Source organism: Candidatus Saganbacteria bacterium (assembly GCA_016223245.1).
Taxonomy (GTDB): Bacteria; Margulisbacteria; WOR-1; order XYC2-FULL-46-14; family XYC2-FULL-37-10; genus JACRPL01.
On record JACRPL010000023.1, the window covers coordinates 1 to 56,695 of the forward strand.

Annotated in this window: 67 protein-coding genes (1 of these 67 cut by a window edge); 16 read left to right on the forward strand and 51 right to left on the reverse strand. The window is 43.0% G+C overall.

From position 1 onward, the window contains the following. The first annotated feature begins 164 nt into the window (after positions 1-164). Both HZC34_08145 and HZC34_08150 read left to right on the forward strand, forming a co-directional pair. A complete protein-coding gene (locus HZC34_08145) occupies positions 165-4,706 on the forward strand; it encodes a hypothetical protein (GenBank protein ID MBI5701791.1) in 4,542 nt (1,513 codons plus the stop codon). Further along, positions 4,696-10,659, forward strand: a complete 5,964-nt coding sequence (locus HZC34_08150) for a tetratricopeptide repeat protein (protein ID MBI5701792.1) — start codon at positions 4,696-4,698, stop codon at positions 10,657-10,659. The genes HZC34_08145 and HZC34_08150 overlap by 11 nt, the downstream gene beginning before the upstream one ends. Positions 10,660-10,731: 72 nt before the next feature. Here HZC34_08150 and HZC34_08155 read toward each other — a convergent pair whose 3' ends face one another. Continuing rightward, positions 10,732-11,439: a hypothetical protein gene (locus HZC34_08155; protein ID MBI5701793.1), complete on the reverse strand. Its 708-nt coding sequence runs from the start codon at positions 11,437-11,439 to the stop codon at positions 10,732-10,734. Positions 11,440-11,641: 202 nt separating this feature from the next. After that, positions 11,642-12,415, reverse strand: a complete 774-nt coding sequence (locus HZC34_08160) for a transposase (protein ID MBI5701794.1) — start codon at positions 12,413-12,415, stop codon at positions 11,642-11,644. Positions 12,416-12,802: 387 nt separating this feature from the next. Between HZC34_08160 and HZC34_08165 the strand changes: the two genes are divergently transcribed. After that, positions 12,803-13,264, forward strand: coding sequence for a hypothetical protein (locus HZC34_08165; protein ID MBI5701795.1), 462 nt, complete (start codon positions 12,803-12,805; stop codon positions 13,262-13,264). Positions 13,265-13,313: 49 nt separating this feature from the next. Beyond that, the gene (locus tag HZC34_08170) at positions 13,314-14,144 is read left to right on the forward strand and encodes a hypothetical protein (protein ID MBI5701796.1); all 831 of its coding nucleotides are present in this window, start codon (positions 13,314-13,316) and stop codon (positions 14,142-14,144) included. Between the two features lie 82 nt (positions 14,145-14,226). Here HZC34_08170 and HZC34_08175 read toward each other — a convergent pair whose 3' ends face one another. Together HZC34_08175 and HZC34_08180 are read right to left on the reverse strand one after the other, a co-directional pair. Beyond that, entirely contained in the window at positions 14,227-14,553 is a 327-nt protein-coding gene (locus HZC34_08175) for a DUF86 domain-containing protein (GenBank protein MBI5701797.1), read from the reverse strand. Then, positions 14,543-14,848, reverse strand: a complete 306-nt coding sequence (locus tag HZC34_08180; GenBank protein ID MBI5701798.1) for a nucleotidyltransferase domain-containing protein — start codon at positions 14,846-14,848, stop codon at positions 14,543-14,545. Before HZC34_08180 ends, HZC34_08175 begins: the two co-directional genes overlap by 11 nt. Before the next feature lie 295 nt (positions 14,849-15,143). Here HZC34_08180 and HZC34_08185 point away from each other — a divergent pair, with 295 nt between their 5' ends. From HZC34_08185 to HZC34_08195, 3 genes are all read left to right on the forward strand, one after another. Beyond that, a complete protein-coding gene (locus HZC34_08185) occupies positions 15,144-15,467 on the forward strand; it encodes a nucleotidyltransferase domain-containing protein (GenBank protein ID MBI5701799.1) in 324 nt (107 codons plus the stop codon). A gap of 118 nt (positions 15,468-15,585) precedes the next feature. Further along, the gene (locus HZC34_08190) at positions 15,586-15,828 is read left to right on the forward strand and encodes a DUF4160 domain-containing protein (GenBank protein MBI5701800.1); all 243 of its coding nucleotides are present in this window, start codon (positions 15,586-15,588) and stop codon (positions 15,826-15,828) included. After that, on the forward strand, positions 15,785-16,045 hold the full coding sequence (locus HZC34_08195; protein ID MBI5701801.1) for a DUF2442 domain-containing protein: 261 nt from the start codon (positions 15,785-15,787) through the stop codon (positions 16,043-16,045). The genes HZC34_08190 and HZC34_08195 overlap by 44 nt, the downstream gene beginning before the upstream one ends. Before the next feature lie 306 nt (positions 16,046-16,351). Here HZC34_08195 and HZC34_08200 read toward each other — a convergent pair whose 3' ends face one another. After that, entirely contained in the window at positions 16,352-16,558 is a 207-nt protein-coding gene (locus HZC34_08200) for a hypothetical protein (GenBank protein ID MBI5701802.1), read from the reverse strand. 102 nt (positions 16,559-16,660) lie between these two features. Here HZC34_08200 and tsaD point away from each other — a divergent pair, with 102 nt between their 5' ends. The 5 genes from tsaD (at position 16,661) to HZC34_08225 (ending at position 21,760) form a co-directional block, all read left to right on the forward strand. Further along, a complete protein-coding gene (tsaD, locus tag HZC34_08205; GenBank protein MBI5701803.1) occupies positions 16,661-17,725 on the forward strand; it encodes a tRNA (adenosine(37)-N6)-threonylcarbamoyltransferase complex transferase subunit TsaD in 1,065 nt (354 codons plus the stop codon). Positions 17,726-17,802: 77 nt separating this feature from the next. After that, complete coding sequence (gatC, locus tag HZC34_08210) at positions 17,803-18,081, forward strand: Asp-tRNA(Asn)/Glu-tRNA(Gln) amidotransferase subunit GatC (GenBank protein ID MBI5701804.1); 279 nt, start codon at positions 17,803-17,805, stop codon at positions 18,079-18,081. Positions 18,082-18,189: 108 nt separating this feature from the next. Continuing rightward, entirely contained in the window at positions 18,190-19,641 is a 1,452-nt protein-coding gene (gene gatA, locus HZC34_08215) for an Asp-tRNA(Asn)/Glu-tRNA(Gln) amidotransferase subunit GatA (protein ID MBI5701805.1), read from the forward strand. After that, positions 19,638-21,086, forward strand: a complete 1,449-nt coding sequence (gene gatB, locus HZC34_08220) for an Asp-tRNA(Asn)/Glu-tRNA(Gln) amidotransferase subunit GatB (protein ID MBI5701806.1) — start codon at positions 19,638-19,640, stop codon at positions 21,084-21,086. Before gatA ends, gatB begins: the two co-directional genes overlap by 4 nt. Next, on the forward strand, positions 21,086-21,760 hold the full coding sequence (locus HZC34_08225) for a radical SAM protein (GenBank protein MBI5701807.1): 675 nt from the start codon (positions 21,086-21,088) through the stop codon (positions 21,758-21,760). Before gatB ends, HZC34_08225 begins: the two co-directional genes overlap by 1 nt. Here HZC34_08225 and HZC34_08230 read toward each other — a convergent pair. Then, positions 21,757-22,560, reverse strand: a complete 804-nt coding sequence (locus HZC34_08230) for a diaminopimelate epimerase (protein ID MBI5701808.1) — start codon at positions 22,558-22,560, stop codon at positions 21,757-21,759. The genes HZC34_08225 and HZC34_08230 overlap by 4 nt on opposite strands. Positions 22,561-22,576: 16 nt before the next feature. Then, a complete protein-coding gene (queD, locus tag HZC34_08235; GenBank protein ID MBI5701809.1) occupies positions 22,577-22,993 on the reverse strand; it encodes a 6-carboxytetrahydropterin synthase QueD in 417 nt (138 codons plus the stop codon). 21 nt (positions 22,994-23,014) lie between these two features. Between queD and glgP the strand changes: the two genes are divergently transcribed. Beyond that, the gene (gene glgP / locus HZC34_08240) at positions 23,015-24,970 is read left to right on the forward strand and encodes an alpha-glucan family phosphorylase (protein ID MBI5701810.1); all 1,956 of its coding nucleotides are present in this window, start codon (positions 23,015-23,017) and stop codon (positions 24,968-24,970) included. Here the strand turns inward: glgP and HZC34_08245 are convergent. The 3 genes from HZC34_08245 to HZC34_08255 are packed head-to-tail and all read right to left on the reverse strand — an operon-like array spanning position 24,965 to position 28,330. Then, entirely contained in the window at positions 24,965-25,840 is an 876-nt protein-coding gene (locus HZC34_08245) for a glutamate racemase (GenBank protein ID MBI5701811.1), read from the reverse strand. The two genes, glgP and HZC34_08245, sit on opposite strands and share 6 nt — an antisense overlap. Then, complete coding sequence (locus HZC34_08250) at positions 25,837-26,991, reverse strand: N-acetylmuramoyl-L-alanine amidase (protein MBI5701812.1); 1,155 nt, start codon at positions 26,989-26,991, stop codon at positions 25,837-25,839. Before HZC34_08250 ends, HZC34_08245 begins: the two co-directional genes overlap by 4 nt. After that, on the reverse strand, positions 26,978-28,330 hold the full coding sequence (locus tag HZC34_08255; GenBank protein MBI5701813.1) for an HD domain-containing protein: 1,353 nt from the start codon (positions 28,328-28,330) through the stop codon (positions 26,978-26,980). The genes HZC34_08250 and HZC34_08255 overlap by 14 nt, the downstream gene beginning before the upstream one ends. Before the next feature lie 39 nt (positions 28,331-28,369). Between HZC34_08255 and HZC34_08260 the strand changes: the two genes are divergently transcribed. Further along, the gene (locus HZC34_08260; GenBank protein ID MBI5701814.1) at positions 28,370-29,455 is read left to right on the forward strand and encodes a hypothetical protein; all 1,086 of its coding nucleotides are present in this window, start codon (positions 28,370-28,372) and stop codon (positions 29,453-29,455) included. Here the strand turns inward: HZC34_08260 and HZC34_08265 are convergent. From HZC34_08265 to HZC34_08275, 3 genes are read right to left on the reverse strand one after another with little or no spacing between them, the layout of a single operon-like run. Beyond that, entirely contained in the window at positions 29,447-30,613 is a 1,167-nt protein-coding gene (locus tag HZC34_08265; protein MBI5701815.1) for a glycosyltransferase family 4 protein, read from the reverse strand. The two genes, HZC34_08260 and HZC34_08265, sit on opposite strands and share 9 nt — an antisense overlap. After that, entirely contained in the window at positions 30,610-31,515 is a 906-nt protein-coding gene (locus HZC34_08270; GenBank protein MBI5701816.1) for a radical SAM protein, read from the reverse strand. The genes HZC34_08265 and HZC34_08270 overlap by 4 nt, the downstream gene beginning before the upstream one ends. A gap of 31 nt (positions 31,516-31,546) precedes the next feature. Next, positions 31,547-32,059: a DUF2914 domain-containing protein gene (locus tag HZC34_08275; protein MBI5701817.1), complete on the reverse strand. Its 513-nt coding sequence runs from the start codon at positions 32,057-32,059 to the stop codon at positions 31,547-31,549. Between the two features lie 91 nt (positions 32,060-32,150). On the opposite strand from HZC34_08275, the gene HZC34_08280 reads away from it, so the two are divergent. Further along, positions 32,151-32,729: a transglycosylase SLT domain-containing protein gene (locus HZC34_08280; protein MBI5701818.1), complete on the forward strand. Its 579-nt coding sequence runs from the start codon at positions 32,151-32,153 to the stop codon at positions 32,727-32,729. On the opposite strand, the gene HZC34_08285 is transcribed toward HZC34_08280, so the two are convergent. The 3 genes from HZC34_08285 to HZC34_08295 are packed head-to-tail and all read right to left on the reverse strand — an operon-like array spanning position 32,726 to position 36,035. After that, positions 32,726-33,943, reverse strand: coding sequence for an MFS transporter (locus tag HZC34_08285; GenBank protein ID MBI5701819.1), 1,218 nt, complete (start codon positions 33,941-33,943; stop codon positions 32,726-32,728). The two genes, HZC34_08280 and HZC34_08285, sit on opposite strands and share 4 nt — an antisense overlap. Continuing rightward, positions 33,931-34,443: a DNA repair protein RecO gene (recO, locus tag HZC34_08290; GenBank protein ID MBI5701820.1), complete on the reverse strand. Its 513-nt coding sequence runs from the start codon at positions 34,441-34,443 to the stop codon at positions 33,931-33,933. Before recO ends, HZC34_08285 begins: the two co-directional genes overlap by 13 nt. Beyond that, complete coding sequence (locus HZC34_08295; protein MBI5701821.1) at positions 34,416-36,035, reverse strand: hypothetical protein; 1,620 nt, start codon at positions 36,033-36,035, stop codon at positions 34,416-34,418. Before HZC34_08295 ends, recO begins: the two co-directional genes overlap by 28 nt. A gap of 126 nt (positions 36,036-36,161) precedes the next feature. On the opposite strand from HZC34_08295, the gene HZC34_08300 reads away from it, so the two are divergent. Beyond that, the gene (locus tag HZC34_08300; GenBank protein MBI5701822.1) at positions 36,162-37,538 is read left to right on the forward strand and encodes a sigma-54-dependent Fis family transcriptional regulator; all 1,377 of its coding nucleotides are present in this window, start codon (positions 36,162-36,164) and stop codon (positions 37,536-37,538) included. Here HZC34_08300 and HZC34_08305 read toward each other — a convergent pair. From HZC34_08305 to rpsS, 35 genes are all read right to left on the reverse strand, one after another. Further along, a complete protein-coding gene (locus HZC34_08305) occupies positions 37,516-38,328 on the reverse strand; it encodes a patatin-like phospholipase family protein (GenBank protein MBI5701823.1) in 813 nt (270 codons plus the stop codon). The two genes, HZC34_08300 and HZC34_08305, sit on opposite strands and share 23 nt — an antisense overlap. Continuing rightward, positions 38,325-39,905 (reverse strand): phosphoglycerate dehydrogenase, encoded by a 1,581-nt coding sequence (locus HZC34_08310; GenBank protein ID MBI5701824.1) that lies wholly within the window; start codon positions 39,903-39,905, stop codon positions 38,325-38,327. Before HZC34_08310 ends, HZC34_08305 begins: the two co-directional genes overlap by 4 nt. A 21-nt stretch (positions 39,906-39,926) precedes the next feature. Further along, complete coding sequence (locus HZC34_08315) at positions 39,927-40,673, reverse strand: Fic family protein (GenBank protein ID MBI5701825.1); 747 nt, start codon at positions 40,671-40,673, stop codon at positions 39,927-39,929. Between the two features lie 16 nt (positions 40,674-40,689). Continuing rightward, the gene (gene truA / locus HZC34_08320; protein ID MBI5701826.1) at positions 40,690-41,463 is read right to left on the reverse strand and encodes a tRNA pseudouridine(38-40) synthase TruA; all 774 of its coding nucleotides are present in this window, start codon (positions 41,461-41,463) and stop codon (positions 40,690-40,692) included. Beyond that, positions 41,447-42,175 carry a nucleotidyl transferase AbiEii/AbiGii toxin family protein gene (locus tag HZC34_08325; protein ID MBI5701827.1) on the reverse strand — a complete coding sequence of 243 codons (729 nt, stop codon included), beginning with the start codon at positions 42,173-42,175 and terminating at the stop codon, positions 41,447-41,449. Before HZC34_08325 ends, truA begins: the two co-directional genes overlap by 17 nt. Beyond that, positions 42,141-42,758, reverse strand: coding sequence for a hypothetical protein (locus tag HZC34_08330; GenBank protein ID MBI5701828.1), 618 nt, complete (start codon positions 42,756-42,758; stop codon positions 42,141-42,143). The genes HZC34_08325 and HZC34_08330 overlap by 35 nt, the downstream gene beginning before the upstream one ends. Before the next feature lie 82 nt (positions 42,759-42,840). Then, a complete protein-coding gene (locus HZC34_08335; protein ID MBI5701829.1) occupies positions 42,841-43,989 on the reverse strand; it encodes an alanine--glyoxylate aminotransferase family protein in 1,149 nt (382 codons plus the stop codon). Beyond that, positions 43,986-44,321 (reverse strand): hypothetical protein, encoded by a 336-nt coding sequence (locus HZC34_08340; GenBank protein MBI5701830.1) that lies wholly within the window; start codon positions 44,319-44,321, stop codon positions 43,986-43,988. The genes HZC34_08335 and HZC34_08340 overlap by 4 nt, the downstream gene beginning before the upstream one ends. Before the next feature lie 9 nt (positions 44,322-44,330). Next, entirely contained in the window at positions 44,331-44,897 is a 567-nt protein-coding gene (gene rpsI, locus HZC34_08345; GenBank protein MBI5701831.1) for a 30S ribosomal protein S9, read from the reverse strand. A gap of 9 nt (positions 44,898-44,906) precedes the next feature. Then, positions 44,907-45,329 (reverse strand): 50S ribosomal protein L13, encoded by a 423-nt coding sequence (gene rplM, locus HZC34_08350; protein ID MBI5701832.1) that lies wholly within the window; start codon positions 45,327-45,329, stop codon positions 44,907-44,909. A gap of 14 nt (positions 45,330-45,343) precedes the next feature. Then, positions 45,344-45,694 (reverse strand): 50S ribosomal protein L17, encoded by a 351-nt coding sequence (rplQ, locus tag HZC34_08355; GenBank protein MBI5701833.1) that lies wholly within the window; start codon positions 45,692-45,694, stop codon positions 45,344-45,346. Then, positions 45,684-46,628, reverse strand: a complete 945-nt coding sequence (locus tag HZC34_08360; protein ID MBI5701834.1) for a DNA-directed RNA polymerase subunit alpha — start codon at positions 46,626-46,628, stop codon at positions 45,684-45,686. Before HZC34_08360 ends, rplQ begins: the two co-directional genes overlap by 11 nt. Before the next feature lie 21 nt (positions 46,629-46,649). Beyond that, positions 46,650-47,255, reverse strand: a complete 606-nt coding sequence (gene rpsD / locus HZC34_08365) for a 30S ribosomal protein S4 (protein MBI5701835.1) — start codon at positions 47,253-47,255, stop codon at positions 46,650-46,652. Then, positions 47,255-47,641 carry a 30S ribosomal protein S11 gene (gene rpsK, locus HZC34_08370; GenBank protein MBI5701836.1) on the reverse strand — a complete coding sequence of 129 codons (387 nt, stop codon included), beginning with the start codon at positions 47,639-47,641 and terminating at the stop codon, positions 47,255-47,257. Before rpsK ends, rpsD begins: the two co-directional genes overlap by 1 nt. Positions 47,642-47,644: 3 nt before the next feature. Continuing rightward, positions 47,645-48,028, reverse strand: coding sequence for a 30S ribosomal protein S13 (gene rpsM / locus HZC34_08375; GenBank protein MBI5701837.1), 384 nt, complete (start codon positions 48,026-48,028; stop codon positions 47,645-47,647). A 21-nt stretch (positions 48,029-48,049) separates the two neighbouring features. Further along, the gene (gene rpmJ / locus HZC34_08380; GenBank protein ID MBI5701838.1) at positions 48,050-48,163 is read right to left on the reverse strand and encodes a 50S ribosomal protein L36; all 114 of its coding nucleotides are present in this window, start codon (positions 48,161-48,163) and stop codon (positions 48,050-48,052) included. Positions 48,164-48,167: 4 nt separating this feature from the next. Beyond that, entirely contained in the window at positions 48,168-48,386 is a 219-nt protein-coding gene (gene infA, locus HZC34_08385) for a translation initiation factor IF-1 (protein ID MBI5701839.1), read from the reverse strand. Further along, positions 48,383-49,129 (reverse strand): type I methionyl aminopeptidase, encoded by a 747-nt coding sequence (map, locus tag HZC34_08390; protein ID MBI5701840.1) that lies wholly within the window; start codon positions 49,127-49,129, stop codon positions 48,383-48,385. The genes infA and map overlap by 4 nt, the downstream gene beginning before the upstream one ends. Next, positions 49,126-49,761, reverse strand: a complete 636-nt coding sequence (locus tag HZC34_08395; GenBank protein MBI5701841.1) for an adenylate kinase — start codon at positions 49,759-49,761, stop codon at positions 49,126-49,128. Before HZC34_08395 ends, map begins: the two co-directional genes overlap by 4 nt. Then, entirely contained in the window at positions 49,758-51,020 is a 1,263-nt protein-coding gene (secY, locus tag HZC34_08400) for a preprotein translocase subunit SecY (protein ID MBI5701842.1), read from the reverse strand. The genes HZC34_08395 and secY overlap by 4 nt, the downstream gene beginning before the upstream one ends. Then, positions 51,014-51,448 (reverse strand): 50S ribosomal protein L15, encoded by a 435-nt coding sequence (gene rplO / locus HZC34_08405; GenBank protein MBI5701843.1) that lies wholly within the window; start codon positions 51,446-51,448, stop codon positions 51,014-51,016. Before rplO ends, secY begins: the two co-directional genes overlap by 7 nt. After that, positions 51,441-51,938, reverse strand: a complete 498-nt coding sequence (gene rpsE / locus HZC34_08410) for a 30S ribosomal protein S5 (protein ID MBI5701844.1) — start codon at positions 51,936-51,938, stop codon at positions 51,441-51,443. The genes rplO and rpsE overlap by 8 nt, the downstream gene beginning before the upstream one ends. Next, on the reverse strand, positions 51,938-52,240 hold the full coding sequence (locus tag HZC34_08415; GenBank protein MBI5701845.1) for a 50S ribosomal protein L18: 303 nt from the start codon (positions 52,238-52,240) through the stop codon (positions 51,938-51,940). The genes rpsE and HZC34_08415 overlap by 1 nt, the downstream gene beginning before the upstream one ends. A gap of 1 nt (position 52,241) precedes the next feature. Then, positions 52,242-52,796, reverse strand: coding sequence for a 50S ribosomal protein L6 (gene rplF, locus HZC34_08420; GenBank protein ID MBI5701846.1), 555 nt, complete (start codon positions 52,794-52,796; stop codon positions 52,242-52,244). Positions 52,797-52,807: 11 nt separating this feature from the next. Continuing rightward, positions 52,808-53,215: a 30S ribosomal protein S8 gene (gene rpsH, locus HZC34_08425; GenBank protein MBI5701847.1), complete on the reverse strand. Its 408-nt coding sequence runs from the start codon at positions 53,213-53,215 to the stop codon at positions 52,808-52,810. Positions 53,216-53,230: 15 nt separating this feature from the next. Continuing rightward, the gene (locus tag HZC34_08430) at positions 53,231-53,416 is read right to left on the reverse strand and encodes a type Z 30S ribosomal protein S14 (GenBank protein ID MBI5701848.1); all 186 of its coding nucleotides are present in this window, start codon (positions 53,414-53,416) and stop codon (positions 53,231-53,233) included. Between the two features lies 1 nt (position 53,417). Further along, complete coding sequence (gene rplE, locus HZC34_08435; GenBank protein ID MBI5701849.1) at positions 53,418-53,960, reverse strand: 50S ribosomal protein L5; 543 nt, start codon at positions 53,958-53,960, stop codon at positions 53,418-53,420. Beyond that, complete coding sequence (locus tag HZC34_08440) at positions 53,957-54,265, reverse strand: 50S ribosomal protein L24 (GenBank protein MBI5701850.1); 309 nt, start codon at positions 54,263-54,265, stop codon at positions 53,957-53,959. The genes rplE and HZC34_08440 overlap by 4 nt, the downstream gene beginning before the upstream one ends. Beyond that, the gene (rplN, locus tag HZC34_08445) at positions 54,266-54,634 is read right to left on the reverse strand and encodes a 50S ribosomal protein L14 (GenBank protein ID MBI5701851.1); all 369 of its coding nucleotides are present in this window, start codon (positions 54,632-54,634) and stop codon (positions 54,266-54,268) included. Then, a complete protein-coding gene (rpsQ, locus tag HZC34_08450; protein ID MBI5701852.1) occupies positions 54,615-54,944 on the reverse strand; it encodes a 30S ribosomal protein S17 in 330 nt (109 codons plus the stop codon). Before rpsQ ends, rplN begins: the two co-directional genes overlap by 20 nt. Before the next feature lies 1 nt (position 54,945). Further along, positions 54,946-55,137, reverse strand: coding sequence for a 50S ribosomal protein L29 (locus tag HZC34_08455; GenBank protein ID MBI5701853.1), 192 nt, complete (start codon positions 55,135-55,137; stop codon positions 54,946-54,948). Beyond that, complete coding sequence (rplP, locus tag HZC34_08460; GenBank protein ID MBI5701854.1) at positions 55,134-55,538, reverse strand: 50S ribosomal protein L16; 405 nt, start codon at positions 55,536-55,538, stop codon at positions 55,134-55,136. The genes HZC34_08455 and rplP overlap by 4 nt, the downstream gene beginning before the upstream one ends. Then, on the reverse strand, positions 55,525-56,202 hold the full coding sequence (gene rpsC, locus HZC34_08465) for a 30S ribosomal protein S3 (GenBank protein ID MBI5701855.1): 678 nt from the start codon (positions 56,200-56,202) through the stop codon (positions 55,525-55,527). The genes rplP and rpsC overlap by 14 nt, the downstream gene beginning before the upstream one ends. After that, complete coding sequence (gene rplV, locus HZC34_08470; GenBank protein ID MBI5701856.1) at positions 56,202-56,543, reverse strand: 50S ribosomal protein L22; 342 nt, start codon at positions 56,541-56,543, stop codon at positions 56,202-56,204. The genes rpsC and rplV overlap by 1 nt, the downstream gene beginning before the upstream one ends. Before the next feature lie 4 nt (positions 56,544-56,547). After that, positions 56,548-56,695, reverse strand: partial view of a 30S ribosomal protein S19 gene (gene rpsS / locus HZC34_08475; protein MBI5701857.1) — the 3' portion only. The gene runs 137 nt beyond the window's last position; 148 of the gene's 285 nt are visible here — the last part of the coding sequence; its start codon lies beyond the right edge, outside the window; its stop codon occupies positions 56,548-56,550.

The window sequence follows — 56,695 nt, forward strand, 5'->3', positions numbered from 1 at the left end:
TATTTGCTGTATCTTTTTAGCATATTCTTCGCTGATATACCCTATTTTAATAAACTGAGGGGGGTCACCATGTCCGTAGAACTTCCTAAGGATTATTTTGTAAAAGTGAAATTTCGGTTTGGATCTGACGATATAGATATATATGTAAAGAGGGGGCTAGTATAATGGCCGTTCCTGAAGTCAAATTAACATTCTTTCAAAAGAGATTTTCGCCGCTCGTCAGCAGAGTCGGCGGAAGGATCTTTTTGGGAAATGGATTAAACAGAAAGCAATTGTTAGGCGAACTTAGAAACACGTCAGCAAGAGATAGCCTCGCAGAACCTCAAGTTGTTCGAATTCTTGAAGCGGAAGGGATAATTAAAAACGAATTCAGAGGCAAATTTCAATCCTTGGGTGATCTTCGTGAATTCCACTTGAGCGGTATATTAACTAAAACGAAGCTAAGTGATTTCTCCGCCGCCCTATCTTTTGGCTTTCAGTCAGATGCCCTAAAACCTTTCGAATCAGAAACAAAGAAAACGGGAATCATGATTCGTGCGGCAGACTCAATCTGGGAACGAAGAGAAACCGGCTATCTTGCAGAAAGTGAAACCATACGAATTCGTGAATTCGCTGAGCTGATATCATATTCAGCAGGAAAGATAGCAAGCCACTCTTCATTTCTTGAGGTCTTAGTCCCAACAGTAGCAGAAACAATCGGAGCCTTTTTTGGTCAAATAAAATATTCCGCTGCGGCAAAACAAGTGGAGTTACAGGCTTCATTGCTTACGCATCAGCAAAATGGTCTATTTACTAGGACAGATAGCATATCGGAACAATCAAAAGAATTCTACCAAAGGGTTGCAAGCATCCTGGCAAATCTCGGAGCCCCAAGCGCGCTTATTGCATTAACAGAGATTGTGGAAGAATTTCGGAATATGCCGGAAGTAAATACACATGAAAACTTAAACATAATTCGCGCATTGGCCTCATTAAAGAAAGTTTTAGAGACAATGGAAGAACTTAGAACGGCTAATGCCGCAACGCCAAGCGCCAGATGGATGTTGCAGGCAAACTTAAGAGCTCAAATAAAAACAGATTATAACGAAGCTCTTCAGCTTCTAAAAACCGAAAAGACCCATACTGGTTTACTGCAAGATTTTAGAAAATGGACTAGAGCATTAGCAATCTTAAGCGTTCCCTGGGCCCTTTCCGGCGGATTAATCTACGGGACATATAGATTTTTCAAACCAGCAGACCCTCCGCGCGCAGAGTACTCCCAAAAAACTACCCCCTTCTCCCCCGCACTTGAAAAAGCTTGGGCTTACTGGAATGCAAATTTCACAGAAACAACAATTGATGGCGCAAGATTTGTGGTCGATCCTTCAATAGACAGGCGAATCCTTTCGGAAAGCATGGCATACGGGTTATTAATGTCGGTCCAACAACATGACAAGAAAACATTTGACGAATTGCTTTCAGGCTTAACAAAACTTGAGGGCCGAGGGTTGCCTGCTTTCAAAGCCCACATAGATCCAAAAACTAGAGGACTTAAAATTGATTCCGATGCGGAAAGAACATCAGCATCGGATGCTGATCAAGATATCACTTTTGCGTTAATTCAGGCACACTCAATTTGGGGGACAGAAAGCAATAGCACATATAAAATAAGGGCCCAACAATATTTAAACAGGCTCTGGGACGGTACAGTGCAATACGACGGGCATACAGCAATATTGAAGCCATCGGAAGATTGGGGCGGAGCGACTGTATCTACGGGGGCTACTTTTAATGCGTCATACGTTTCCCCTTTCATGCATGAGGCGTTTAATAGGTTCGACAGCAATTCAAAACATGATTGGAGTCTCTTAATGAAAACCAGTATAAAATTAAGAAGGGCAGCAATAGAGGCCTCTGTCTTAAAAACAGGAACAGGCTCAGATGTGCCAAAAGTTGCTTTTGCCGAAGTACCCGACTGGGTTGTTGTTTCTTGGCCGGCTAATTCGACTGTGCCAGAACTTTTCACTCACCCAAATAGACAATATACAATGGGATTAGATGGAATTCGCACACTTTGGAGAATAGCTCTGGATGCAACACACCTTACCGATCCCGATGACTGTATAAAACTTGCCCGTGAAATGATGGATAAGATAAAAGATGTTCCAGCTCTTATAGATCCCGATAGAAAGGATGGCGATCCCAAGAGAGAGATCAAAAATTCTGAAACGGCCCTGGCTGCATATGCCACCTTAGCTTATGCCGCGGCACAGCCAATGTCGGCAGATAAATCTGCCGACGCCGCCAAAGCATATGACATGCGTTATCGAACTTTGATAAAACAATTCCTGGGTATTGCAAGAGCCGACGGAACCTTTGCAACAGGAAACGATCCGGATTCGGGAAAAAGATACTACAACCAAACAACCGCATGGATCGCAGCAAGAATAATTGAGCATGGATTCGGAAGGTTCGCAGTTTCGCTATTTGATGGATCAGACAGCAGCCCGGGAAAAGAAGGACAAGTCTTGCGATCCAATCATAGGAGAGGTTATTTGATCCACACGGAGTATTTGCCACTATGGGCCGGAGGACACGGATTTATAATTGATCCCGAAGAACGCGCGGAACTTGACTTGATTAAAAGATTGGTATGGCTATATGACGAAAAGAATGTATTAGGCGGAATAAGAGGGGGTGGGGATTCGAGAACTTTAAGAGTCAGATTGCTGGCTGCCGAAGAATTAAAAGGATCGACATTTTATTCTGAAGCTATAAACCAATTCCGAATAATTCTCGAAAATGCTTCTGCGGAAAAACACCCCAAAGAATCTGCAACAGCTGTTGCGGATATTTTTGGAGCAATTGAAGGCGCAAATATGCCGGCAGAAGCAGCCGTTAAACTATTTGGTGAGATAATAAATAAAAACCCTTCAAATCCATATTTGCATTTAGGTCTTGCGCAAGCACTGGCATCAACATTTAATAGGGCTTATTATGACAAAAATGATGGAAAAGCAATAGAAGAACTAAATATCGCCCTTAAAGCTGGAATTCCAAGTTTGTCATTTGGCGCGCATAGTTTACTTGCAGAATTACACAGAAGAAATGCAGACTATGCCGTAAGGACAAACGACAATCAGCGACACCCTGCAGAATATAAAGCGGCTATTGATGAGATAGATCTTGCGCTTAAAGCACATTCAAAAGCCGCACAATTAGATCCAAAAATGCAACCCGAGTTAAAAGCAGATCTGCTTATGCAAAAAGCTTTGATCTTATTCCAAGCTTACGAAGCTTCGAAAGACGGGAAAAAACTTAACGAAGCAACCGCCATTTACGAAGATAGCGCAATTGATAAGGCTTTCGGATCTATCAAAGATCCACAGATCAGGCAAGAAGCAAGATCAAAGAAAGCTCTTGGGCTTTCAAATTGTTATAAGGCTGCAAAGAAATATGCCGAAGCTTTAACAATCATCTCGGATGAAATGGAAAGAATTAATAAATTATCCAAGTCTAAAAAATCCAATCCTTTCGAGGATCCAGGATATGTTCAATTGACTGTCGAGAAAATAAGGATCCTCACCCTACAGAAAAAAGATGGGGCATCGGTTGATCCTATTGCCGAAGCAACCGGTCTATTAGACAAGATCCCATCCGGCAGATTGAGAACAAGCTTTGAACGAATTGTTTATTTTTTAGATAAGGGTGAATACGAAAAAGCTAGAAAAGACGTGGCACAGCTACAATTGCTCCGCACTAGATTAGCTGTCCCTTCTGAGATAGATATCGTTCCAGATGCTGCCCTACCTCAATTAAAAGCTATCGAACAGGACATAAGAAATACCATTCTTCCTGAACTCGCAAAACTGATAGGAGATTCGTCGCCAGAAGCAAAACAAAAGGCGGAAACCCTAAAAGCTGCTCTTAAGGCAAAAATAGACTCGGTTGCAGGCATTAGTACAAAAGATAGCGCTGTCTCAAAATTGTTCAATTCCGGCGAAACTAGCCTATTTGAAGCCGGAAAATACGAAGCAATTGCAGAAAACATTGAAAGAGCGGAAGAATTAAACGCTACCTTAAAAGAATATGCTGGAAGACCAGCTACCAAAGAAATAGATGTGTTATTGGCGGCAAATGGCATAGCAGAACATCTTAAAAATACGGCCGATCCTAAGAGTATTATCGCTGCAAGAACGGCCGCAGAAGCAGCGATTAGAGAGTGTGGGACATCCTTGGATGAAGCACCACTTTCTCCTAAATGGTTTGCAGCCATGAGGGAATTCTATGAGGCGGCTATTTGGATGATAAAAGACTTAGATGGCGATGTTGCCGCTAGGGATTTTACTCGTGAATTGCTGGACGAACATTACAATCCAACTGTGGCCCAATCGGACAGCTTACGCGCGCAATTGTTAAGGTCGTTAAGAGATAAAGAAGTTCGATCCGGGATAATGCCTCCATCAGAAAGATCGAAGTTTTTTGGGATTGTTGGAGACTTATATAGACTGGGGGCTCAACCCGTAGAAGCTATAAAAGCCTATCGAAAATCGTTAGGTTTGGCCGCTGAACCAAAAGATGTGGCAAGCGAGAAAAAAGAATATGAATCATTATTATCAGACCAACCTGAAAAAACTACCACCATAAAAAATATCGTTAATTTACCTACTGGTGATGAAAAGAGAGATGAGATGTTCGGCGAATTGAGAGAAAAATATGACAAATGATATTTCAATATTAAACAATTTCACCTGCACCGGAATAAATAACATAAATTCTGCCCTCGGTACCCTTCAATATGATGCAAATAGATACGATGAAACAGTAAAGCAGTTCAAGCTCGACTTAGATATTATAGAATGTCTAATAGATTCTCCTACTAAGGGGGATGCCAGTACATTCAAAGCCAATGCAGCAAAGATCTTAATTAGATATGCCGAAGCATTAGCAAGAGATAGGAATCATTCGGCAGCATACGAAGTATTAACTGCTTTAGAAGGAGCCACTGGGTTTACAATAAAAGATACAAAAGTTGAAAACTTGGCAAGAAGGCTTGGAATTGATACAACATTTTTGCAAAAGATTTGTAAAAAGTCTAACGATGACAAAAATGGCTTTGATTTTCCTTATGCAAAATATTTGTCTTTGAAAGCCGATGCACTTAAAGGACTCAAAAAATATAGCGAGGCGATTTCCTTATATAAACAAGCCTTATCTCAAGACACCGCCGGCAGATGGTCAGACTGCGCGCCATATGCAAAAGTTGGCTTGCTAGAAGCAGAAATAGCGACCGGAAAAGTAACCTCTGAAAACATCCAGGCGAGAACAGAAGAAGAAAAAAAGTTTATTTCGAGCCGTAGCTTAAGTCCCCGCGAAAAACAGGCCTTGTTTAATAGACTCGATAAGCTATTTAAATTTGTTAAAAAAGATTTTGAGACTCTCATCAAAGAAGATGAAGCCAAAATAAACGATCCCGATTTATCGCCAGCGGACAAGGCTCAAGCTCGCAAAGATAAGGCATGGCATCTCCTTAATTTGGCCAACTTCAAAGCCTTCGGCAAACCGGAAATAAAAAAAAATGATGACCCCAAATTGATATGTACAGCAGATACATGCCCTGTCGTCGAAGGCATACTCGACAAAATAGATGTCAAATTAAGCGATGAAATAAAAAAAAGTGTTATAGAAACAAAAATATTGTTCCTGCTAAAATGGGCAAATCGATTAATCAAGGCCAAAGATATAAATACAGCGCTTGAGAAAGCTAAAGCCGCTGACGCATTAATAGATAGAAAAGAATTAAAAACTATAGCCTGGCTTGCATGGACTTATATAGATATAGCAAGAGCTGGGGAAAAAGAAGCCCTAACAAAAGCTCTGGCGCTAGTTGAGGATGAAGTAGGTGCAGATCAGATCGATAAAAACAGTATGCCAGACAAGAAAACCGGCAAGAAAGGGGGAATACGAAATGGAGTCGCCGATGCGATGATGGGCTTAGCCAAGAAATATCATGACACTGCGCTTTTGGACAAAGCCATAGGCTATTGCAAAAAATATGGGTTTGGCGAATTATATATAAAAGGGCTTTGGATAAGAATAAATGCTAAAAAAAACAATGAGAAAGCTATCGAAGGCGTTATTGGCGATTTAAAAACACTTGCGGCTATTTATTCAAGCAAATCAGGAAGACTATTGCCAGAAAAATTAGCCCTATCCTCTGCGCCAAAACTCACATTTGACGGCAAGATCAAATATTACACTATTGGGATTGTATTAGACAATATCTCGGATCTATTAAAGAAACATGGCGAGAAAGAAAATGCAAAATTATTTCATGATGCCGCCATAGGTGAATATAAACACTATCAACCTATATTTGAAGATTTAGTAATTCGCAAGCCGACTTTTGAAAATTTTTCCACCTTGGCGCAAATATATGCCGCGATAGGCAGATCATATTTGAATGAAAAAGAAAGCAAATCAGATGTGAAAATAAAAGGCCAAAATTATCTAAATTTTGCGGGATTTATTTACAATAAGCTGCTAGGCATACATGATTTTGTTTTTGATGCTCCTGCGCTTAGGCAAGACATTAAAATAAAATTATTGGCTAGCTTCGGCAAAACAAAAGAAGAAGCCAGATTTAAACACCTACATGAATTTTCAAATTATGCGCTGATCGCATTAGAAATTAAACTTAGAGGCATTAAAGTTTCTGGTGATAACGCAAAGCAGGTGGGAGACGATTGCATAACAATATTAAGCGCAATAGAAAGAGCTTTAGAGAAAGAAACGGAAGAGGGTCTGATTGCCGCTCTTGAGAATGGGAAGATTGAAGTAATAAGAATTTGGTCTACGGCATTGATTCGGCTGGGAAGATCTAACGAAATTATTAAATTTTTAAAAGAAAATATCGCTTCATCTCTAAGCAGAAAGAATTATCCCGAAGCCCTGGGCAATATAAAGATCCTGGCTTGGGCCTATAGCGAGGGGAAACAATACAATGAAGTTTTTGCGCTTTATTATGCCTTATTAAATGGCGCCAATACCAATAAGGCGCCGGCATTAAATAATATCCTTGACCTGATAATTAAAAACAGGGAGAACCTCCTTTCGGCAGAAGCGCTAAAAGGTGCGGGACTTAGCATGGAAAAGCTGAAAAACTCGTTCACCCTGCTTATGGCGGAGATGTTTGCCAACGATCTTAAAGTTAAAATTACTGCCGCAAAAGATAAAAAGGATAAAGCTATAATATACCGCGATGCGCTTGCACTATTCGACAAACCCAGCATATTTGAAGAACTCAAAGTCCTGAATTTTATGAACCTTGAAAAGATGGTCAAAGAAATTGCCGAGATCAAATCCGATGATCCGGAAGTTTTAAAAAGCTCATTCCAAGCATATCAACTTCTGGCATGGCTCCATTCTTTGAAAGGATTTTTGATCGAAAAAGTTAAAGGTGGGGGAAAAGGATCTATCGAATATGCCAAAGCCGCAAAAATGGGCGAAAAGCTTCTTGAATTCTCGGCGGATATCATTGCTGATTTTAAGACTCAAGATGATACCCCCTTAACAAGAACTGATATTTATCTATTGGTCGCCGGCCTCTACCAAACTGCGTCCAAAGGAAACGAAAAATATCTGGAAGATGCCCTAAAAGCTTTTAATAGCGCTATAAAAGAGATCGGCGATCCAAAAGATGCATTAGGCAAACTCGCCTTGACCAAAGCATACATCGGCAAAGCGCAAGTCCTTTCATCGCAAGAAAATGCGGAAGAAACAAAAGAGGCGTACGAAAAAGCCTTGTCAATGATCGATCCGAAAGATAAAAAAATGATCCCTTATTTATTAACAGCCACATTAGGCAAAACCGAAGCGATCCTTGCCTTGGCGCAAAAAGGGAAAGACAACACAAAAATGGAAGCCGCGGCAGCAGAGGCAAAACATGATCTTGAAACGATCTTCGAATTAGTCAAGGATTCGACAAGCGAGAACAAGTATAAATTCACGAACGCCCTCCTTTGGGCGCTATCCACCCTATCGGACGCGAAAGGCAAAAATACCCCGGAACTAACGATGCTTATAGCCCTCTATCGTGCATTATTAAAAGGGAAAGATGATACAAGCATCACGGGCTTTTACGGCGGAGCTCTCAAATTCGTGCTTGAGAATAGGAAAAGTTTGTTGGACGAAGATATGCTCAAAGAATTCGACGCGAGCAAATTGATCTTAAGAATGCGCTATATCGGCGCCCTTCTTAGTGCTGAACTTTATGATGAAGGATTTAAGGAATTCCAAGCGATTGAAGGCTTGTTAAAAGCTAATGATGGGAAAGAAACTTTAAAAAATGAAGCTTTAGAAATTGCGAATCTTCTCGCGCGCATGGCTGAAGTTTCATGTTACAACTTGGGGCTTCTTGATAAAGCTGAAGAATTATTTAAAAGGGCTTTCGATCGCGCGCCAAAGACAGATACAGGATCATTATCTCGTATTTACAGGGGGCTTGCTTTCATTTATGAAAAGAAGGGAGACTCCGATAAGGCTTTAAAAAATCTCGACAATGCTTTGGCTCTTTCCGGGACAAGCATCAAAGCATTTTCTGTTGATTACAAGGGCGAACTCGCTAAATTAAAAGACAAAAAAGATGTCGCCCTGATCCAGACATTATTAACTATTGGAAATATATATAACTATAATTCGGATATTAACGACGCTAAAGAATTAATAGCTGATGATGAAAACGCAAAAGAGCACCGCAGGAGGATGGCGTTATCATTCTACAAAGTCGCCGGCCTCTTAGCAAGGGGACTAGATGACAAATATCTGCGCAGACGCCTTATGGCAAAAGCGTGCCACGGCGTTGCCGAAACTTATCGTTTATTTGACAAAGAAGAAGGATATGACGAGGCAAGAAAATTTTATGAACTTGGGATCGAGCTATTGGACAAATCGGGTAAGATATTTAAAGACGATAAAGATGATACCGATGAAAGCGATGAAAGCAGGCGCGATAGCAAAAAAGTATTGGGACAGCTATTTGGCGGGCTCGCGACAAACTACGCCATGCAGAAACAATTCGATATAGCTAATGCTAAAATTGGCGAAGCAACTGCAGCTTTGGCCTCCACACGAGTTATCGACGAACAATTTAAAGATTTTAAAGATAAAAAAGCTGCAATCCTTAACGCTTTGATCAGAGCCGAATATATTGATAAAGCGGGCAATATTCAAAAGAAATTTTATGATGCGAAAAAAGAAGGATTCAAATTAGACGCGACCGTCGAAGCCGGCGACCTAGATAAGATCTATGACATTTTAAAGGGAACTATTGATAGTGAAAAAGAAGCTGGCGGTGCCATTAGAAAATCGGACATTCTTGCGGAGATCAAAAAATCAGCCGTTTCTGACGCTGAGGCTGAGAAGGTGAAAGATCTACTTAGGGATCTGGATGAAGATTATTTCGTATTTAAGCCTACAACTAAAAAAATCGATATTGAGAAACTGGAAATTCCAGATAGCCTAAAGGGTATTCTTCTTGATGCTTACAGAAAATCAGACATAGATGCAGTGAAGAATCTGGAAGAGACCACAAGGAATATAAAGAGAAGGCAAATTGACAAGCTGACTACCGTCCAATTTGGATTTACACGCTTAAGCGAAGATTATAAAAGCGGTTCTACTCATAGCCATAAAACCGGATGGACGCCTTTTGTTAGATCAATTATCAATATAATAACAAATGCTTTTGATCTCCGAGTAAATTACATCGGAAGTCTCGGAAAAGAATTTCCAAGAATTCTCGCAGATAAGAAAAAACGACAGTCTGGATTGAATGTTAATAGACAGCATACCGTATCCGCTGATGTAGATTGGCATCCCGATTATAGCGTTCTCAAAAGAATTCGTGTTGGAGCGGAATCTACAACGGCGACATACAGCATTGCGGAAAATCCTGGGCAATATAATAGATCCATCAATAATGCAGCTTTCCAATCTCTAACTTTAAGAGCTGAAGGCGAGTTCGCAGGTAAACCATTGGCAAAATCAGCTCCATGGCTGACGCTTAGCTTCCAACCTAGAATAGCAGTGTTAGCTAGTAGTACTACATCTCCGCTTATAGAGAATGCAAAACAAATTCAAAAAGAGATATTGGAAAACGACCCAACATCCAAGGTAAGAATTGAAACAGGAAGAAAGCCTGATGACTCAGAAAGAGTATCTATCACAGGAGTTCTCTCCGCAAATATCGATGTACCAGGATTATTCGGCTTGCCAAGATTTAATTTATTTGGTAAGCCATTGTTATTATCAACAAGGGTTGGTGTTGGCGGCGGGTATGATCCACTCCGTTATTTCGGGAACGGATTCTGGCCTGTGAATGGAAATGAGCCTCTGTATAGCCTATACCCATTCCTGAATGTTAGAGGTGAATATGAACTTGGGTCAAGAAATAGCTTCCTATTCGAATTTTATCTACAAAGAACAGCGCCAGGCCTTTCTCAACAAGCTTTCAGAACCGAATTATATGGGAATGCCAAAGCTGGCTGGAGACATTATTTTGACAACGGTCAAAGCTTTGAGGTAAATCTAGAAGGCTCCAAATTTAAAGCGGAAAAGCCGGCAGCCAATGAACACATAGATAATAATTCTGGCAGTATAAATGGAGTCTACAGATTTTAAAATTACGATTTGATTTATTTGTCACACAAGGCTAAAAATATAAAAAAACAGCCCATAAAATATTGTTTTGGGCTATAAATTTATTTCTGGCGATATTGGTGGAAAAGAAATATTAACCATGTATGCAGAGCTTCCACCGTCATCATAATATCCCCTTCCCCCATTTTCTCCCTCAGCCAAAATAGACCCAGATAAATCTGCATTTGCAGCGACTATCTCAATAGCATTACCACCGTAACCTGCGGGGTCATTTATGCCGCCACCCTTTCCACCGCAAGACCCAGCTTCAATTCCAAAACTATCGATTAAGCCATAAGATTTTCCTCCTATGCCACCAACGCCAATATGGCTGCCGCCCGCTCCACCAGACCCAGCAGCGCTATCTCCACCACCAGAGCCATTCGCGCCATCACCCGGACCACAACTCAATGCTTCAACAATAATTTTCGATCTTTCGTCAACTTCAAACAACGAGGTAGTAATTTTTATGTATTGAGATGAAAAATGTACCGTTCCACCATTAATCACTCTAAAACTTGAAGGATTCGGACAATCAAATAGAATTGCTTCTTCTGAATCTATTACTAAAGGCTTTCCGTTTTCACATTCTGGCTTAACGGACATACATCCCAAGGTCGGGGCCGTTACAAGAAGTGCAGAAAAACCAAGATTCATCAATCTTGTTCGACTTGTCGTAAGAGTACTTAGCTTATTATCAAATAATTTTACAAATCCGAAGCTTTGTTTTATTCCACCGAAAAATCTTGCTGCAGATATCATAGATTCCCTCCTAAAATTGAATTCAATTGAGCACATTCGATCAGAAAAACAAGTATACTGCCTATGTCGAGAGCTCCGAAAAATTAGCAAGTCAAAAACAATGATGATTTAAAGAGATTTTAGGGGCTGAATTTCAGTCCTTTTTTGTTTTTCTCTTTTCTTTTTCCCTCCTTTCCTAAGATTTTTGAGTCATTCTGAATAATTAACCATCATCAGGACACACCCCTCCCTTGGGCGGCGCCAAGGCCGCCAGCAGGCTAAGCGTTTTTAGCGTGCCATCTTTAAGCGCGCCCATAATTTTCTTGAACCATTTTTTGAGATTAGAAGCCATGGCTGCAAGATAGGCCTGAATTCTGACCCTAGACAATCCTCGGTATCTTGCCCTTTTTAGCCCATGGTTGTTTTTTAAATCTGCCTGCCTCGGCTCGATCTTATAGCGTTCTCCTTTCATCACGAGCTCATATTCCTCAAACCTGCGCTCGGCAGGATATCCTGCCGGGCAAAAAAGGTGTCCGCATTCAAAGTAGAAATTATCCCATACAAGGCCTCTCTCTTTGTTCTTGGTTGGCACCAGAGGGATGTAAAGATTTGAAACGCCAAGAGCTTTCAGCTCCGTCCTTGTATTGCCGAAGTCATATTTGGCGTCGGCAGTGAAGTGGAGAGGAACTATTCCTAAGTTTTCTTTTTGCTGTTCCAATAGAGGAGCAGCAGATTTTTCTTCCGGGTGGCCAGCCTTGTCCGCTTCAATAGCAGTTATGATCCCATACTTGTGGTCAAGATTGGACTCAACTTTGTATCCGGCAAAGAACTTTTTGTCACTCTTGGCTCCCCAACTTGCGTCTGGATCCGAAGGATTGATCATTTTGCCGACAATCTTTTTTTCATCTTCTTTCTTTTGCTTTTTCCCTTCCTCATCAAAACACTCGTCCTTTCTTTCTTCTAATATCCTGTCCAGGAGTTCCATTTCCTTTTTCACTTCAATATTGTTGTTGAGGGAAGAGCTGCGCTTGACAGCGTCGTAGACCAGACCTGCAGCCGCAATCAGCTCCTCAAAATACTTCTGCTTGAATGAAATCGTCAAAGAATGTTTTTTCTTTAGCAGACGTTTTAAGCATTAGATTCCTCCTATATCAATAGTTTACTACTTCAGGAGAATATGTCAAAAACAGCCTTCTCTGTATTCCTTGCGCATCAAAGGATTGCGAGCAACAAAAAATAGTTTACTCCAAAGTGAAATTTTCGGGGGGCTGTCGATATATATGTGAGGCCAAAAAGAAAAAGATAATCCATGGGAAAATGGGTTGATTTTTCAGAGACCTTTAAGAGAGAACGGTCGGAGTAAATATTAATATGGAGGACTAAAATGGGATTGTTAACGACTTTTGCTGTAAGGAATAGTGTTCATATGACTGTCCCTAATAGGATTGGAAGATTCATTGCTTCAAGTAGATTGGTTTTTTATTCAAGCTTAACAGCTACGGCTGCGGGAGAAGCCGCTCCTTTTGTTTATGCGCAGAACCAATTAGCACAATTTGGAATGGAATTGGGTCTACTAACATGTCCCGCTGGATTGATGGCGACAATAACCGGCGCCATTGTAATTGGAACTTACATAGTAAGACAAGTTGAATATGAATATCTAAAAAATTTAGAATTGAACAATCAAGTGGCAGAAATTCGTGAAAAGATCAAAGAAGCTACTCCAGAAGAATTGAGAGCTTTTTCGACGCATCCTCTTGAAGGTGTAAGATCGGAAGTGGCAAGATGTGAGAGAACTCCTCACAATGTGCTTGAGAAATTAGCTTATCATTCTTACTTACGATAGAGTTGGAGTTGCGACAATAACAAATAGTATACTTGAAGAATCAACATTATTGAAAATCCTTACCACAGGAATGAGCCCTTCGGAAGATGTGCTTTGTGCCATTGCATCAAATCCAAACACTCCAATATCTGTTCTTGCAAAGATGGAAAATTATGATGGAAGAAGAATATTCCAAGGATTTATAATAAATCCCACGGTTTCATTGCTATTGCAAAGAGCATCTGACGCAACCGACCCTGAAGAATTAAGGGAACTAGCAAGTAATCCAATAAAACGAGTGAGAAGTAGGGTTGTAAACAATCGTAATGTTCCTTATGAAGATTTAGATAGGCTTTCCAAAGAGTTCCCTCATGCTAGAAACGTGTTGGAGGAGAGGGCAAAAGAAACGCCGTTAGCAGATCTTTTAGGGAAAATGGCACAAAGCACTTGGGTTGCGGTTAGAATTGCCGTTGCCGGAAATTCCCATACCCCTGAAAATCTATTGAGCATTTTGAGTGCGGATAAAGAAGCTTTGGTCGTAACTGCAATTGTGCAAAATAGTAGAACTCCTGAAAAAAATATTTTGTCGTTAACTGATAATCATGAAATGCTTGATCAAAAAGGAAGTAATTTATGGGAGGCATTGGCAAGGAATGTGCGTTTGCCGGCAGAAAAATCAGCTAAATTAATATGTAAATATTTACCGATGAGTACTAAGGAGATATCATATCAACCAGCAGAGGCAGAACATTATGAAAAGAGGCATTCAGAAGTCGAAACTCCAGGGAGATATGAATCAAATGGTTACCCCGAGATAATAGGGGTTGATGAAGATGTGTTAATTGAGGCAAAACCTGAGGTGCCATATCAACCTGCGGAATATGCTTCGGACTTACAATAGAACCTGTACATTAAATTTGGGGGTTTTGCATTGAAAAGTTTATTAGAATGCCAGGATATCAGTGGAAGGATCAACAAAAAAGTCAAATAATGGGAGAAAGAAGTTTTTTCAGTATAGGAAGATCTGTTTTACAGGTATCCCAAACTACTTTTCTGTCTACACCAAAATATTCATGTATCAACCGATTTCGCATGCCTACCATATCCTGCCATGGTATTGACGGATTCTTTTTGCAGAAATCCGCACTTATATTTTTTGCCGCTTCGCCGATAATTTCAAGCTCCCTAACAACGGCGTCTAGCCTCATATCATCCTGAAACAGAATTTCCTGTGATTTTCCCGACAAGTATTGCTCGATCTTTTCAATTGCTTCAAAAATATGGCTTAAATAAACTTGATTATTTCCCATAAACAGGTTCCGCTTTTTTAAAAACATCACTTCTAAAATATTTGCTTAAAGCATCGGGTGTTTGTAAGTCAATTTTTTTCCCGACATATTTTTCAATAATATTTTGGATGTTTACCAGCCGAAAGAAGCCTACTTTTGATTTCGGGGAAAATTCCACCAACAGATCGACATCGCTGTCTTTGTTTGGTTTGCCATACGAATAGGACCCAAAAAGACGGATGCTTTTAATGTCTTCTTTCAAATTATTCTCTTCAATTGCCCTTAGTATTAATTTCTTTATTTTATATTTTCCCATATCAACAATATAATATCATAAGTTAATAATTTACGCTATTACCTGACCCCCACTGCTTAGACCCGGTCAAGCCCCCTAGTTTCTGGACCAAAATAGCCCCTGAAAAGTAGAGACTTTTTCTGTTTCCGACCTTTCCTCCGTTCCAAAGAAAGAACGAAGAAATAGTCCCGCATAGGAAAGTTTATCAGCATATCAGGCTAGAACAAAGGCACAGGAAAAGGCTTAGGCGCGGGAACAAACGCCCTTTATTGTTGTTCGACCTTACATTATTAAACTATTCAAAGGAAGTTTTCCAATGGCTGAAATCCCAAATAATATAAAACGATCATTGAACTTGTTTTTGCAGGATATCCAATCCATTTGCAGTTTGGATAAGGTGATCCTGTATGGCTCATTTGCAAAGGGCAAAGAAAGCCTCGAAAGCGATATTGATTTGGCAATATTTTCAAAAACCGCTACCGATAAGAACAGGCTATCGTTAATGTCAAAAATGCTTGCAAAAGTCTCAAAATATAAGCTTGATTTCCAGCCATTGGTCTTTAGCTTCAAAGACTATTCATCAACTGACAATGCTTTTATCCAACAGGAAATAAAAAATAAAGGCATTTCCCTGAAGTAATCCGATCATTTCGCGAGGCGGGACTGATTCTCTGATCGCCTGATGGTCTCCATCTCCCGCTTCCCAACCAAATACCCATATGATAAAATTAACCATAAGGAATCAAGGTGAAGCCACATTGAACCCTACAGTATTTCGAATAAAGGGATATAGATTTTATTTTCTCTCAAACGAAGAGATGAGAATGCATGTTCATGTGGAATGTGAAGATGGCGAAGCAAAGCTATGGGTGGAGCCAATAGTTTCACTTGCAACTTATTACAAGTTAAATGCTAAAAAGTTAAATGAAATACAAAAGATCGTAGAGGGGCAAAAAGATGAGATCATCAAAGAATGGAAAAGACATTTCGGTAAGCGTTGAAAATATTACTTCTTTTGGCATATGGCTTCTCGCGAAAGAAAAAGAGTACTTTCTTAAATACAGGGACTATCCCTACTTCAAAAACCAATCTGTAAGCTCGATCCAAAACGTCAAACTGCTTCATGGTTTCCATCTTTATTGGCCAAAGCTTGATATTGACCTGGAAATTGATTCCCTTGAAAATCCAGAAAAATATCCGCTAAAAAGCAAGCTCTAATCCTTCCTAAACGATAATAAAGAAATTTGATCAATTCGCGAGACGGATTGAAAAGGCTATCAGGCTAGAACAAAGGCACAGGAAAAGGCTTAGGCGCAGGGTAAAGCGGAATAATTATTATTTTCCTTGATGAAGATAAAGGTTGAATGCGACTATTCCGGAAATAATGGTTGCGATAATGCCTGCAACAACAAGCGGAGTCAACATATTACAACCTCCCTTTAATAAACATGAAGTAAACAACAAGTATTAAGATTGCGCTAATTATTGAAGCAACAGAAAACATATTTAGCAAGTCTTGGGAAATCATGATTGGACCCCCTTGGTAATTCCCAGCGAAACAACAAGGAAAAACAATGCCAACAATAACCCCCAAAAGCCAAAAGCGATAAATTCCCCAAATTTTTTTGAAATAAAAAATGGCGTAATAATGCCGGCCGAGAGCCAAGCGACCGCCCCATTCACAAAAAAAGTTGCAAGCATTTTTTTCTGGCCGGTCGAGAGTTTTTGCATACTTAAATCCTATCAAAAGAAGATATCAAAGTCAATTATTTGTGCAATTCCGGAAATTCGATCAATTCGCGACACTAGTTTACAGCGTGATATAATTATTTCATGCACATCCTAGCCATAGAAACCTCATGCGACGAAACCGCTGCCTCCGTTTTAAAAAACGGGTCGGAGATCCTGTCCAACGTCGTGGCAACTCAAACCGAATTCCATAAAAAATACGGTGGAATTGTCCCCGAGATCGCCGCCCGCAAACATGTAGAACTTATAAGTCCTGTCATTCAAGAAGCGATTGATAAAGCAAATATCCCATTTGATAAATTAGATGCAGTCGCTGTCACCTATGGACCTGGACTTATTGGATCGTTAATAGTCGGCCTCTGCGCGGCAAAAGCTCTAGCTTGGTCGATTAAAAAGCCTCTCATCGGCGTCAATCATCTTGAAGGACACATATACGCCAATTTGTTAACATCCAACTTCCAACACCCAGCATCCAAACTCGCCTCCTCACCCAAATCTAGCTTCCCTTTCCTATGCCTCTTGGTTTCCGGCGGCCACACAATGATCGTGCATGTAAAAAATCATGGAAAATATGAAACCATTGGAAGAACAAGGGACGATGCTGCCGGAGAAGCTTTTGACAAAGTCGCTCGAGTTCTGAATCTAGGTTATCCCGGCGGGCCTATAATAGATAGATTGGCAAAAGAAGGAAATCCACTTTCTGTAAAATTCAAAAAGCCGATGGTCGAGGACCAATATGGATACGATTTTTCTTTTTCGGGAATTAAAACAGCTGTAGTAAATTACGTAACGCGCACCGCGAAACGCGCTTCGTTTCCCACATCTCAGTCGCTGGACGCACATCACATTAGAGATATCTGCTCTTCTTTTCAGAATACCGTAATTGTCACTTTGGTTGAAAAGCTAATACAGGCGGCAAGGGATCTACATATTAATACCGTATCTTTAGCGGGAGGCGTATCGGCAAATTCGCAATTAAGAGAATATCTTACAATACGATGCGCGGAAGAAGGCCTTTCATGCTTGATACCTTCATTCGAATTCTCAACAGACAACGCCGCTATGATCGCTTGTGCGGCATACTATAAGTTTCAAAGGAAAGAATTCTCCGCCCTTCGCCTAAAACCTCTTGCTTCTTTAAAGTTATAGCCACCCCCACTGTCCCTTCGGGACGTCTCCCCCTTATTAAGGGGGAGAATGAGAGGGGGTTATGATATAATTTCTTTATGAAAATCGATGTAGACCACGTTGCAAAACTTGCACGACTTGGGCTTTCAGACATTGAACAGGAAACATTCGGCAAACAATTGGGCGATATATTAAAATACGCCGATAATTTAGGGAAGCTTGACCTAAAAGACATCCCCTCCACTTCGCATGCAATACCCATGAAGAATGTCATGCGCGAAGATATTGTTGAAAAGTGCGAAGACATCAAATCAATACTCGCTAACGGCCCAGAAGTCGAAAATAATATGTTCAAAGTCCCAAGGATTATAGAATAATGACCAAATCCCAATTCCCAAATCCCAACATGGTATCGCCTTCGGCGATAATTAAATATAATAAAACATTGTTGGTCATTGGTCATTGGTCATTGGAAATTTAATTTTATGCAAACAAAATCCTGCCATGAATTAAATAGTTTATTATTAAATAAAGAAATTAGTTCGGTTGAGCTAACCGAAAAAATATTTGACCGAATCGACAAAGTTGAAGGAAAAGTACAGGCATTCGTCACATTAACTCGCGAAGAAGCAATAAAGCAGGCGAAGGAAGCCGATCTCAAGATTAAAAACAATAAAAGTGTAACACCTCTAACCGGAATTCCGATCGCTATCAAAGATAACATGTGTACAAAAGGAATTTTGACAACTTGTTCGTCCAAGATCCTTGATAATTATATTGCCCCTTACGATGCGACAGTCGTTACAAAACTGAAAGAAGCAGGAACGATTATAATCGGCAAAACCAATATGGATGAATTCGCAATGGGCTCATCAACCGAGAATTCGGGGCTTCACAAGACATTTAATCCTTGGAATCTTGAAACTGTCCCCGGCGGATCATCAGGGGGATCTGCGGCTGCGGTTGCGTCGGGAGAATCGGTTGCGGCAACGGGATCTGATACCGGTGGATCGATCAGACAGCCGGCATCGTTTTGCGGCGTTGTAGGGTTAAAACCAACCTACGGAAGAGTTTCAAGATACGGGCTTATAGCATTCGCTTCATCTCTTGATCAAATAGGGCCTATCACAAAAGATGTAACAGATTCGGCGATCATGTTAAATATTATCTCGGGATATGACAAGAAAGATTCAACCTCGGTCAATAGGCCTGTTCCGGATTATAGAAAAGCATTGATAGATGATGTTAAAGGCTTAAGAATTGGCGTTATAAAAGAACTAATAGGCGAAGGAATTGACCCCGAAGTTAAAAAATTCGTAGAAACGGCAATAAATAAATATGATGAATTAGGCGCGAAGATAGTTGGCGTATCGATGCCTTCGTTTGAATATGCCGTAACAACTTATTATTTAATAGCTCCCGCAGAGGCCAGCTCAAACCTCGCCCGCTTTGATGGCGTCAAATTCGGACATAGAGCCAAAGAAGCAAAGGACCTATTGACCATGTATTACAATACCCGCCGCGAAGGCTTTGGGCCCGAAGTTAAACGAAGAATAATGCTCGGCACTTATGCCCTATCGGCAGGATATTACGATGCTTACTATCTAAAAGCTCTCAAAATCAGGACTTTGATCAAACAAGATTACGACAAAGCATTTGAAAAATGCGATGTTCTCGTTTCGGCAACATCGCCAACCGTTGCTTTTAACATCGGTGAAAAAGCGGATGACCCGCTATCGATGTATCTATCGGATATCGCGACAATTCCCGTAAACCTGGCTGGACTTCCCGCAATTTCTATCCCTTGCGGATTAAGTAAAGGGTTACCGGTCGGATTACAGATCACGGGAAAAGCTTTTGGCGAAGAAACACTTCTCCGAACTGCATATACTTTTGAACAAAATACCAATTGGCATGAAGGAAAGCCAAATCTATGAGCAAATACGAAACTGTTATAGGGCTTGAGGTCCACGCCCAGCTAAAAACTAACAGCAAAATGTTCTGCGGATGCGCAAATCACTTTGGAGACGCGCCAAACACAAATATTTGCCCTGTTTGCACTGGCCAACCTGGCGTATTACCCGTTATCAACAAAAAAGCGATCGAGCTTGCCATAAAAACAGCACTTGCGCTTAATTGCAGGATAAATAAAAGTTCGATATTTGCAAGAAAACAATATTTTTATCCCGATCTTCCGAAAGATTTCCAAATATCACAATTTGACCTGCCTTTGGCCGAACACGGGAAGATCACAATTGAAGTTAATGATGTAAAAAAAGAGATAGGAATTACAAGAATACATCTTGAAGAAGATGCTGGGAAGCTTGTGCATGTAGGAGCCGCAAGAATAATGGGATCGGATTACAGTTTGGCCGATTACAACCGCGCGGCAACCCCTCTTATGGAAATAGTAAGCGAACCGGATCTTAGAACTCCGGAAGGTGCGAAAGCATATATGGAAGCACTTGCCCATATTTTGGAATATATAGATGTCTGCGATGCCAAAATGGAAGAAGGATCACTTCGATGCGATGCAAATATTTCAATTAGACTGCATGGAGCGCCAAAATTTGGGACAAAGACCGAAGTTAAGAATATGAACTCTTTTAAGGCTGTTATGAAAGCCCTCTCCGCCGAAGAAAAAAGGCACAGGGAAGTAGTTGAAGAAGGCGGTACAATTATCCAAGAAACCCGCTTCTATGACGACGAGACCGAAACCACGTCCGGTATGCGCAGCAAAGAACACAGCCACGATTACAGGTATTTTCCTGAACCTGATTTGGTACCGATCGAACCGGAACAAGCGTGGATCGAAGAAATAAGAAAAACTTTGGGAGAGTTGCCCGAAGCGCGAGAGAAAAAATTCGTTGGCGAATATGGTATAGCCCCCGAAACAAGCAAGATACTTATTTCCGACAAAAATATGTCCGATTACTTCGAAGAGACTATAAAACATTATGATAAACCAAAAATTGCCGCGAATTGGATCGTTGGAGATATTACTGCATTCTTAAAAGAAGCTAAATTATCGATCAAAGAATTATCTTTTACGCCCGAAAATCTGGCAAACCTATTAAAATTGATCGACGGCGGAAAGTTAAGCTCATCAATGGCAAAAACAGTGCTAATTGAAGCGCTAAAAACCGGCAAGACTGTCGAAGATATTATTAAAGAACAGGGATTGAGCCAAATATCTGATGAATCCGAGCTTCAAAAGATCGCTCAAGATATAATAAATAATAATCCTAAACAAGTTGAACAATTCAAGACCGGAAAAGAAGCAGTCCTAATGTTTTTTGTGGGACAGATCATGAAGGCGACAAAAGGCCGAGCAAATCCCGACACTGTGCAGAAGATCTTGAAAGACGAGCTTTCAAAATAATGCAAGACATCTCATACACTCTCGATAATACTCTTTATCTAAACATAACTAACCGCTGCACGAACGCGTGTTTTTTCTGCATTCGCTATAAGACCCATAAATTCCACGGTAAATATTCTCTATGGCTCGAACGCGAACCATTAACAGATGATGTCATAAAAGCTATCGGAGATCCGAATCAATATGACCAGATCGTCTTCTGCGGCTACGGCGAATCTTTGATAAGACTCAATGCCGTAAAAGAAATATGCAGTTGGATAAAATCACAATCTTCAACTCGCCCCCTATCCCCCTCTCTTAATAAGAGAGGGGGAAACCCGAGCATAGCGAGGGAGGGGGTGAGTTTAAGAGTCGACACCAACGGTCAGATGAACCTATTTTACGGAAGGAATATATTGCCCGAGCTAAAAGGTCTGATCGATATCATGTCCATATCGCTAAACACCGAGAAAGCGGAATCATATAACGCGATCTGTAATTCATTTTTTGGGCTCAAAGCTTATGGCGAAGTACTTAGTTTTATTAAAGAGGCCAAGAAATATATCCCCTATGTCGAAGCAAGCGTTGTTAATTTGCCAAATCAAGTCAATATCGAGGAAGCTAAAAAGATCGCAGAAGACATAGGCGTTAAATTAAGAGTGAGAACTTACTACGAGGAAAAATACGTTCCTTAGATGGAATAGCTCCCTTCGAAGACTTTTTCTGCCGGTCCGCGCATGATAATATGGTTGTCTGATGCCTGCCATTCGATATCCAGATTCCCACCAGGAAGTTTAACCAATACTTTTCTTCCGGTTTTTTTAAGAAGTACAGCCGCGGCAACTAAAGCGCAGGCACCGGTTCCACATGCCAATGTTTCGCCTGCCCCGCGCTCCCAAACTTTTAGCTCTATTTCATGGTCGTTAATAATTCGCGCAAATTCAACATTTGTTTTATTTGGGAAATGCGGATGGTTTTCGATTTGAGGACCTATCTCAGAAATATTAACTTTTGCAAAATCATCCACAAAATTTACTGCATGCGGATTTCCTATAGATACTGAATAGATTTCAATAGCTCCATAATTTGTCATTTGTAATTTGACATTGGTCATTTCCGAAGGTATCCCCATGTCAACCTCGGCGCCAACAACGACGCCTTTTTCTAAAATAACAGCCGGGACAATGATGCCTGCTTTTGTTTCAACGGAAATCACTTCTTCTTTTAATTTATCGACCTCAAAAACATATTTCGCGAAACATCTGATGCCATTCCCGCACATTTCGGGCTCCGACCCGTCGGAATTAATTATTTGCATTCTGTAATGGGCTTTCGTAGACGGCCAAACAATTATCAATCCGTCAGCCCCAACTCCAAAATGCCGGTCGCAAATATCGACCGCCAATGCGTGAAGATCGACCTTTGAAAGGTCGGTTTTTCTCGAATCAATGACCACAAAATCATTGCCAAGCCCCTGGTATTTAATAAAACTTATTGTATCCATATTAACCTCACATACCCCCTCTTCCGCTTCGCTCCATCTCCCCATTGATAAGGGGGAGATTATAGAGGGGGTCAAAATAACTAGCGCAAGTTGAAGACGATTCCCAAACTGTCACTTTATTTAATTCTTTAATATCCCTTTTAAGTTCATTAAATACCACTTTAGCTATATTTTCGCTCGAGGGATTGTCAATTTTAAATTCCGATATCTCGCATAAGTCCTTATGGTCGAAGCGATCCAAGATATTTTTCAGTAATCTCTTGATCTCATGGAAATCCATCATTATCCCGATATCATTAAGCTTTGCGCCCGCAATAAACGCCTGGATACGAAAAGTATGCCCATGCAAATTCTCGCATTTGCCTTTGTATCCCCGCAATGCGTGAGCCGCGGCGAACGTATCTTCTACCATCAATTCATACATGATATAATTATACTATAAATAATGGATGAAAAAATCATAAAACTTACTTGCGCAGATCCTGCCGACCACCGCTTGAACGACGATATTACGGAAACTGAATATTTTGGATATCCGTTAGAATCAATTATTAATGCCGAAGAAAGATTGGCCAACAAAGAAAACCGTTCGATCGCGTATTTCTCGATGGAATTCGGTCTGGCGCCCAGTATTTACAATAAATTGGAAAGTAAGCATCCGATCCATGAACTTAACAGGATCAAAAAGCACGAAATATTCTCAAACCTCAAAGATATGGATTATTACCATTCTTTCCTTTTCGAAGAGCTCCTGGACCTTCCAATTTACAGCGGCGGTTTGGGCGTCCTTGCTGGAGATGCCCTAAAATCTTGCGCAGACCTCAATTTATCCGTGGCTGGAGTCGGGATATTATGGAATAAAGGATATTTTAAGCAAAATTTTTGGTTCAAATACGGCCAAGTCCCCGAAGAACTGCAATGGGACCCAAAAACTTATCCCGGACTCGTCCCGCTTGATAAGTATATTACGATCCCTCTTGGCAAGTTCGGCCTCAAATTAAAGCTTTGGAAATATTACGTTTACAGCTGGGACAAAAAGAACGTAGTTCCGCTTGTTTTGATGGACGCTAACCTTCCAGAGAATCCTGATAACTTCAAAAGGCTGACAGACCAGCTTTATCGCGCAGATTATCCTTTGATAAAGATTGCCCAAAGGGCATTGCTCGGTATTGCGGGGATCAAAGCTCTTGATGCGCTAGGTTATTCGATCGATCTTTATCATTTGAACGAAGGCCATGCGGCACTTGCGTACCTTGAAGCAAAAAAGCCTCTCGCGTATACATGCCATACCCCCGTTGAAGCTGGGCACGACCGCTTCCATAAATCCGATCTTTTGAAACTTTTATCCGAGGATGAAGTATCGAAGATAATGGCGACGCCGGCGGCTGAAGGCGATATAGCTAATTTCACAAAACTTGCCATGAGTACAGCGTCTTACGTGAACACGGTAGCTCAAAAACATGGCGAAGTGACCAGGATACAATTCCCAGATTTCCGGGATAAAATATTCAGCATTACAAACGGCGTACACACCCCCACTTGGATGTCTAAATCGATTGCAGAAGTTTTGGATAAATACCAAGACAAGATCGGCCCCTGGAGACAAGATCCCGACAACCTGAAAAATGTCGTAAATCTAAAAGATAACCAACACTTCAAATTCGACCTATGGAATGCCCACCAGCATAACAAGAAGAATTTATGTAAAGTCCTAAAATATTGGCTGCTCGATGAATCCGTATTCACCGTTTGCTGGGCCAGAAGAATTGCTCCTTATAAAAGGCCAAGCCTGATCCTGCATAATCTGGAAAGGATCATCAATATCGCAAAAACCGTAGGTCCAATGCAGATAATACTTGCCGGAAAGGCGCATCCGTCCGACAACATGGGATCGACCCATATTAGAGAAATATTAAATAAGATAGATGCGCTGACAGAAAAGAGAGATATTCTAAAGGTCTTGTTCCTGGAAAATTATGATACATATATTTCAAAACTGCTTGCTTCATCTGTCGATGTTTGGCTAAATAACCCGCTTCCGCCTTTTGAAGCGTCGGGGACATCAGGAATGAAAGCTATCGCGAATGGTGTTCTTCAGCTTAGCACCAAAGACGGTTGGGTAGTTGAAGCGGCGGAAATGGGCCTTGGCCGGATCTTTGGATACTTCCCCAAGGAAGGCGAGCTTGGAAGCGAATACGATTATCATCTCGCGGAAGATTCCGACGCGTTATGCCAAAGCTTGGAAGAGATGGCGGGGCTTTACAACTGCACGATATATGAAAAAGATTTCTTTTATAAGTCGGAATGGATTGACATGATGATAAACTGCATCGCGGCAGCTTCTTTCTTTAATACGAACAGGATGATATCCGAATATAACGCGAAGATCTGGAAATTATAGTTTGATCTGCTTCGCGGAGGCAATAGGCCTTGAAAAAAGCTTGTTCCCCAACTCCAAAAATTGTTCAACTTTCCCGGTAACCAAATAACTATACTTCGCCTTATGATTTTTACTGTTCAATAATTGGTGTTTCCCCAAAACTTCCATCAATTCGTTGGCTGCATATTCTGATGGATCAACAAGCGCAACATTTGGACCGGCTATGCTTGATAAGACCTTAACCAAGTGCGGATAATGCGTACATCCGAGGATCAAAGTATCGATCCCTTCTTTTAATAGCGGCTTTAAGTATTCGACCGCAATTTTTCTTGTCTCATCGGTCTCGATAAATCCCCCCTCGATCATTGGGACAAACAAGGGGCATGGAGAGCTTAAGACCTTTGCGGTATCTTTTAACTCATGGATCGTTCCTTCATAGGCTTTGGAATTAATGGTCGCAAGAGTCGCTATGACCCCTATCTTTTGGTTATGCGTCTTATCAAGCGCGGCCTTTGCTCCCGGCCTTATAAGGGATATTATCGGGAATTTATACTTCTCTTTTAGCACAGGATAAGCGATAGATGAAGATGTCCCGCACGCCATGACAACAGCTTTGACCTTGGCTTTTTCAAAATGATCGAGGATCTCCCTGTTTATCTTAATTATCTCGTCATCCGGCCTTCCACCGTAAGGAACGCGGGCGGTATCGGCAATATAAATGATATCTTCGTGGGGAAGTAGCCTTGTTATTTGCGAGAGGACAGATAGCCCGCCGACCCCGGAATCAAAAACGCCTATCGGGGATGCTTTTTCACTCTTCGATCCGTCCTCGATCTTTTTCGAATATGAAACCACTTTATCGGATTTAATTTTTTGTATATCGCTATTCATCTTGAAAAATAATTAATTATCCCCCTAGTTACGCTGTCCGCGATCTCCTTTTTAAAGCTTTTTTTTTGGGCCAGAGCCCCTTCATGCGGATCCGTGATATATACAGGCTCGATCAAGACCGACGGCATTGTCGAATGGTGGATCGTATAGAACATTGCGCGCCTAACTCCCCTATCCTGCCTCCTCAAATTCAATACCATTTCCTTGTGCACAAGAGATGCCAGCCTAAAGCTCTGCGGGGTGTAATAATACGTTTCGGTGCCGGATATCGATCTCCCGTCGATCGAATTATAATGCACTCCAATATAAATGTCAGCTTTGGCATTTTCCGTAAAATCGACTATATCCGAAAGATCGTTCTTAATATCCAATCTCCTGGTCATAAAAACCGAAGCGCCATTTTTCCTTAATTGGTCGGAGATAAGAAAAGCGGTCTTTAATGTCAGGTCTTTTTCCCTAATGCCGTTTACTCCAAAAGCTCCGGGATCTTCCCCTCCATGCCCAGGATCAATTACTATCTTCCGCCCCTTCAGGATATTGCTTGTCTTTGCGATCCCGCTAATGATAGGTTCCAGGACTTCTATTTTTATTGGGTGGCGGGCATCTGCGCGCGTATCTTCGGGACCAGGGTATTTAACGCCCTTGTCTGTGTACATGCAAGGGATATCTACATCCGAAATCTCTATGAGCACTTCCCCTTTTCCATATAAAGAAGCGATCTCATATTTAACATTCTTTTTTAATTCGATGACAAGTCTTGCATTATCGCCTTCGGGGCTCGTTGACCTAATAACTTTGATCCTTGAGCTTTTCTTGGGTGCGGTTTCGAATTTGGACGTTTCGGAATCTTTAAAAGTTAAGACAAGCCTATCAGGGAATGCTTTAATTGTTGGGGTCACATAATCGGACGTATTGACCAATATCTCATCATAATATTTATGCCACTTGATCTCCGCGCTTTCTATCTTTACGGGCTCGGCAAAGGCAGGAACAATAAATAAAAAGCAGAACAAAACCGCAAGAGCAATAGCCCTCACCCATTTTATTCTTATTTGAAAACTATTAGATATTTCCCCTCTCCCACTGGGAGAGGGGTTGATAGAATAAAGTATCGAAACAAAATAGTCGGGTGAGGGTTTAGAAAGTTTCACGAATTAGTCTCAGGAGTTTTTTTCTTTCATTCAAGCTCGGATCATCCAATACTTTTTCCAAAAGCTTATTTAATATTTTTCCGACCTGCGGCCCCGGTTTGATCTTGAGCTCGGACATTATGTCCCTCCCATTTATCTTAAGATCGGATAGGCGTAAAGCATTCTCTTCTTTAAATACCTTGTTGATGCGTTTTTCTAAATTCTTTAAATAAGCGGCGCTAGTCCTTGCTCTCATGGCAAACATATCTGCGCGCCGCAACAAAAAAAGGTCATCGATGTTCTCGATGCCAACCCTTTTGATAAATCTTCGTATTGCAGAAGCGCCCCAGGTCTTGTCGTAGTTGAACATATGGTTTGAAACAAGGTTTGAAACTTTTTTTATGATCTCATTGCTGAACTTTAGGCGCTTTAAAATATTTTCCGCCATTTGAACGCCTTTTTTATCGTGGTTATAGAAAGTTATGCCCTTTTTACCTGCCTGCCGGTAGGCACGGCATTTTGGCTTGGCTATATCGTGAAGCAATGCGGCAAGCCTCACGATTAAGTTTTCTCTCGGGGCTCTATCGCACGAATAAAGGCTGTGAAAATATACATCATACTTATGATATCGAAGGGGCTGTTTTACTCCTTTCATTTTCACGATCTCGGGAATAAATAGCCGCATTATTTTTGCGCGATCCAAATAATCCAATCCTACAGATGGTTTTTTTGTTTTCAAGATCTTTACCAATTCATCGTGGACCCTTTCGATCGAGACCATTTTTACTACTTTTAGTACTTTAGGGATCGCATTGAATGTTTTCTTATCGATTACAAATCCAAGCTGGGCGGCAAAACGGCAAGCCCTTACCGGCCTTAAGCCATCTTCTTTGAATCTTTCGATGGAATCGCCAACTGCTCTGATAGTTTTATTTTTGAGATCTTTTATTCCTGAGAAAAGGTCAAAAAACACAAAATCGATCGGATCGTAAGCCATTGCGTTGATCGTAAAATCACGCCTTAAGAGGTCTTCTTCAAGCTTCTTTGTGAATTTAACGTTTTCAGGATGCCTTCCGTCGAAATATTTTTCGTCTTTGCGGAAAGTAGTAACTTCGAACGGAGTATTATTCAAAAGGACAGTGACTGTCCCAAATTTTATGCCGGTAGGTATTACTTTTTTGAATAATTTTGATACGACATCGGGTGTAGCGTCTGTTGTAATGTCCCATTCGTTAGGCGTAATTTTAAGCATGAGATCGCGGACGCACCCGCCGACCAAATAGCATTTATACCCGTTCGCTTTTAATGTTTTTACGATCGCAAGGGCGTCTTTATTGATCTTGGATTTTTTTAGCGGCATTTTCCAATTTTATCACAAATATATGATAAAATGATACAAATGAACACCCTTCTAAGGGCGCTTCTTGCCCTCCTTATCCTTGCAATAACTTTTTTTAATGGGGATAAGCTACTAAAGGCTATTCCACAATTCGTTCCGCATAAAGTTAAAATATTATCAAGCAAAGGGATATATGTTACATCATCGACCGCTCAAAGCAAAAAGAGCCTGGAATACATCAAAAACATCTTAAAAACACGCAATCTTGATACTATCGTATTGGACGTAAATTATATTATCGATAAAGATATTATCCCATTGATACAAGAAAAAAAACTGCATTCGGATACTCAATTGAAACCGAACACTTGGCTAAAAAACTTTACGGATGAAATGCATAAGCTGGGATACATTGTAACTGCAAGGATCGTCGTATTCAAAGACGATCATTTGATCATTGCAAGGCCCGACCTGTCCGTAATGAATCCCGGCGGGACAATAATGCGCGATCGCAAAGGCGGCCATTGGGTCGACCCATATGCCGATGAAGCCAGATTATATAAGGTTGCTATGTCGGAAGTTGCCGCATTGTCGGGGGTCGATGAGATCCAATTCGATTACATCAGATTTCCGGTAGAGGGAAACGCAAAATACACCGTGTTCCCCCATCAGAAAAAGGATGTTTCAAGAGTTGGCATCATATGCCAATTTTTGGAAGAGACAAAAGAAAGATTGAAACCATACAATGTTTCCTTGGCTGTCGATATATTCGGCGTCGCGGCATGGCAGAGCAAAAATGATGTTGAGAATTTGGGACAAGACCTAAAATTAATGGCAAAATACCTTGATATCCTATCTCCAATGCTTTACCCCTCGCATTTTCATAACGGCTATGACGGGTTCGCAAACCCGGGGTCAGAACCATATTATTTCTTGAACAGCGGTGTTAAAAGGTCGCTCGAAATACTATCTGGAGAAGCGACACAGCTGGCCCCATGGATACAGGGATTCAACATGAGATCTCCAAACTACGGCCCGGAATATATAAGGGCGCAAGTTAAGGCATGCAGGGATGCAGGGGTCAAGAGATTCCTCATCTGGAATGCCCGCAATAATTACGACGTGGTGCCGACCGACCTAAACTGACTGCTTCTTTGCTTGGGCTTCTTTGTAGATATCAACGATCTTATCAGCTATGACATTCCAATCGTATTTCTTCTCGACAAGCTCTCGTCCGCGGCGGCCCATTGCCAGCGCTTTTTCGGGGTCAGCTAATAGGCTCATTATGGCTTGAGCCAAAGCGTGAGGATCCTGCTTTGGAACAAGCAATCCAGATTGGCCTTCGTCCATAACAGCATTGGGTCCCGGGATGTCCGATGATATGACCGCGGTAAAGTTGGCCATTGCTTCGAGTTGGACTATACCGAAAGCTTCAAGGCGGTTAATTGACGGGAACACATAAACCAAAGATTCATAATAAAGCGTGATGAGCTTTTCGAACGTAGCTGTCCCCAAGAATGTGATCGCCTCGCCAATGCCAAACTGGGTCACAAGATCAAGGATATGAGCTTTTTCCTCGCCATCGCCGCAGATAACTAATTTTGTATGCGGATATTTGACCAAAACTTCGGGCATAGCCTTTACCAGATAATCGCAGCCTTTATTCCCCGCAAGCCTGCCCAAGAACAACAATTGCTTTTTGTTCTTCTTTTCAGGAGAAAGCCCAAGCTTCTTTTGTATGCTGTCGATCTTGTCGTAGAAAATACCGATCGGGGCAGTGTGGTGTGCAATATTTTTCATGACAGGCGATGTTTCTGCGTATGTTTCCGTGGTATTTATTATCGCATCGGCCTTTGGAAGAAGCATCCTCGCATACGCGTTCGAGCTTTCTTCAAATACCGGTACGAGAAATTTAGGGACAGGGATCCCCGCGAATTTTTCAGATACCGTGACATCGCAATGATAAGTGACAATTAAAGGCTGTTTTATTTTTCCGGCGACCGCCCTCAAAAACGAAAAAGCTGGGACATGGACGTGCACAATATCAAAACTTTCAATCATCTTGAGGTTGAACTGGGTGCTTACCGGCAGGTAATGGAACATGTCGATAGCGTCAAGTCTTATTACATTTATGCCTTCAGGCAGGGTTTCACGTGTTGGAGCATTTTTTTCGCGCGGAAGATTGTTGGAAATTACCGTTACTTCATGCCCTTTCATGATGAGGGCGGCTGAAAGATCCCTGACATATTTTTCGGTACCGCCTGTGTGCGGGTAGAAATACGGAACAAGCATTACAATCTTCATACTTTTTCTCCTTGTCCGCCTCTGGCGGACTTTCGGCCGTTATACCAATTGGAATAATAGTGGAGCATCCTATACTTATCAAGGCCGATTTCAAACGATGGTAGCATATAGTTTGTAAGCGTGCAACCAGAACAAATGTTTTCCCGCCCCTGCCGTCCACCCCTATTCTCAAAACATGGGGAAGCAGATGTCCCGTCGGGCAAATAAGTAATGGTTGTTTCACTTGCCCTGCACCGGGGAAAAACCGTATTATTACCGCGGTTCTTCAAAAATTCGACCTCCGCCAAATCCATTACAACGTCTTTCCTTTTGAAAAAATACGAGATATGGTCAAGCGTTCTTGCCTCGAACCGAGCCCATTGTCCGCCAAAATTATCGAGCGGATGGACAAAGAGCTTCGCTTTGACATATTGCGCAAGGTCGGCCATTTCAGGCAAATACCTTACAGAATCGCGGGTAACATTAAATTTGATCGCGGGATTTTCCCCAAGTTGCCGCGCAAGCTCGATCCCGCTTAGCACAAGATTAAAGCAATCGATCCCCCTGCTCCTGTTATGGTCGTCGCGCATTGGATAATCCAAGAAAAAAGATAAATTATCTATCAATCCTCTTATTTCTTTGGCTCTTTCACTGTAGAGGATGCCGTTTGTAGTAAGTGAAGTTATAAATCCCAGTTTTTTTGCTTGAGTTAGTATCTGTGGGAGCTCACTATATAATAAAGGTTCGCCCCCCGTGACCTCCAAGAGCTTTGCACCGCTTCGCCCTGCATCCCTTATATTCTCAAGATGTTTTGGAATTGGAGCTTCTTCAATTTTTTGATATGCCTCATTGCTCCAGATATCGTCAAATTCGCACGTGTCATTTGATCTGTAAGTTAGATAGTAAATACAAGTCTTAAGCATACAAGATATTATAGCTGAAATTTATAAAATTTTATGGAAGGATTGTAATTGATTTTCTTGAAAGAATATTCCCAGCTCCATTTACGACCCTGACTTCCCACTTTCCCGGCACCTTATTATAAAGCCCGACATAGCTCCAGCTGCTAGTTTTTATATCCGCAGAATCTTCTCCCGCAGGGCTCACAAAGACATGCCTCAAGTTGTCGCCATCTACATTCGTAAAGACATAGAGTTTATCGTGTTGGCCCTTAGATATCTCATTTATTTCGTCTATCGGCTTATTGCCCGCGGCCATTCCTGTTGAGAAAATAAAGGATCCCCCGATCGCGGAAATTGGAGCACTCGCCTCTTTTGTCGGCTCGTAAAGTTTGGTTTCTACGATCTTTTCTTGTTTAGGATCTTCTTTTGGCCGGCTCGCCAAGGAATCGCGGATCGATGTGACAATTGGAGGCAAACCGAGCAAAACAGCAAGTACAATGATAATAAGCATCACATACGGCCACTTCGGTTCCGGACTTTTGGCGTATCCTAAAAATTCAGGCATATTTGTCAATATAATAGCAAAAATGAGGATTTTTCTCAAGGCGGCCGCCCCGCAAGAAATAGCTTTAATATTACGATTATATATATAGACAATGAGCATACCAAAATGCACAACACCAAAAACCGTCAATAATATTCTTGGCTATAGCGGGCGGAATTATGCGATCCCGAGAGAATATCTTGATCTTGCGCTAAAACATTTACCAGCCCGGTTAAGAAAGCGCCTTCAAAATGCAAAAACCAAAGAAGAATACGATAAAATAATAAATGAAACTGTTGTTTTTGTTGTTTATTATTTATCGCTCATTAAGACTGAATCAAAATTTAATCCGAGAGCGCAAAACGCGTCTGGAGCCAAAGGCTTAGCACAATTAATGCCAAGAACTGCTAAAGAAATAGCTTCAAGGCTTGGCATGAAATATTTCAATTTATTTAATCCGAGCGACAGTACAAAGATCTCGATTGCATATTTTGCCGATCTATATAAAGACAAAGTGACTTTTGAAAAAGCCGTTTTGGCGTATAAGCGTGGCCCATATAGAACGGACCATCAGATAAACAGCCCGCTTTGGAGGGAAGTCAAATCTTGCGCAGATGGCGCGTTAAAACACTATCAGGGAACAATAGAAACAGAATTAAGGGGCCGGTTTTCTTTTGTGCGGCCTTCTTAAACTGTCTTAAATTTCGGCAAAAATAAGCCTGCAATACCCATAAGCAATACCATCCACCCCAGCAGCGCGATCGAAAATAATATTCCCCATACATCTGCGATAACTCCAAATATCACGACAGGAAAAGTGAAAGCGGAATTGATTACCATATTTTGGACGCCAAAAACCCTGCCTCTTATCTGCCTTGGTATCTTATGCTGAAGGATCGTTTGTATCGATGAAGTTATATAAATATTGCCCACACCCAAAAGCATTATCAGGAACGAAGCAAGATAAACTTCGTGTGTTCTTGACAGCAAAAGAAGGGCCAAGCCTGACATAATAAAACTTCCGACAACTATTGTCCCTTTTTTGAAGTAGTGGCGGATCTTTTCCAGGCTCCACATGCCGATGACCATCCCAAGCCCCACAGCTATTATCAGATATCCGAAATTTCGGCCGCCTATATTTAAAATGTCGTTTGCATATGAGATCGCGAGGACTGAAAGGGTCGAAATGGCGACCGCGGCAACAAACAGCTTGTAAAGCGAGTACCGCACAACATAGTTTCGCCTTATGAATTCAAAACCGACCCCAAGGTCCCCGAACACATGGCTTTTCTTGTGTATAATATTGGCCGGCGGCTTTAGGGGTACGACCAAGATCGATGCGGCGGAAATAAAATAACAAGTCGCCGCGGCGACAAGCGTCCCTTTTTCCGCTAAAAAATTGACAAGCGGCGCTCCAAGCCCGAATCCGACAACAGAGGATGCCATCCAAGTAAGCATGAAAAGCGAGTTTGCGATGATGAGGTTCTTCCTTTCGACAAGTTCCGGGATAGAAGATGATTCCGCTGGCGCAAAAAATTGCGCGGCGCTGTATATAAGAAGGCTCACAAAAAAAATGTGGGCAACGGATTTTGCGATAAGCGGGATGATAAGCAATATAAGGAGCCCGCGCGCGATGTCGGTCACGACCATTATCCATTTGCGGTCGAGCTTGTCGACAAGTATCCCCGCCCACGGGGCGATAATGACCGACGGAATGCCAAATGCTAAAAGAGGCAAAGATACGCCGGCATTGGACTTTGTAAGCTGATAAACGAGGATCATAAGGACATAAACAAAAATCCTATCGGCAAGCTGTGATGTTAATTGCCCAAGCCAAAGCATAAGAAAGCCTGTATTTGAAAATACCGCGCCAAATCCTGAAACTTTTGTATTTATATTTTCCATTGCCTTACATCCTCGTTCAAATGTTCGCCTATCAGTATATCAGGCGGCGCATCTCGGCGGAAGAGGCCTTCGACCCTCAAGAAGTTCACTTCGAAATATTTTACTACCCGATCGATCGGTTCTTTTAAGTCAAGCTTTCCAAGGGACAATATGATCAGCTTGAATAAATTCAGGTTTTTTTGTTTTTCATCGGTCGCTTTATGTATGATCCTCGCAAAGTAAAGCGCCGTTTTAAGATAATGAGGGTCATCGCGCAGGAATTTAAAATTTTCGATCGTTTCGCACTGGCTTAAGATATCGAGATTGCGGCCATGGGCTACGGATAAGTCCAAAAGGTTCAGAGGCTCAAGCCTCCCGCCAAACTTCGAATTTGGGCGCTTTGAGCCTTTAGCTATCGCGCTTATTTTCCCAAAATCATTTGTGAAAAAAGTGATAATGCGCGCGGTCTCGTCAAAATTCCGGCGCTGCAGCACTATTCCTTTTGTTTTATATAAAGCCATATTTTAAATGCGGCGCCCTCTCGCGGCTTGCTTTGGACTTCAATCGCGCCCCTGTGTTCCTGTATTATGCGATAAGCGGTAAACAACCCCAGCCCCGTGCCTTTTTCTTTCAAAGTAAAGAATGGGTCGAATATATTGTCTATCTTGTCCTCTGGGATCCCTATCCCGCTGTCTTTAATTACAACATAAACCCTGTCGCTTTCCTTTGAGGTCGAAACATTAAGCGCTCCGCCATGCGGCATCGCTTGCATTGAATTTAGGATCAGATTTGAAAACACTTGATATAGTTGTTCGCGGTCGGCAAAAATTTCCGGCAGGCTCGAAAGCTCTTTTTTGACCTTAATTGACAGCTTGTCGCAATTTCCGGAATAAAAAGCAAGCGCTTCATTTAGGATAGTATTGATGTCCACATATTGTTTTTCTAATTTTGGGGCTTTCCCCGCTTTTAACAGGTCTTCAACTATCCTGTTTATCCTGTCTAACTGCCTTGGCACCATTTCAACATAATCTTTCACGAATTCCGGGTCTCCAATATTTTCCGGCAAAACCTGGGTCATACCCTTGATGGAAGCCAGCGGATTCTTTATCTCATGAGCCATGCCGGCTGACATCGTGCCAAGCGCCGCCAATTTATCGGCGCGAAGCAGGCTTTGGAAAAGTTTTTGGTTCTCGTCAGATAGATCATTTATCGTTTTTTCATAATAGAAGCTTCCCTTAAAGAAAAAACGATCGACCAATTGCTGTATCCTGTCGCGCACGGGCTGAAAAACCAGCACAGACGCCGCAACGACGAACATCATGACCGAATATTCATTAAAATAATTGATCTGTTTAAAAATCCTATCGGCAAGAAGAATGATCGACGCATAAAATCCCGCAAAAAATACGGTTAGAGATGAATAAACCAGCCCTTCACGAATAACAAAATTAATATCGACAAGCTTATGCTTGATAATCGCGTATGCGGTGATCGCAATATAAATTGGCAAAGTAAATTGATTTAAAACCGGCAGATTAATTGAAAAAACCGGAAACAATGCCGTGACCCCGCCTAAAAATCCAATCAATGAAGCAATAAATGCATAGCGAAGCCTGCGATCAGAACTGCGCATTATCGCAATGAACAACTGGAAAAATCCATAGGCAAAACAAATTGTCAAATAGGCCGCAAAAATCGTATAAATAGGGCCCCCGATCGGATAATACCTGAAGCCCGAGACAGGCATGATATCTTTTACAAAAAGCGGAGTAAAATCAAAAGCAATTAATACAAAAGCAAGAATAAAGCTAAGCGCCAAAATGATCTTTTGCTTTTTTGTTTTATCGATCAAGACCAAAACAAAGTTCATGAAAAATGCGGGCACCATTACCGCCGCCCCAACATTTATCCTTGTCCACAAGAGAACGGCATCTTTACCTGAAACGACCTCCCCCATTCCCTGGCCAAATGTCCATATCGCAACCGCCAAAGAAACAAGGCTTAGTGCAATATTAGCCGGCTTATCCTTGCCTTTAATAAAAACGAAGCCAGAAAGAAACAAAGAAAGAATTGAAGTTGAAAATGTCAAAAAAGTATTAAGAGTTATTTGCACGAAGTAATTTTACCATAGAAATGACGACATATACGTCGATCAAACATCATTGTGACGACTTTTCGTCAATAATGCTATAATATGCTGGCATTGTAATTGCTGAACACTATTGTAAGGAGCGGCAAAATGACAAAAAAGTTCACGATCTTAGTTGTTGACGACGAAAAGGACATGCTTAAGACTTATGAAAATATCCTCAAAAAAGAATACAGAATAATTATATCGGAGTCAGGAATTGATGCGCTTCAAAAGATCGAAAGAAACGATGTGGACCTGGTTATTTCAGACATTAAAATGCCCCAGATGGACGGTATCGAATTATTAAAACATATAAAAGAAAAACATACGCATATCGATGTGATAATGGCTACGGCATCCAAAGATGTCGCATCGGCAGTCCAAGCAATGAAGCTTGGAGCCTACGATTATATAAACAAACCTTTTGACGTAAGCGAACTAAAATTGATAATTGAAAGGTCATTGGAAAAAATATCACTCGTCAAAGAGAACATCCAGCTTAAAGAAACGATCAAAAGCTCAAATCCTTCCCTTGATCTGATCGGGCATAATAAGGAAACACAAAAGATCAGGCAAATAATAAAAGATATAGCTCCAACTGACAGCACAGTACTTATCACAGGCGAATCGGGATCAGGGAAAGAAATAGCCGCAAGATTGATCCACAACCAAAGCAACAGGAAAAACAATCCATTTGTGGCGATAAATTGCGCCGCTATACCCGAAAATCTTCTTGAATCGGAACTTTTTGGCTATGAAAGAGGGGCTTTTACAGGGGCTATGGAGCGTCGCATCGGAAAATTTGAGCTGGCCGACTCAGGAACGCTTTTCCTCGATGAGATCGGCTGCATGAGCCCTACCCTGCAAAGCAAACTTTTGAGAATTATAGAAGACCGCAAGATAGAAAGGCTTGGCGGAAATGCGCAAATAGATATTGATGTACGGATAGTTGCCGCGACGAATATCGATTTTGAAAAAACGATTAAAGAAGGCAAGTTCCGAGAAGATTTGTATTACAGGTTGAATGTTATACCGATAAAAATGCTGCCTCTAAGGGATCGAAAAGACGATCTTGAATTGTTCATAAACTTTTTTATAGGGAAATTCAACAAAGAATTCAACAAAAATATAAGGTCTGTATCGCCGCAAGTCTATTCAAAATTAAGGGCCTATAATTTCCCGGGGAATGTGCGGGAGCTTCAAAACCTTCTAGAAAGAGCGGTCGCGCTAACAAAAGGCAACATGATCGAAGAAGAACAGATATTCGGATTAAGATATTCTTCGGGAAATATCCAAGATGAGAATAAGCCGACATCTTCAGACTTGAAAGATGCACTGGAAACTTTCGAGAAAAAAATAATACTCAACGCTTTGGCGCAATCAAGCGATAATCAAACAAAAGCCGCCGCAAAACTTGGGATAGCAAGGACTACGCTATCTTCAAGGCTTTTGGCTTTGGGGATCAGAGGGCAAGACGAGTCTTAATTTCAAGTATCCTGCTTTCGGCGGCTTCTTCTCCAGCCGCAATTAATCTTTTTGACTTGTCAAAATCAAGATGCCATATGTCTTCGGGGATATCAGGCTCGATTACAATGTCGGCAAGGTTCCGGCCATCCGAGCTTATCTTCTTCATGACCAGATCAAAAGCGCGCCCGAATATTTCAAGCGCATTATTTAGGTCGTTTTTCAGAGGGTTTGCAGGGACTACATCTACGGCTATCACAAAATCCGCCCCCATTTTTTTGGCAACAGATACCGGCAGGTTATTTGCAATGCCGCCGTCGACGAGCAGGTCATGTCCGCGCCTAAGAGGGACAAATACTCCAGGGAAAGCGGAACTTGCGGCAACACCTTTGCAAACTGGGCCATCGCGGATAATGACCTCCCTTCCGGTCTTAAGGTCGGTTGCAACCGCGGCAAATGGATATTTAAGCCCTGAAAATTGGATATCTCCGATATTCGTAGAAATAAATTTTTGGATCTCGTCGGTTGTCGCGGGGCCATGTCTTGCCATTACAAACCTGATAAACCTCGCCCATCCAAGCCTGTGGGCCGCTTTTTCCATCAAATGAGGATCCATCCCGGACGCAAAAAGGGCGCCTATTATGGATCCGGCAGAACAGCCGGCAACAAAACTTATTGGAACCTTGTGTTTTTTTAGGATTTTGATGACGCCGATGTGGGCAATGCCGCGGGCGATGCCGCCTCCAAGCGCCAACCCGACCTTCTTTTTCTTGAAAGCTAGAAGATTTGCAATATTGTCGAATATTGTCACAATTTTACAACAATCGCTCCTGAAATCCCTTCAATACTCGTTAGTTCCGATAAAACGCTGTCGGGAACTACGCTATCGATATTCAAGACCATGACGGCCTTGTCGTTGACTTTTATCCGCCCGACATCCATGCTTGCGATATTTATCTGGTTCTTGCCCAAAAAAGTCCCGACTTTCCCTATCATGCCGGGCTTATCTATGTTTGAAAGGATCAGCATATATCCTGACGGAACCGCATCTATCCTGAACCCGTCAATTGAAACAAGCCGGTCGCCCAACTTTTCAAAAACCGTCCCGCCTACTTCCCTTATGCCTTTTGCCGATTCAACTTTAACCGTGATCAAACTCGCGAAATCCTTGACTTCTTTGTTCTTGCTTTCGATGACTGCGATGCCTCTTTCTTTTGCGATAAAAGGCGCATTTACGAAATTTACGACCACATCCATCATGGGCGCAAGAAGCCCCTTTAAGATCGTTGTAGTAAGAGGAGAGACATTATGTTCGGCGACTTCGCCGGAATATTCCACTGTAACTTTCGATACGGCTCCCGAAACAATTTGGGTCGCAAGGCTTCCAAGTTTTTCCGCGATCGAAAGATAAGGTTTAACAGGTTCAATAAGCTCCGGTCGCATTGAAGGAATATTAACGGCTGACCGTGCGGCGTTTCCTTTTAAAACCTCGATTATTTGTTCTATCACATCGACCGTCACATTTATCTGCGCTTCGACAGTTGAAGCTCCCAAATGCGGGGTTACGACGATATTATCAAGCGCCAAAAGCGGATTGTCAGGCGGCGTCGGCTCTTTTTCAAAAACATCGAGGGCCGCGGCCGCTACTTGGCCACTTTTTAATGCGTCGTAAAGTGCTTTTTCGTCGATGATCCCGCCGCGGGCGACATTAACGATGCGGACCCCCTTTTTCATTTTTGCGATCATATCGGCATTGACCAGATTTGCCGTTTCTTTGGTTTTTGGGATATGGAAAGTCAAAAAATCAGAGTCTTTTATGACTTCATCGAATTTTTTAAGTTCGACTCCCAGGCTCTTGGCGTAATCTTCCGTTACAAAAGGGTCGGAACCTATAACCTTCATGCCCATTCCTTGGGCGTACGCCGCAACTCGCCTTCCGATCTTACCCAAACCAACCACTCCAAGCGTCTTATTTAGGACTTCAACACCTTTGAATGATTTCTTATCCCACACGCCCGACTTTAATTTGGAATGCGCTTGAGGGATCTGTCGGGCTATCGACATGACCATAGCCCATGTATGTTCTGCGGCAGCTACGGTATTTCCCTCGGGTGAATTTACCACGATTATGCCCATTTTTGTTGCTGTCGGAAGATCGACATTGTCGACGCCAACGCCTGCTCTTGCTATGATTTTTAATTTTTTACCCGCCTGGATTATTTTAGGGGTAACTTTTGTATCGGAACGGACAACTAGCGCATCATATTCTGGGATAATTTTCACAAGCTCATCTTCGGGAAGCCCTGTTTTCATGTCAGCGTCGATCCCTGCGTCCTTTAACATTTTGAGGCCGATCTCGGAAATTTTATCGGAAGCCAGTACTTTCATAATTATCTCCCCTCTTTAAATTCATTTAAAAGCATTAATATATTTCACTAGCGATTGTTCGGCGCATTCGCATATAAGCGTATAAAAATCATTTAATTTTTTAGAGCTATGGGCTTTTTCTAAAGCATAAATATATTCTTCCCTCCTGCTCATCGGTATTATAACCGGCGGATACCCTTTGTGGATAAATATCAAATTCATCAATAATCTCGCGGTCCTGCCATTCCCGTCTATAAATGGATGTATGGCAACAAAACCATAATGGGCGTCAGCCGCCTTTATGGCAGGATGTCCCTTGTCATTATTTAACTTCCGAATGAACTCTTTCATTTTAAATGGAACGTCCTGGGGGTGCGGAGGCAAATGATGAGAACCAGAAATATAAACCTGCTTCCCCCTATATTTTCCGGCGTTTTCATCGTCAATTTCCCTTAAAATAAGCCAATGAAGTTTTTTTACTGTTTCCTCATTGATCTTATCCGCTTTTTTGACTATAGATTCCAAGAAATCGATCGCTTTTTTATGGTTTAGCGCTTCAAGATGTTCCCGCACGGTTTTCCCGCCAATTGTAATGCCCTCTAAAATGACAAGCTTTGTTTCTCCAAGCGATAAAGAATTGCCTTCAATTGCATTGCTGTTATAAGTCCATTCGACGTCGAAATATTCTTTTAATTTTTCCAAATGTGATTTTGAAATGGGGCGAAGAGCGTCGAGTTTCTTTTTATAGGCCGTCAGTTTATCAAGCAACCGTTCAATATTTTCATTCATATAATTAATTATACCACTAAAAATTAACTTTAATAAGGCAGAGCCCTTGAGGCGGCGCGCATCTTCCCGCCTTTTTTCTGTCTTTATTCTTTAAAATTTTTGGCATTTCATCTAAAATTGGAGAGTTAAGCCCGATATCAACCAAAGTCCCGACAATATTCCTGACCATTTTATACAAAAACCCGCTGCCTTTGATCTTGCAGCTAATAACTCTTATCTTATGACCATCCCAAACTGTAATGCTTTTTTTCTTTATTGATAGTTCAAATATTTTTCGAACAAAATCTTTGTCATCCCCACCCGCCGCGCAGAAAGATTTGAAATCGTGCTTCCCGACAAGCTGTTTAGCTGCTTTCTTCATTTTGGAAAGATCGATCTTAGGCTTCACATGCCACGAAATGTTCCTTAAATGTACGGGAATATCTTTCTCATTGAATATTAAATATTCGTAAACTTTACTTTTGGGCGAAAATCGAGCATTAAAGTTATTTGGGGCTTCTTCAGATTTAATTATCCTAATATCGTCGGGCAGAAAAGTATTTAATGCGGCTTTAATTTTCGATGCGGGGATTTTATGCGATATTTCGAAGCTTATGATCTGGTTTAAGGCATGGACACCCGAATCGGTGCGGGAAGTGGCGTAAAATTGGATCTTTTTCTTGAAAAGCTTTTCTAATGCCTGTTCTATTTCGGAATAAACGGTTCGCTGTCCAGGCTGAGGCGCAAAGCCCCTAAAATTTGAGCCATCGTATTGGAGGGTTAAAACAAAATTCTTATAAATATTTACCAATCTCTTTTCTTAAAATGTTTTTAAAATTCTTCAATATTAATTGATGGCTGGCAGGCAAAAGGACTGATAATTCGCTCTTAAAATTGATCTTCTCTTTTTCAAGCAATTCAACAACTTTTCTAAGATGGGATTTGCCTATTGCCTGGTTTAATTGATGGTGCCTTAATATAAAATATAGGTCGTAATAATCCCTCGGTTTGTGCCGGTCCAAAAGCGCCGCCATTTTCCCATCTATCAATTCTTTCGGCGGCACATGCACTATCGTATATGGAGGAGCATAATCCAAAGCGATATTGGTTAGTTCTCCTTTGATCTCCCTCCTCTTGCGCAGAGACACTTCAAATTTCATGTCCTCCATGACATCAAATGCGCTGTAATGGATCAGGCCGAGATATCCGCCTGTTGTTGGTTTTGCTTCCTTATAAGTTATGTTAATGCCGTACTTCTCAACTTCGGCAAGCGCCGAGATGAACAAATCGTCTATTTCTCTATAATTAAAAATATTCAGCCCGGTAAAATCTAAATCCTCGGAAAAACGAGGGCTTTGGAAGACAATCCGCAAGGCAGTCCCGCCTTTGAAAAGAAGCTTTTCCGCCCCATTCGCCCGATATAATGCCGAAAGGAATAAGTGCTGGATGTATTCCCGCACGATATTTTTTTTATTCGTTTGGTATTTATTAATAAATTCTTGCAGGTCTTCCGGCGTCAGCATAAATTCCTTTTATTAGCTCCAACATTCTAGGCCGTTTAAAGAGCTTGGCATACTTGATAAGCATATCTTTCTTGATTTTTTTAAGATTTAATCTCTCATAATGCAGTTGTCTTTTTTTTAGATCGACAAAATACAAATAATCGGCCAATGCTTTTTCTGGTTCAGCCATTAAAACAGTGGCATAATCATGCTTTATCGGTTTATAGCCCGTAAAAAAATCTTGTTTAACATGAGAATAATGATAAACAATGCCAGCCGTTTCAAACCTGCGGCTTGCTTTAACCGTAACCGAAGTAACCCCATAGATAGTTTCTGGAATTATGTTGTAGAAAGATAACGCTGTATCAAAAGAAATATAGGACGGCCTATAAATATAATTAGCGATCAAGTATTGATCCGGCATACTGGAGGCCAGGGCATAGAGTCCGCCTTTCAGCCGGATTATTACTCCTTTTTTTGTATATCTCCACAAAAGCCTATGCGCTGCCGACTCGGAAATGTCCAAAAGCACCCTAAAATCACGCTTGGAAAAAATTTTTATCTTTTTTTTTGCTAATATTTGCTGCAGTTCTATTAGTTTCATTTTTGTGACCTTTTGGTCATGTTTCTGAAACGATTATAATCGGCTTTTTTGGGGTTGTCAAGGGGATTAACAGGGGATTTTGCTACAATAGCTCCATAGCCGCGCGGACGCCTGCGCCAAAATTGATCTTTGCGCCCAAATTCTTAAAGAGAACTTCAACTGCGACCCATGCGCCAATAATATCCAACGAATCGACATATCCTAAATGGCCGATCCTGAATATTTTGCCTTTAAGGTCGGCTTGCCCCGGAGCCACTTCAACATTAAAATTGTCGCGCATAAGTTTTCTTACTTCTTCGGCGTCCACCCCATCCGGCGGGAATATTGCGGTAACTGCTGGTGATGCATGTGGATCATCGGCTAAAAGCCTTAACCCAAGCGCTTTTGCCGCGGTCCTTAAAAGATCCCTGTTGAACCTATGCCTTGCAAATACATTTTCTCGGCCCTCTTCTTGGAGCATCTTAAGCCCCTCGCGCATGCCAAATATCAAAGATTCGGCCGGTGTGGTATATGTATGCCCTTTGGGAGCCTCTTCTTTCATAAGAGCTAAGTCCCAATAGTGTTTTGGGCACTTTGAAGTCTCAAATGCCCTCCAAGCGCGTTTTGAAAATGAGATCGCGGCGACACCGGGAGGCACCATGAACGCTTTTTGCGAACCTGAACAAACAACATCGAGATCCCACTCGTCGGTTTTAAGCGGAGCCGCCATCATTCCCGAAACCGCATCAACAATGATCAAAGTATCGGGCTGTATCCGCCTTACGGTTTTAGCCAGCGACTCAGCATCGTTTAGAACACCTGTTGAAGTTTCGTTCATCTGCATGAACACGGCTTTAACAGGGACTTTTTTAAGTTCGGATTCAAGAACTTTTGGATCTGCCGGTTTTCCTCTTTCAAACTTTACATCGTTTACATCAATGCCGTAAGCTTTGCAAATTTTTACATATCTTGCGCCGAACGCGCCAATATTTAAAATTATTGCTTTATCGCCGGGAGACAGAGTATTTACAACCGAAACTTCCATTCCGCCGGTCCCAGATGAAGGATAGATGAAGATATCATTTTTTGTTTCATAAGCCCATCGCAAGCTCTCCATCACTTCTTTCATGACATTGGAGAAAAGCGGGCTGCGGTGGCCTATCATATCGTGGTTCATCGCGGATAAAACTCTTGTAGGTATTGGGGTTGGGCCTGGGATCATGAGATTATATTTGATCGGACGTCTAGTCATACTTCGCGGCTCCAGTCAACTTCCACGTATTTCTCGCCTTTTAGGAATTTGAAAGTATGCTTACCCTTGTAGGCGTGCGACAATGCTTTGCCGATATGGGTCGCAAGATTATGCACAGAGGTTGTAACCACAATTTTGCCGTTCGCTTTATCAATGTTCATAAGCTTATGGCTAGGATTCTCTTGTTCTGCAAGCCGGCCTTCATGCTTGACCAAATTAAGTATCTCATCTTCATGGTCTTTTAAGAAAGCGCCTGAGAGCCTTAAGAGCCCGCCTTCTTCGATTGTTTTATTATCTCGGAAAGCCTCATAATGTCGATAATCTTTTGGCATAAAGCCTCCTTATCTCTTGGTATACTGGAATGCGCGCCTTGCCCTCTTTAGGCCGTATTTCTTCCTTTCCTTGACCCTCGGATCGCGCCTTAACAGGTCCGACGACCGCAATTGTACCCTGTTTTTAGGGTCTGCGGCAACTAAAGCCCTGGCAATTCCCATCCGGATCGCATCCGCCTGCGACGGGATACCCCCACCAAAAACGCTTGCTTGAATATCAAAAGAATTTTCTACATTTATTTCTTTAATGGGTTTCGCGAGCATATTGAGCAGAACTTGCCTGTTGCAAAAATATTGCTCCGGCGTTTTAGAGTTTACGGATATCTTTCCGCTTCCTTTATAAAGATAAACATGCGCAACAGACGTTTTTCTTCTTCCTGTCCCCTCAAAAACAGGGGCCTGCGGCAAAAGTTTCGGTTTTGCGGTTTTTGGCGCGTGCGGCTTATGTTCGGCTTTTGGCGCTTCTGCGGCTTTGTGCTCGACAAATGATACCGATTCTTCGGCCTTCTTTGCCCTCGGCGCTCTCTTTTTGGCCGCCGGTGATTTTTTCTTTACAACAGATTTTTTCTCGGACATATTTCCTCCCTATACTTTAAGCGGCTTGCCCGAAACTTCGGCCGAGCCTGCATGGACCGTCAATTTTTTGATCATTCGCCTGCCCAAAGGTCCCTTTGGAAGCATGCCCTTGACCGCAAAAAGGATGATCCTTCTTGGATCCCTTCTCTTTACCTCTTCCATCGTCAAAAGCTTATGGCCGCCGGGATACCCCGAATGAGTAAAATATATCTTTGATTTTCCCTTGCCGCCTGTCGCTGCGATATCTTTTGCATTTACAACAACAACATTGTCGCCCGAATCGATATGCGGAGTAAAGTCACGCTTATGCTTTCCGCGCAATACTTCGGCAACTCTTGCGGCAAGCCTGCCTAATATCTTGCCATTGGCATCTACTATATACTGTTCCCTTTTTACTTTTTCTTCTTTTAACGAGAATGTTTTACGCTTCATGTTATCTCCTTGCCTTATGCAACAAATTCGATCAGCGCCAGGGACGCGGCATCGCCCTTGCGAGGCGGAAGCTTTGTAAGCCTCGTGTATCCGCCGCCCCTATCGGCAAACCGCGGCGCCATTTCGAACAATTGTTTTACGATATCCCTGTCCTTCAATACTTTATATGCCTGCCTTCTTGCCGCGATATCGCCTTTTTTGGCGAGCGTAATCAGCCGTTCGGAAACCCGCCTAATAACCTTTGCCCGCGTTAAGGTCATCTTTACCCTGCCAAACTTAATAAGCGCTGTCGCCCCGGAATTAATGATGGCAATGCGCTGGTCAGACGGCCTCCCGAGTTTTTTTAATTTTAACTTATGCCTCATGTACCTCACCCTTTAACGCCAATTTATATTCGGCTAGCTTTTCCCTGACTTCGGTCAATGATTTGCCTCCGAAATTTTTGAACTTCATGAGGTCGTCAGCCGAAAAAGCGATAAGCTCGCCTACAGTTTTTACATTGGCTTTCTTAAGGCAGTTAAGAGACCGAGCTGAAAGCTCAAGGTCCTCCAGGGTCATCTCAAGGACCGATGTTTCGACTTCGTCTTTCTTTTCGATCACACCTGTCACAAGATCCATCCTTTCGCCTAAATGCACGAAAAGATCGACATGCTTGCTCAAAATTTTTGCGCTCTCCCTTAATGCTTCATCGGGCTTGATCGACCCATCTGTCCAAATATGCAGAACCAGCCTGTCATGGTTTATTTCCTGGCCGACGCGGACTTCTTCGGTCAATAAGTTGACCTTTAAGACCGGCGTGAATATTGAATCGATAGGGATCGATCCCACAGGCAGGGTCGCTTTTTTGTTCCTCTCCGACGGGATATACCCTTTGCCTTTTTCAACAACCATTTCTATATCGAGCTTCCCGTTGCTGTCCAATGTCGCTATGACTTTTTCGGGATTGATTATTTCAATTTCCGCATCGTGTTCGATCTCTCCCGCCGTGACTTCTCCCTTTTTCTTTGTTTTTAAGGTTACGACCTTTGGGACATCCGAATGCATTTTGAACCTGACTTCTTTAAGGTTTAATATCAACTGCAATACATCTTCCGCAAGGCCGTCCATTGTCGAAAATTCATGGCTGACACCTTCGATCCTGATCGAAGTTATTGCCGCCCCTGGAAGAGATGAAAGCAGCACCCTCCGCAAACTATTTCCCAACGTAGCACCATAGCCCTTATCCAACGGTTCAACTACAAACCTGCCGTAAGTAGCCGATTCTTCTTCGCATCTGACCCAAGGTTTTTCACCAAGCATAATCACAGGCTTTCCTCCTTTTTACTTTGAATAGTATTCAACTATGAGCGATTCTTGGACTAAGCGCTCGGTATCCTCGCGCCGAGGCATATGGACAACGGTTCCCATAAAATTTTGATCCAGCGAAAGCCATGCTGGAGGCGTATACTCCTTCAGCTTTTCCTGGATCTTCTCAATAAGCTTCGGCTTTACGCTTATCGCATCATTTATTTTTACCTGGAACGATGGGACGTTTACTTTTTTTCCGTTGACTTGAACCGCGCCATGCCTTACGATCTGCCGTGCGGCTGGCCGCGATCCGGCAAGCCCAAGCCTGAAAATTACATTATCAAGCCTTCTTTCCAAAAACTGGAGGAGCAATTCGCCCGTAACGCCTGTTTTGGCGGCGGCTTTTTCAAAATAAGATCTGAATTGCCTTTCGGTTAAAGCATAAATTGCCCGCGCTTTTTGTTTTTCGCGCATTCGTTTTGCATATTCGGTTAAGCGCTGGGTCGCGGCGCCGTGCTGGCCTGGAGGATATTTTCTTCTTTCAACAGCGCATTTTGCGGTGAAACATCTCTCGCCTTTAAGAAAGAGTTTTTCGCGTTCGCGCCTGCATTGCCTGCAGGATGAAGGAGTCCTTCCCATTATACTCTCCTCCTTTTCTTCGGTCTGCAGCCGTTATGCGGGATAGGAGTGACATCTTTTATGGAAAGGATAGAGAGACCCGATCCCTGCAGCGCTCGGATCGCAGTTTCGCGCCCTGACCCCGGCCCTTTGACGAGAACATCAACTTCGCGGACGCCCGCTTCATAAGCCTTGCGCCCGGCGGCTTCAGCGGCAAGCTGCGCCGCAAATGGAGTCCCCTTTTTAGTCCCCTTGAACCCGACGGCACCCGATGACGACGATACGATCGATGCGCCGCTTTGTTCGGTTATTACAACAATCGTATTATTGAATGTTGCTTTGATGTGGGCGAGCCCTCGGCTTGCGCCTTTTCTCAACTTTATCCTTTTCTTAACAGGTTCTGCCATAAATTATACTTTTGCCTCCTCTGTTTTTTTGCTTGCCCCGATAGTTTTCCGGGCTCCGCGTTTTGTCCTTGCATTTGTCCTTGTCCGCTGGCCGCGGACAGGCAGGTTCTTGCGATGACGCGCTCCGCGGTATGCGCCGATGTCGATCAATCTTTTGATCGATTGCGTAACCTCTTTCCTAAGATCGCCTTCGACGAGGTAATCTTTCAATATTTCGCGCAATCTCAAAACCTGGTCGTCTTTTAGTTCCTTGGCCTTCATATCCGGGCTTAAGCCGCTTTCTTTGATTATTTTCCGGCTTAAAACGTCTCCTATGCCATAAAGATAAGTCAATGCGACCTCGAGCCTTTTTTCCGACGGAAGATCAACCCCTACAAGTCTTACCATTTTATTCTTATTACCTCCAGTTTAACCTTGTCTCTGTTTATGCTTTGGATTTTCGCAAATGACCCTTACGCGCCCATGCCTGCGGATCACTTTGCATTTGTCGCACATTTTTTTTACCGATGCCCTTACTTTCATATATTTACCTCGATCTGTATGTTATTCTGCCGCGCGTCAAATCGTACGGCGATAACTCGACTTTTACTTTATCGCCCTGCAAAATTCGAATAAAATTTTTTCGAATTTTACCGGAAACATGGGCAAGTATTATCTGCCCTGTTTCAACCTTGACGCGAAACACCGCATTTGGCAGTGCTTCCGTCACTTCGCCTTCCAATTCGATCACGTCTTTATTGCTCATATCCTTGTTAATATCTCCGGTTCGTTTTCAGTTACCAATATCGTATCTTCAAAATGGGCCGATAAGCTCCCGTCTGCCGTTACAACTGTCCATCCGTCGTCAAGGGTCGCGATCTTACTTGCCCCAGCATTTATCATGGGCTCGATCGCAAGCACCATGCCGGGTTTCAGTTCAACGCCTGTTCCCGCTATCCCGTAATTTGGGATCAGAGGGTCTTCATGCAGGCTTTTTCCGACCCCGTGCCCGAACAGGTCGCGAACTACCGAAAACCCATACGCGGCCGTATGCGACTCGACAGCGGCCGAAATATCCCCAACATGATTGCCTGTCCTCGATCTTTTGATCGCCAAATCGAGGGATTCCTTCGCGCACTTTAGAAGTTTTTGGGCTTGTTTTGAAACACGCCCTACGGGAAACGTCCTTGTCGAATCGCCGTAATATCCCTGATATACGACCCCAACATCGAACCCGACAATGTCCCCTTCTTTTAACTCGCGCTTAGACGGAAACCCATGGACAACTTCCGAATTCACAGAAATACATGATGTAAACCTGTATCCCCTATATCCCTTGAACGCGGGCGCCGCGCCGTATTGCGCGATCAAGCCCTCCGCCAACCGGTCAAGCTCGAAAGTTGTCGTTCCGATCATTATTTCTTTTTCAACATTAAGCAATACCTGGGCCGTGATCCTGCAAGCTTCCCTGATAAGTTTTATCTCATCGGGAGTCTTGATTATTATCATAAGCCCAGCGCTCGAAGCAAGCGCACAAAAACATCGCCAATCGCTCCCTGCGCGTCAACTTTTACAAGAGCATTCCTTTTTTCGTAGAGCTCAACAAGCGGCCTCGTGGTTTCCTCGTAAATATTGTACCGCGTCCTTATGACCTCCGCATTATCGTCTTTCCTCTGGTAAAGCTTGTCTCCGCATTTATCGCATATCCCTTCCGATTTTGGCGGGTTATATTTCACATGGTAAACTGAACCGCAGACGCCGCAGCTTAACCTTCCGGAATTGCGGTCTATTACCGCTTCAAGCGGGACTGTAAAATAAATTACTTTGTATTCCTTCCCCGTTAATATCGCGTCCAGCGCCTCGAATTGCTCAAGCGACCTCGGAAAACCGTCAAGGATAAATCCGCTGGAGCAATCCTTACCGGCAACTCTTTCGCGCGTAAGCCTAATTGTTACTTCGTCCGGTACAAGCTTGCCCGCCTCAACAAAAGATTTCGCAAGGCGGCCAACCTCTGTTCCAAGCCTGATCGATTCGCGCAAAATATCGCCGAGAGCTATGTGCGGGATATTAAGCCTTGCTGATAATTGTTTCGCCTGCGTCCCTTTCCCGCTTCCGGGAGCTCCAAGGAAAACATATATCATCCGATAAGCCCCTCGTACTGCCTGGTCAAAAGATGCGTCTCGATCTGCCGCACAAGGTCCATCGCGACGCCGACAACTATGAGAAGGGCCGTAGAGCCCAAGCCTTGGAAACTTGTGATGCGGGTCAGGCTTTCAACAATATTTGGGATAACTGCGACTGCTCCCAGGAACAATGCGCCCATAAGCGTCAATCTTGATATCGTATGTTCAAGATAATCGGCTGTAGGTTTTCCGGGCCTTATCCCCAAAATAAATCCTCCATACTTTTTAATATTTTCCGCAAGCTCCTTCGGGTTGAAGGTTATCGCGGTATAAAAATACGTAAAGAAAAATATCAAAATAAAATACAGGAACATGTAAACCCCGCCGCTCGGCGATAAAAAATGCGAGACCGACTGCATGAACGGCACCGGAATGAACTGCGCGAGCGTCGCCGGAAACAGCAGCACCGAAGAAGCAAAGATTATCGGGATAACGCCTCCTTGGTTTATCCTCATCGGGATATATGTATTGCCGCCGCCGTACATTTTTCGCCCAACGACTTTTTTAGCGTATTGGACGGGTATTTTCCTTTGGCCTTCCTGGATAAAAACAATGGCCATGATCATTGCAATGAAAGAAGCTACAAGGATTATGACCCCGATAATGCTCGCGCCGCCGCTGACCAATATCGCAGTCTGGCCTATGTAGGACGGGATGCGCGAAACAATGCCGATAAAAATTATCATCGAAGCCCCGTTGCCTATGCCCCGCTCGGTTATTAGCTCGCCGAACCACATCACAAGCACGGATCCCGCGGTGAGCGAAACAACAGTCCCCAAAAGGAATGAGGGGAAAGATACCCCGTCCTGCAATATTCCCCTTAGCCAAAAAGCCATTCCAAAAGATTGGAATAAGGCCAGCACAACAGTTAAATATCTCGTATACTGTGATATTATCTTGCGTCCGGATTCCCCTTCTTTTGCAAGCGCTTCAAGCTGCGGCATGACCACAGTCAGCAGCTGCATGATGATAGATGCATTGATATAAGGGACGATCCCCATCGCAAAGATCGAAAATCTCATCAGCGCGCCGCCGGTGAAAAGGTCAAGAAAACCCAAAAGATTGCCCTCCCCGAACAGTTGGGCAAGCTTTACGGAATCAACGCCGTAAACCGGTATGTGCGCGCCGATCCTAAAGGCTAATACCATCAAAGCGGTGAAAATAAATTTTTTCCTAAGGTCCGCTATATTAAAAATTGAGCGAAAAACATCTAGCATGTAATAGCTTGTCCCCCGGATTTTTCAATTATCTCTTTTGCAGACTTAGAGAATGCATGGGCCGTAATTTTAAGAGCTTTGGTCAATTTCCCGCTGCCAAGGATCTTTATCCTCTCCCTATCCTTTATCAAGCCTTCGGACTTGAACTGTTCGATCCCGGCCTCATTGTCGAACTTTTCAAGATCAGACACGTTCAACACCTTGTATTCCACCCTGAACGGATAATTCTTAAACCCTCTTTTCTTCGGAAGCCTTCTGTAAAGAGGCGTTTGCCCGCCTTCAAAATGCTTTCCTTTGGTCCCGCCGGCGCGGCTCTTTTGCCCTTTATTCCCGCGGCCTCCAGTCTTTCCATGCCCGGAGGATGTCCCTCGCCCGACGCGTTTTGATTTTTTCCTGTATCTTGGCTTTAATGAGCTTAATTTATACATTCTGGACATACCTCACATTGATCGATTTGCCCCTCAACAATTCCTGCTGCTCTTGTGTTTTAAGCAGGCTTAGCGCGTCAAGCGTCGCTTTTGCCGTGTTTATCGCGTTTGACGATCCAATAGATTTCGCTACAACATCTTTTACGCCTGCAAGTTCAAGTATTATGCGAACCGACCCTCCGGCAATAACGCCTTTTCCCGACGGGGCAGGCCTAAGCAATACCGTGCTTGACCCGAGCTTTCCTACGACTTCATGGGGAATGGTTCCCGAGATCATCGGGACTTTTACCAGTGATTTTTTAGCAAGATCGACGCCTTTTCTGATCGCGGCAGAGACTTCCGAAGCCTTTCCGATGCCCATGCCTACAAGCCCGCCTCGATCGCCGACAACCGACAATACCCGAAAGCCCATTCGCTTGCCGCCTTTTACGACTTTAGTCACGCGCCTAACCTGGACTACACGCTCTTCGAATTCTTTTTCTTCTGGCATTAAAACTTAAGACCTCCCTCTCGCGCCGCGTCGGCTGCCGCTTTTATTCTTCCGTGATATTTAAACCTGCCCCTATCAAAAACAACTTTTGAGATACCGGCCGCAATAGCTTTCTTAGCCAGGTCAACGCCAAGCCTAACCGATTTTTCGATCTTTTTGCCCTCTTTATAGGCTTGGGTCGAAAGGCCGACCAAAGTTTTGCCGGCCTCATCATCGACTATTTGCGCATGGATATGCTTCAGGCTTTTATACACCGAAAACCTTGGCCTATCCGCCGTTCCGAATATTTTCTTTTTTCTCATCTTATGCAGCCCCCGGGCCGGCTTTTGCGGCTTTGCCCGCTTTGCGCCGGACTTGTTCACCGATGTATTTTATCCCTTTGCCTTTATACGGTTCGACTTCCCTCACGGCACGGACATCTGCTGCAACTTGGCCTACCAACTGTTTGTCGATCCCAATTACTTTGACCTTATTTTGCCCTTCAACAACAAAAGTTATCCCGTTTGGAGGCGGGATCTCAACCGGATGCGAATATCCTACAGAAAGTGAAAGATTTTTCCCCTGCAACGCCGCCCTGTATCCGACGCCTGACAACTCAAGGGTTTTTTCAAAGCCGATAGACACACCTGTGACCATGTTCGCAATGAGCATGCGGAACAGGCCGTGTAAAGCTTTGGTCGAGCCATTCTCGTTCTTCCGCGTCAATACAAGATGTTTCTCTTCTTTTTTTATTTCAATAGTTTGCGGCAAAATGATTTCAAGTTTGCCCTTTGCGCCCGATACGACGACTATCGAATCGGATGCTTCAACTTTAACGCCGTCTGGAACATTAATTGGCGATTTTCCTATTCTAGACATAGTCCCTCCTGCTAATAAATATAACCAATTACTTCGCCGCCTACTTTTTTCTTCCGGGCCTGCTCGCCTTCAAGCAGTCCAAGGGGGGTTGAAATAATTGAAATGCCGAACCCAGATTGGACCCTTGAGAGCTCTCTTGCTCCGCTGTAAACGCGCCGGCCCGGCTTGCTTACCTGAACAAGCTCTGTAATGACCGGCTTGCTGGGCTTGCCGAACTTGTCAACGCCGTACTTCAAGGTTATCCTTAGTATCTTTTTTGCGCCCTTGGTCAGGGTTTCTTGTTTTGCGAGGAACCCCTCGGAAACAAGCACGCGCGAGATCTCCGCCTTAAGCTTTGAATACTGCATATCAACGGTATCTTTTCTCCTCGTGAGAGAGTTTTTTAATTTCGTAAAAATATCAGAAACCGGATCAAACATTGTATTATCTCCTTGTTACCAACTGGATTTTGTAACGCCCGGAAGTTCGCCTTTATGCGCAAGCGACCTGAAGCATATCCTGCATATGCCGAACTTGCGAATGTATGCGCGCGCCCTTCCGCAGACGCCGCATCTGTTGCGGATCCTTACTGCAAACTTCGGTCCTTTCCTTGCGCGTTCAAGCCAAGCTTTTTTTGCCATATTATTTCTCCCTAAAAGGAATGCCAAGCTGCGAAAGCAGCGCCTTCGCTTCCTTGTCCGTTTTTGCCGTTGTTACAATCACGATATTCATGCCGCGAGTCTTATCGACTTTGTCGTAGTCGATCTCCGGGAAGATCATCTGTTCTTTCAAGCCGAAAGAATAATTGCCGCGGCCGTCGAAAGATTTTGGGTTCAAGCCCTTGAAATCCCGGACTTTGGGAAGGCCAATATTGATCAGCTTATTTAGGAACAAGAACATCTTCTCTCCCCGCAGCGTGACCATGCAGCCGATCGGGTCCTTGGACTTCAGCTTAAAATTAGCTATGCTTTTTTTTGCCTTCTTTATCACCGCATGGAGGCCCGTAATATCTGAAATTTCAGCCGCGGCGATATCGACCGCCTTCGGGTTCGTCGTCACTTCTTTTATCCCTTCGGATATGACGACTTTCACTAATTTCGGGACTTCCATCTTGTTCTTGTAACTAAACTCCGAAACAAGGTGTTTGACGGCCTCTTTTTCGTATTTTTCTTTTAAGTTATTCATGCTTTATCTATTGCCTCTCCGCATTTTTTGCAGACACGAACGCCTTCGCTGCGCGAAATCCTGCTCGGCTTGCTGCAGCGCGGGCATATAAGTTTTACCTTGGAGATCGGCATGGCATTGGGCCTTTCAATTATGCCGCCCTGGAAGCTTTGCGTCGCGCGCTGGTGTTTTTTTATTATATTTGCGCCTTCAACTATGACCCTGTTTGATTTGCTAAGAATCCTTAGAATTTTGCCTTTTTTGTTGGCATCCTTGCCTGACAGCACCAAGACATTGTCGCCTTTTTTCAGGTTAAGCTTTTTCATTTAGACGACCTCCGGGGCAAGAGAAATTATTTTCATAAAATTCTTGTCGCGCAGTTCGCGGGCAACCGGGCCAAAAACGCGGGTCCCTCGGGGATTCCCGTCCTTTTGGATCACAACAGCCGCATTATCGTCGAACTTGACATATGAACCATCCGACCGCCTGATCGGTTTCACCATGCGAACCACAACAGCGGTCACGACTTCGCCGTCCTTGACCTGCATGTTCGGGTTCGCTTCTTTCACGACGCCGATAATTACATCGCCGATCGAGGCATAACGCTTATTGCTGCCGCCTATGACCCTTATGCACATGATGACACGCGCTCCGCTATTATCTGCAACCTGCAACTTAGTTTGAGGCTGTATCACTTTTTATCTCCTCTTTCTTTCCGCTTGAGCTCTTTTTTGGCAGGTCTTTCAGCCTTAATTTGACCTTGCCGACTATTTTAAGTATTCTGTGGAACTTTCTCTTTGAGATCGGGCGAGTTTCGATTATTTGCACCAGGTCCCCGACATTCGCTTCATTGTTCTCATCATGGACCAGGAACTTTTTCATTACCTTGATAGTTTTTTTGTATTTTGGATGCGCAAAAACCCGTTCAACCTGGACGACAGATGTCTTATCCATTTTGCGCGAAAGGACAACCCCTTCTTTTACCCTGCGAGTGCCTTTTTCCATTCTAATTCCATCCTTTTTCTTTTTTTATCGTAAGCATTTTTGCGATCTCTCTTTTTACATTGCGCCTTTTTAATGGGTTCTTGTTCTCGCCGCGAGCCTTTGAGAACCGCAAGTTCTTTAATTCGATCTTCATATCCAATATTTTTTTTGACAACTCATCGTTAGATAATTCTCTCAATTCTTTTGTTTTCATTGCGCTTTTACCATCCTGACTTTTAGCGGGAGCTTAAACGCCGCAAGTTTGAAGCCCTGCCTTGCATCCTCTTCGCTTACCCCCGCGATCTCAAATATGATATGCCCCGGGCGGACCCCGCCGATATAGCCCGTCGGCGCACCCTTGCCTCCGCCCATTCGGGTTTCAGCAGGTCTCGCAGAAAAAGGCTTGTCGGTCAGCACTCTGACCCAGACTTTCCCGCCGCGCTTTACAAAGTGCGTAAGCGCTTTCCTCGCAGCCTCTATCTGGTTTGTTTTTAAGTATCCTAATTCGACAGATTGCAGGCCAAACTCGCCATATACCAATTTATTCCCGGTAGCGGCATGACCGCGAATGCGGCCGCGCTGGGCTTTCCTGAATTTTGTCCTAGCTGGTTGCAGCGCCACTTATTTGCCCCTCCGCCTTATTTTCTTTTTTCCTCAACATGTCTCCCTTATATATCCATACTTTAACGCCGATCTTGCCGTAGATCGTCATGGCTTCGGTCGTGCCGTAATCAATGATCGCCCTTAACGTGTGGAGCGGGACGCGCCCTACCCGATAGGATTCTTTTCTTGCGATTTCAGATCCGCCCAATCGCCCGGCAACCCTTACTTTTATTCCTTTAGCCCTTGCGCGAAGCACGCGGCTGACCGATTGCTTGATCGCGCGCCTGTGCGCTACGCGTTTTTCCAGCTGGGCCGCTATATTTTCTGACACGAGCTGGGCGTTGGCTTCAGCGTTCTGCTCTTCGCGGATATTTAGCTGAACTTGTTTTCCGGTAAGCTTAGCAAGCGCATCGCGGACAACAGTGACGTCACGGCCGCCGCGACCGATTATGAGCCCCGGCCTTGCCGAAAAGATATCAACCTCTATTTGGTTCGCGCGCCTTGAAATTATTATGCGGGCGATCCCTGCTTTAAAAAGATGGTCCTTTAAGAATTTTCTTATCTTAATGTCTTCTTTTAAAAGCTTTGAATATTCGAACTTTCCCGCGAACCACAAAGCGTCTCCGTTCTCGATAATACCTAATCTCAATCCTCTCGGATGAATCTTCTGCCCCACTATTTGGCCTCCTTAGTTGCTACATAAACCGTAACATGGCTGATTCTCTTTTTGATCGGGAATCCGCGTCCGCGAGCCCTTGGCCGCATCCTCTTTATCATTCCCGCGGAATCCGCGAATATTTCACTGACTATCAGGTCTTTTTCGTTCAACTTGTAATTATTTACGGCATTTGCCGCCGCCGATTTAACGACTTTATAAATTGTCCGCGCCGATTTATGCGGCATAAATTTGAGCTCTGCCAATACATACGCCACCGGCTTGCCTCTCAGGAGCTTTATGATCCTACGGAACTTTAGAGCTGAACCCCGGACATATTTAACTTTTGCTTTTACTTTCATATATTTATGTTAATGTCGCCGTCTTGTCAGTTGGCGCAGAGTGCCCGCGAAACGTTCTTGTGTGGGCAAACTCCCCAAGTTTGTGCCCGACCATGTTTTCATTGATATAAACCGGGATGTGCTTTACGCCGTTATGTACGGCTATCGTCAAG

Bases quoted from the DNA above. Each gene is read 5' to 3' on its own strand.
- rplE (MBI5701849.1), bottom strand. From the start codon at position 53,960: ATGAATAACTTAAAAGAAAAATACGAAAAAGAGGCCGTCAAACACCTT.
- HZC34_08340 (MBI5701830.1), bottom strand. From the start codon at position 44,321: ATGCCAAAAGATTATCGACATTATGAGGCTTTCCGAGATAATAAAACA.
- rpsH (MBI5701847.1), bottom strand. From the start codon at position 53,215: ATGTTTGATCCGGTTTCTGATATTTTTACGAAATTAAAAAACTCTCTC.
- rplQ (MBI5701833.1), bottom strand. From the start codon at position 45,694: ATGAGGCATAAGTTAAAATTAAAAAAACTCGGGAGGCCGTCTGACCAG.
- HZC34_08260 (MBI5701814.1), top strand. From the start codon at position 28,370: ATGAACACCCTTCTAAGGGCGCTTCTTGCCCTCCTTATCCTTGCAATA.
- map (MBI5701840.1), bottom strand. From the start codon at position 49,129: ATGATAATAATCAAGACTCCCGATGAGATAAAACTTATCAGGGAAGCT.
- secY (MBI5701842.1), bottom strand. From the start codon at position 51,020: ATGCTAGATGTTTTTCGCTCAATTTTTAATATAGCGGACCTTAGGAAA.
- rpsE (MBI5701844.1), bottom strand. From the start codon at position 51,938: ATGCCAGAAGAAAAAGAATTCGAAGAGCGTGTAGTCCAGGTTAGGCGC.
- HZC34_08155 (MBI5701793.1), bottom strand. From the start codon at position 11,439: ATGATATCTGCAGCAAGATTTTTCGGTGGAATAAAACAAAGCTTCGGA.
- rpmJ (MBI5701838.1), bottom strand. From the start codon at position 48,163: ATGAAAGTAAGGGCATCGGTAAAAAAAATGTGCGACAAATGCAAAGTG.
- HZC34_08150 (MBI5701792.1), top strand. From the start codon at position 4,696: ATGACAAATGATATTTCAATATTAAACAATTTCACCTGCACCGGAATA.
- HZC34_08395 (MBI5701841.1), bottom strand. From the start codon at position 49,761: ATGATATATGTTTTCCTTGGAGCTCCCGGAAGCGGGAAAGGGACGCAG.
- infA (MBI5701839.1), bottom strand. From the start codon at position 48,386: ATGAGCAATAAAGACGTGATCGAATTGGAAGGCGAAGTGACGGAAGCA.
- rpsI (MBI5701831.1), bottom strand. From the start codon at position 44,897: ATGTCCGAGAAAAAATCTGTTGTAAAGAAAAAATCACCGGCGGCCAAA.
- rpsQ (MBI5701852.1), bottom strand. From the start codon at position 54,944: ATGGAAAAAGGCACTCGCAGGGTAAAAGAAGGGGTTGTCCTTTCGCGC.
- gatB (MBI5701806.1), top strand. From the start codon at position 19,638: ATGAGCAAATACGAAACTGTTATAGGGCTTGAGGTCCACGCCCAGCTA.
- HZC34_08335 (MBI5701829.1), bottom strand. From the start codon at position 43,989: ATGACTAGACGTCCGATCAAATATAATCTCATGATCCCAGGCCCAACC.
- HZC34_08310 (MBI5701824.1), bottom strand. From the start codon at position 39,905: ATGAAAGTACTGGCTTCCGATAAAATTTCCGAGATCGGCCTCAAAATG.
- HZC34_08270 (MBI5701816.1), bottom strand. From the start codon at position 31,515: ATGCTTAAGACTTGTATTTACTATCTAACTTACAGATCAAATGACACG.
- HZC34_08175 (MBI5701797.1), bottom strand. From the start codon at position 14,553: ATGGGAAATAATCAAGTTTATTTAAGCCATATTTTTGAAGCAATTGAA.
- HZC34_08185 (MBI5701799.1), top strand. From the start codon at position 15,144: ATGGCTGAAATCCCAAATAATATAAAACGATCATTGAACTTGTTTTTG.
- HZC34_08265 (MBI5701815.1), bottom strand. From the start codon at position 30,613: ATGAAGATTGTAATGCTTGTTCCGTATTTCTACCCGCACACAGGCGGT.
- HZC34_08280 (MBI5701818.1), top strand. From the start codon at position 32,151: ATGAGCATACCAAAATGCACAACACCAAAAACCGTCAATAATATTCTT.
- HZC34_08195 (MBI5701801.1), top strand. From the start codon at position 15,785: ATGAGATCATCAAAGAATGGAAAAGACATTTCGGTAAGCGTTGAAAAT.
- HZC34_08300 (MBI5701822.1), top strand. From the start codon at position 36,162: ATGACAAAAAAGTTCACGATCTTAGTTGTTGACGACGAAAAGGACATG.
- HZC34_08165 (MBI5701795.1), top strand. From the start codon at position 12,803: ATGGGATTGTTAACGACTTTTGCTGTAAGGAATAGTGTTCATATGACT.
- HZC34_08200 (MBI5701802.1), bottom strand. From the start codon at position 16,558: ATGCAAAAACTCTCGACCGGCCAGAAAAAAATGCTTGCAACTTTTTTT.
- rpsK (MBI5701836.1), bottom strand. From the start codon at position 47,641: ATGGCAGAACCTGTTAAGAAAAGGATAAAGTTGAGAAAAGGCGCAAGC.
- rpsD (MBI5701835.1), bottom strand. From the start codon at position 47,255: ATGGGAAGGACTCCTTCATCCTGCAGGCAATGCAGGCGCGAACGCGAA.
- HZC34_08360 (MBI5701834.1), bottom strand. From the start codon at position 46,628: ATGCTTGGTGAAAAACCTTGGGTCAGATGCGAAGAAGAATCGGCTACT.
- rplV (MBI5701856.1), bottom strand. From the start codon at position 56,543: ATGAAAGTAAAAGCAAAAGTTAAATATGTCCGGGGTTCAGCTCTAAAG.
- gatC (MBI5701804.1), top strand. From the start codon at position 17,803: ATGAAAATCGATGTAGACCACGTTGCAAAACTTGCACGACTTGGGCTT.
- tsaD (MBI5701803.1), top strand. From the start codon at position 16,661: ATGCACATCCTAGCCATAGAAACCTCATGCGACGAAACCGCTGCCTCC.
- recO (MBI5701820.1), bottom strand. From the start codon at position 34,443: ATGGCTTTATATAAAACAAAAGGAATAGTGCTGCAGCGCCGGAATTTT.
- HZC34_08145 (MBI5701791.1), top strand. From the start codon at position 165: ATGGCCGTTCCTGAAGTCAAATTAACATTCTTTCAAAAGAGATTTTCG.
- HZC34_08315 (MBI5701825.1), bottom strand. From the start codon at position 40,673: ATGAATGAAAATATTGAACGGTTGCTTGATAAACTGACGGCCTATAAA.
- HZC34_08415 (MBI5701845.1), bottom strand. From the start codon at position 52,240: ATGAGAAAAAAGAAAATATTCGGAACGGCGGATAGGCCAAGGTTTTCG.
- HZC34_08325 (MBI5701827.1), bottom strand. From the start codon at position 42,175: ATGCTGACGCCGGAAGACCTGCAAGAATTTATTAATAAATACCAAACG.
- HZC34_08430 (MBI5701848.1), bottom strand. From the start codon at position 53,416: ATGGCAAAAAAAGCTTGGCTTGAACGCGCAAGGAAAGGACCGAAGTTT.
- HZC34_08180 (MBI5701798.1), bottom strand. From the start codon at position 14,848: ATGGGAAAATATAAAATAAAGAAATTAATACTAAGGGCAATTGAAGAG.
- HZC34_08225 (MBI5701807.1), top strand. From the start codon at position 21,086: ATGCAAGACATCTCATACACTCTCGATAATACTCTTTATCTAAACATA.
- gatA (MBI5701805.1), top strand. From the start codon at position 18,190: ATGCAAACAAAATCCTGCCATGAATTAAATAGTTTATTATTAAATAAA.
- rplF (MBI5701846.1), bottom strand. From the start codon at position 52,796: ATGTCTAGAATAGGAAAATCGCCAATTAATGTTCCAGACGGCGTTAAA.
- HZC34_08275 (MBI5701817.1), bottom strand. From the start codon at position 32,059: ATGCCTGAATTTTTAGGATACGCCAAAAGTCCGGAACCGAAGTGGCCG.
- HZC34_08245 (MBI5701811.1), bottom strand. From the start codon at position 25,840: ATGAATAGCGATATACAAAAAATTAAATCCGATAAAGTGGTTTCATAT.
- HZC34_08330 (MBI5701828.1), bottom strand. From the start codon at position 42,758: ATGAAACTAATAGAACTGCAGCAAATATTAGCAAAAAAAAAGATAAAA.
- rplM (MBI5701832.1), bottom strand. From the start codon at position 45,329: ATGAAGCGTAAAACATTCTCGTTAAAAGAAGAAAAAGTAAAAAGGGAA.
- queD (MBI5701809.1), bottom strand. From the start codon at position 22,993: ATGTATGAATTGATGGTAGAAGATACGTTCGCCGCGGCTCACGCATTG.
- glgP (MBI5701810.1), top strand. From the start codon at position 23,015: ATGGATGAAAAAATCATAAAACTTACTTGCGCAGATCCTGCCGACCAC.
- rpsM (MBI5701837.1), bottom strand. From the start codon at position 48,028: ATGGTAAGACTTGTAGGGGTTGATCTTCCGTCGGAAAAAAGGCTCGAG.
- HZC34_08255 (MBI5701813.1), bottom strand. From the start codon at position 28,330: ATGCCGCTAAAAAAATCCAAGATCAATAAAGACGCCCTTGCGATCGTA.
- HZC34_08440 (MBI5701850.1), bottom strand. From the start codon at position 54,265: ATGAAAAAGCTTAACCTGAAAAAAGGCGACAATGTCTTGGTGCTGTCA.
- HZC34_08455 (MBI5701853.1), bottom strand. From the start codon at position 55,137: ATGAAAACAAAAGAATTGAGAGAATTATCTAACGATGAGTTGTCAAAA.
- rplO (MBI5701843.1), bottom strand. From the start codon at position 51,448: ATGTATAAATTAAGCTCATTAAAGCCAAGATACAGGAAAAAATCAAAA.
- HZC34_08285 (MBI5701819.1), bottom strand. From the start codon at position 33,943: ATGGAAAATATAAATACAAAAGTTTCAGGATTTGGCGCGGTATTTTCA.